Source organism: Roseospira marina, assembly GCF_014197855.1.
In the GTDB taxonomy this organism is placed as follows: domain Bacteria; phylum Pseudomonadota; class Alphaproteobacteria; order Rhodospirillales; family Rhodospirillaceae; genus Rhodospira; species Rhodospira marina.
Genome location: NZ_JACIGJ010000025.1, coordinates 1 through 44488, shown reverse-complemented (window position 1 = coordinate 44488; position 44488 = coordinate 1). Strand labels below are relative to the sequence as shown.

Below are 44488 nucleotides of genomic sequence, written 5' to 3'. Positions count from 1 at the left end.
GTGGTGAACCTGATCGCGCCGATCGCGATGGACGAAGGCCTGCGCTTCGCCATCCGTGAGGGCGGCCGCACCGTCGGTGCCGGCGTCGTCGCCTCTATCGTCGAGTAAGACGGGCGGGTTCGGGGCGGGTTCCGTATGGGCCCGCCCCGACCGACCGAGAACCCTAAAGGCTGGACCTGGCGCCGCGCCTCGCATAGAACAGGCGGCGGCACCTCAGGGCCCGCCGACGTTACCGGCTCCGCGGGTCGGCGCGACGGACCCCCGCCGCGCTGTCCGCGTCAGGGGCCTCGCGGGCCAAATCGGCTCGCACCTGGCGCCGCCTCGGCGGCACCACGCGGTTGTGTTCTTTTGGAGTGGTTCGGCGAACCCCCGGGGGGTCACGGGAAGGCGCCGGGCAACACCGCGGCGGTTCGACGACGCTCGAACCGGTGTGGACCCCGTTCACGGGGACCGACATATCGCTTGATTGCACAGGATTGGGTCAGAGCATGGCCATGATGGAAAGTCAGAATATCCGGATCCGCCTGAAGGCGTTCGATCATCGCGTGCTGGACCAGTCCACGCGCGAGATCGTGGGCACCGCCAAGCGGACCGGCGCGCAGGTGCGCGGGCCGATCCCGCTGCCGACGCGGATCGAGAAGTTCACGCTGAACCGGTCGCCGCACATCGACAAGAAGTCGCGCGAGCAGTTCGAGATCCGGACTCACAAGCGTCTGCTGGACATCGTCGACCCGACGCCGCAGACCGTGGACGCCCTGATGAAGCTGGATCTCGCCGCAGGCGTGGACGTGGAGATCAAGCTCTAGGCGGCAGCGACGCCGGATCCGCCGGATGACGGCCTTCCCTGGTCCAGGGGCGGTCGGTCGCGGCGGGCGCCGGTTGCCGCGTGGCGGACACCCCGGGCCGGGCCGGCGCTCGCGCGGGCAGGTTCGCCGCCGATTTCAGACGTGCGATCACGCGATGCGTCCCGCGCGCGTTCCGTTTTGAGGAGCGCGCGAGGGGGGCGGGTCCAGGTTTTAAGGATTAGAGACCAATGCGTTCCGGACTCATTGCGCAGAAAGTCGGGATGACCCGGCTGTTCGACGCCGAGGGCGTCCACATCCCGGTGACGGTTCTCCAGGTGGAAGAGTGCCACGTCGTGGCCAACCGCACCCGTGAGAAGGACGGCTATGTAGCGGTCCAGCTCGGCGCCGGACGGGCGAAGGTGAAGAACACCTCCAAGGCCATGCGCGGCCATTTCGCCAAGGCGCGGGTCGAGCCCAAGCGACAGGTGGTGGAATTCCGCGTGTCCGACGACTGCGTCGTGCCGCCGGGCACCGAGCTGTCGGCCGCCCACTTCGTCGCCGGGCAGTACGTCGACGTCGTCGGCACCAGCATCGGTAAGGGCTTCGCCGGTGCCATGAAGCGTCACAACTTCGGCGGCTTGCGCGCCACGCACGGCGTGTCGATCAGCCACCGCTCCCATGGTTCGACCGGCCAGTGCCAGGACCCCGGTAAGGTGTTCAAGGGCAAGAAGATGGCGGGCCACATGGGCTTCGAGCGCGTAACCGTGCAGAACCTTGAGGTTGTGCAGGTGGACGCCGAGCGTGGCCTGTTGATGGTGCGCGGCGCAGTGCCGGGATCGAAGGGCGGCTGGCTTGAAGTCTCCGACGCCCTGAAGAAGACGCTGCCCGAGGGCGTGCCGATGCCGGCCGGTGTGAAAGCCGAGGCCGAAAGCGCGCCGGCCGGTGTGAGCATCGGCGAGGAGAGCTGAGAGTCATGAAACACGACGTCATCACGCTGGATAACCAGCCGGCCGGCGATGTGGAGTTGGACGACGCCGTTTTCGGCGTTGAGGTCCGCACCGACATTCTGCACCGGGTGGTGCGCTGGCAGATGGCCCGCTTGCAGGCGGGCACCCATAAGACCAAGGGCATCAGCGAGATCAGCGGTACGACCGCCAAGCCCTTCAAGCAGAAGGGCACGGGCCGGGCGCGTCAGGGTTCGCGGCGCGCCACGCAGTTCCGCGGCGGTCAGACCGTCTTCGGTCCGGTCGTGCGCTCGCACGCCCACGAACTGCCGAAGAAGGTCCGCAAGCTGGGTCTGAAGACCGCGCTCGCCGCCAAGCTGGCCGAGAACAAGCTGGTGGTGCTGGACACCGCCGCCTCCGACTCCGCCAAGACCAAGGACCTGGCCGCGCGCCTGTCCGCGCTGGGGTGGACCAGCGCGCTTGTCATCGACGGTCCCGAGGTGAACGAGGGCTTTGCCCGCGCCGCGCGCAACATCATCGGCATCGACGTGCTGCCGCAGCAGGGCGCCAATGTCCGCGACATCCTGCGCCGCGATACCCTGGTGCTGACCAAGGACGCCGTGGCCCACTTGCAGGAGCGCCTGAAATGAGAAAGCCGGCGAGCAAGATCGACCAGGAGCGGATGTACGATATCATCCGCGCGCCCGTGATCACCGAAAAGGCGACCATGGGATCGGAGCACAATCAGGTCACGTTCAAGGTGCCGCTGGACGCCTCCAAGCCGGAGATCAAGCAGGCGATCGAGGGCGTGTTCAACGTCAAGGTCAAGGCCGTGAACACCTCGATCCTCAAGGGCAAGGTGAAGCGGTTCCGGGGTACCATCGGCAAGCGCGTCGACGTCAAGAAGGCGATCGTGACGCTGGTCGAGGGTGAAACCATCGACGTCGGCACGGGGGTCTGATCCGATGGCGCTGAAGCAATTCAATCCGACGACACCGGGCACCCGGAATTTGGTGCTGGTGGATCGTCGCGAGCTGCACAAGGGTGGTCCCGTCAAGGGCCTGACCGAGGGTCTGACCAAGACCGGTGGCCGCAACAACCACGGCCGGACCACGGCCTTCAACCGCGGCGGCGGGCACAAGCGCCGCTACCGTCTGGTGGACTTCAAGCGGCGCAAGCGCGGCGTGTCGGCCACGGTGGAGCGGCTGGAGTACGATCCGAACCGGACCGCCTTCATCGCGTTGATCCGCTATGAGGACGACGAGCAGGCCTACATCCTGGCCCCGCAGCGACTGGCGGTCGGTGACACTGTGATCGCCGATGATCGCGCGGACATCAAGCCGGGCAACGCCATGCCGCTGAAGGCCATGCCGGTCGGCACCATCGTGCACAACGTGGAGCTGAAGGCGGGCAAGGGCGGTCAGATCGCGCGCTCCGCCGGCTGTTATGCCCAGCTGATCGGTAAGGACCAGGGCTACGCCCAGATCCGCCTGTCGTCTGGCGAGCTGCGGTTGGTGCGCGGGGAGTGCATCGCCACGGTCGGCGCCGTGTCCAACCCGGACAACGCCAACCAGAAGCTGGGCAAGGCCGGCCGCAAGCGCTGGCTCGGCAAGCGCCCGCACGTCCGTGGTGTGGTCATGAACCCGGTCGATCACCCCCATGGTGGTGGTGAGGGTCGGACCTCGGGCGGTCGTCACCCGGTCACCCCGTGGGGCAAGCCGACGAAGGGCAAGCGCACGCGGTCGAACAAGAAGACCGATGGGCTGATCATGCGTAGCCGCCATCAGGCGAAGAAAAAGTAAGGAGGCCGCTCGTGGCTCGTTCCGTTTGGAAAGGTCCGTTCGTCGACGGCTACCTGCTCAAGAAGGCGGAGGCATCGCGTGCCTCTGGCCGCAATGAAGTGATCAAGACCTGGTCGCGGCGTTCGACGATTTTGCCGCAGTTCGTGGGCCTGACCTTTGGGGTCTACAACGGCCAGAAGTTCGTGCCGGTGCTGGTGACCGAGAACATGGTGGGGCACAAGCTCGGTGAGTTCTCGCCGACCCGGACCTACTACGGCCACGCCGCCGACAAGAAGGCGAAAAGGAAGTAACGATGGGCAAGACATCCGCCGAACGTTCGTTGGACGACGTCGAGGCCCAGGCGGTCTCCCGCATGATCCGGACCAGCCCGCGCAAACTCAACCTGGTGGCCTCCTCCATTCGGGGGATGCCGGTTGACCGCGCGCTGTCCGAACTCGCCTTCTCGAAGCGTCGCATCGCGGTCGAGGTCAAGAAGGTGCTGGAATCGGCCATCGCGAACGCCGAAAACAATCACCAGCTGGACGTGGATCAGCTGGTGGTCAAGGAAGCCTACGTGGGCAAGGCGATGGTCATGAAGCGCTGGCGGGCCCGGGCCCGGGGCCGCGTGGGCAAGATCCTGAAGCCGTGGGCCAACCTGACCATAGTGGTGCGTGAGCGCGAGGAGGTCGCCTAATGGGACAGAAAGTCAATCCGATCGGGCTGCGCCTCGGCATCAACCGCACCTGGGATTCGCGGTGGTACGCCGATCACGGCTACGCCGACATGCTCCACGAAGATCTGGTGATCCGCAGCTACCTTAAGAAGCGGCTGCATCAGGCTGGCGTGTCGCGCATCATCATCGAGCGTCCGGCCAAAAAGGCCCGCATCACCATTCATACGGCGCGGCCGGGCGTGGTGATCGGCAAGAAGGGCCAGGACATCGAGAAGCTGCGGCAGAAAATGCAGCAGATGACCGGCAACGAGGTGCACCTGAACATCGTCGAGATCCGCAAGCCGGAACTGGACGCGCAGTTGGTGGCCGAGAACATTGCCCAGCAGCTTGAGCGCCGTGTGGCGTTCCGTCGCGCCATGAAGCGCGCGGTGCAGAACGCGATGCGCCTGGGTGCCCTGGGCATCCGGATCAACTGTGGCGGCCGTCTGGGCGGCGCGGAAATCGCGCGCACCGAGTGGTACCGCGAGGGTCGGGTTCCGCTGCACACGCTGCGTGCGGACGTCGACTACGGCACGGCGACCGGCAAGACGACCTACGGCAGCTGCGGCGTCAAGGTCTGGATTTTCAAGGGCGAAATCCTGGAGCACGACCCCATGGCCCAGGACAAGCGGCGCGGCGATACGCCCCGCTAAGGGCGGTTTGCCCGTCCGGTCTTGGGTTGAAGGAGCGTTAGGCAATGTTGAGTCCGAAACGAACGAAGTTTCGCAAGTTTCATAAGGGGCGCATCAAGGGCGAGGCCAAGGGTGGCAGCGCGCTGAACTTCGGGGCCTTTGGCCTGAAGGCGATGGAGCCCGAACGTATCACCGCGCGGCAGATCGAATCCGCGCGCCGGTCCATCACGCGCTACATGAAGCGTCAGGGTCGGCTCTGGATCCGGATCTTCCCGGATGTCGCGGTGTCGAAGAAGCCGGCCGAGGTTCGCATGGGCTCCGGTAAGGGGTCTCCGGAATACTGGGTGGCCAAGGTGAAGCCGGGCCGCATCATGTTCGAACTGGATGGCGTCTCTGAAGAGGTGGCGCGCGGGGCCTTTGAACTGGCCGCCGCCAAGCTGCCGATCAAGACGAAGTTCGTCGCGCGGATCGGGGAGTAAAGACGATGGCCGACAAGACCAGTGTCGAGGATCTGCGCCAGATGAGCGCGGACCAGCTCACCGAGAAGCTGATCGAGCTGAAGAAGGAGCAGTTCAACCTGCGCTTCCAGGCCGCGTCCGGTCAGCTTGCCAATACCGCGCGGGTCCGCGAGGTGCGCCGCTCCGTCGCGCGCATCAAGTCGATCCAGTCCGAAAAGAAAAAGGCCGTCGCGTCGTAAGGAGACCAGGACAAATGCCGAGGCGTATTCTGCAAGGTGTCGTGGTCAGCGACACGAACGACAAGACGATCGTTGTCAAGGTCGAGCGTCGGTTCAAGCACCCCGTGTACAAGAAGTTTATCCGGCGTTCGAAGAAGTTCGCCGCGCACGACGAAACCAACCAGTGCAAGGTGGGTGACATTGTGCGAATCCGTGAATGCGCTCCCATTTCGAAGCGCAAGACCTGGGAAGTCGTGGTCGACTCCCCCGCGGACTAGGACGTGCCAAAAGGGTGCGTAACCAATTCGCGGGTACTCTTAGGGAATACTTGTCATGATCCAGATGCAGACCAACCTGGATGTCGCCGATAATTCCGGCGCCCGGCGGGTCATGTGCGTGAAGGTCCTGGGTGGCTCGAAGCGCATGACGGCTGGCGTGGGCGACGTCATCGTGGTCTCCGTGAAGGAGGCCATCCCCCGTGGCCGCGTCAAGAAAGGCGACGTGCATCGGGCGGTGATCGTGCGGACGGCGAAGGAAATTCGCCGGCCGGATGGTTCGGTCATCCGCTTCGACGGCAATGCCGCCGTGCTTATCAACAAGCAGAACGAACCCATCGGCACCCGTATCTTCGGCCCGGTGACTCGTGAGCTTCGGGCGAAGAAGTTCATGAAGATCATCTCGCTCGCTCCGGAGGTGCTGTGATGGCCGCGAAGTTCAAGAAGGGCGACAAGGTCGTCGTCGTGACCGGCCGGGACAAGGGCCGCCACGGTGAAGTCGTCAAGGCGATGCCGAAGGAAAGCCGCCTGCTCGTGCAGGGCGTGAACATGGTCAAGCGCCACCAGCGCCAGACCCAGACCGCGCCCGGCGGGATCATCGAGAAGGAGGCGCCGATTCACGTCTCCAACGTGATGCACGAGGATCCGAAGGACAACCAGCCGACCCGGGTGGGGTTCAAGGTTCTCGAAGATGGCCGCAAGGTGCGCTTCGCGAAGCGCTCCGGCGAAGTCATTGATGCTTAAGGAGGCGACGATGACCGCACGGCTGCGCGAGCATTACGATACGGTGGTCCGCGAGGATCTGAAGACCAAGCACGGGTACACCAACCCGTTCCAGATTCCGCGCCTGGAGAAGATTGTCATCAACATGGGTGTGGGCGAGGCCGCCCAGGACCGCAAGCTCATCGAGGGTGCGGTCAAGGACATGACGGCGATTGCCGGTCAGAAGCCGATCATCACCCGTGCCAAGAAGTCCATCGCCCAGTTCAAGCTGCGCGACGGTATGGTCGTGGGCTGCAAGGTGACCTTGCGGCGCGAGCGCATGTATGAGTTTCTCGATCGTTTCATCAACATCGCTCTTCCGCGCGTCCGCGACTTCCGCGGCGTGCCGACCAGCGGGTTCGATGGCGCCGGGAACTACAATATGGGCGTGAAAGAGCAGATCATCTTTCCCGAGATCAACTACGATCAGGTGGATAAGATGCGTGGGATGAACATCACCATCTGCACCACGGCCGAGACCAACGACGAGGCACGAACCCTGCTGGAAGGGTTCAACATGCCCTTCCAGAAGTAGGCGGTTGGAGACAACGAACCATGGCGAAAGTTAGTGCCGTCGAGCGCAACAAGAAGCGCGAGCGCATGGTAAAGGCCAAGGCCGCCAAGCGTGCTGAACTGAAGGCTGTCATCAAGGACCGCGATGTGTCCCCCGAGGACCGCATCCAGGCGGTGTTGACGCTGGCGAAGATGCCGCGGAACTCGTCGAAGGTGCGCATCAAGAACCGGTGTGACCTGACGGGCCGTCCGCATTCCGTGTACCGTAAATTCCGCCTGGGCCGCGTAGTGCTGCGCGATCTGGCCTCTCAGGGCCAGATTCCCGGCATGGTCAAGTCGAGTTGGTGAGGAAGGTGGCCCATGGCTCTCAGTGATCCCCTGGGTGACATGCTCACCCGCATCCGCAACGGTCAGCAGGCGCGTAAGGCCACGGTCAACGCGCCCGCTTCCAAGTTGCGGGAAAACGTGCTGGAAGTGCTTCAGCGTGAAGGTTACATCCGCGGCTTCTCCCGGGCGCCCGTGCGCAAGGGTATCGAGGAGCTGGTGGTGGAGCTGAAGTACCACGAAGGCACCCCGGCGATCCGCACGATTGCGCGCGTCTCGCGCCCCGGTCGGCGGGTGTACTCGAAGATCAAGGACCTGCCCAAGGTCTACAACGGCCTGGGGATTTCCATCCTGTCCACGCCGCGCGGCGTCATGAGCGATGCCGAGGCCCGCGCGGCGAACGTGGGTGGCGAAGTCCTCTGCAAGGTGTTTTAGGCGAGGGGGACGAAACCATGTCACGTGTTGGAAAATATCCCGTCGATGTGCCCTCGGGCGTGACCGTCACGGTCGCGGGCAACGTCATCACGGCGAAGGGCAAGCTGGGTGAGATGACCTACCGCTGCCCGGACGAGGTCGAGACCTCCCTTGAAGAGGACAAGATCTGGGTCCGGCCGCGCGCCACGCACAAGCAGGCGCGCCAGCATTGGGGCACCACCCGGGCGCAGTTGAACAACGTGGTCAAGGGCGTCGGCGAGGGCTTCACCAAGAAGCTCGAACTGGTCGGCGTCGGCTATAAGGCGGTGGTGCAGGGCAAGAACCTGGTGCTGTCGCTGGGCTACAGCCACGACATCACGTACCCGATCCCGGACGATCTGAAGATCGTCACGCCGGCCCCCACGCAGGTGGAGATCTCCGGTGCGTCCAAGCAGCGGGTCGGTCAGGTCGCCTCGGAAGTTCGCGGTTTCCGGTCGCCGGAGCCCTATAAGGGCAAGGGCGTGAAATACGCGGACGAGCGCATCCTGCGCAAGGAAGGCAAGAAGAAGTAGGCGGGGATACGGGTATGTCGACATCAGCAAAGAAGCTGTTCGAGCGTCGTCGCGGCCGGGTCCGCTTCGCGCTTCGCAACAAGTCCCGAGGCCGTCCCCGTCTTTCGGTGTTCCGGTCCTCGAAGCACATCTACGCCCAGCTCATCGACGATGTGGCGGGCTGCACCGTGGTAGCGGCCTCGACGCTCGATAAGGAGCTTCGCGGGTCGCTGAAAACCGGCGCGGACAAGGCTGCCGCCGAGGCCGTGGGTAAGCTGCTGGCCGAACGGGCCGTGGCTGCCGGCGTTGGCAAGGCCGTGTTCGACCGCGGGGGCTACCACTTCCATGGCCGCGTGAAGGCTCTGGCAGATGGTGCCCGCGAGGGCGGCCTGGAATTCTGATCACCGAAGTTCGAGGGAAGGTAGACGAGATATGGCACGAAATCCCAACGAACGGGGTGGTGGCGACCGCGGCCGGGGCCGCGGTGGCGATCGTCGCGACCGTGATGAGCGCGACGACGAGTTCAAGGACAAGCTCGTTCACATCAACCGCGTTGCCAAGGTGGTCAAGGGCGGTCGGCGCTTCGCGTTCGCCGCTCTCGTGGTGGTCGGCGACGGCAAGGGCCGGGTCGGGTTCGGAACGGGCAAGGCCCGTGAGGTGCCCGAAGCCATCCGCAAGGCGACCGAGCAGGCCAAGCGCACCATGATTCGCGTGCCCCTCCGCGAGGGCCGCACGCTGCATCATGACATCAACGGCCACTTCGGGGCCGGTCGCGTGACCCTGCGGGCCGCGCCGGCCGGTACCGGCATTATCGCCGGTGGTCCGATGCGCGCCGTGTTCGAAACCATGGGCGTGCAGGACGTGGTCGGGAAGTGCAACGGCACGACCAACCCGTACAACATGGTCAAGGCCACCTTTGACGCGCTGCAGAACTCGTTCTCGCCGCGTCAGGTCGCGGCGCGCCGCGGCAAGAAGGTGGGCGACATCATTGGTCGGCGCGACGGTGTGCCGGGTGGTGGGTCCGCCGGGGCTTCGGCGGGTCAGGATGCGGCGGCCGCCGCCGGCGGGGAGTAATCCATCATGGCGAGTGAGAACACCGGCCGTGTGAAGGTCACGCAGGTGGGCAGCCCCATTGGCCGCCGCAACGATCAGCGGGCCACGCTGATCGGGTTGGGCCTGAACAAGCTGCATCGCACGCGCGAGTTGGAGGACACTCCGGCCGTTCGCGGCATGATCCGCAAGGTCAGCCACCTCGTGACGGTGGAACCGGCGTAACATCGGCTCGGGCCGCGCGACCGTCCGTTGGGGGGGCGCGGCCGGGGCTGGCGCCGGCGGCGATTGAAGGAACATCCGACCATGAAACTGAACGAACTGCGCGACAACGCGGGCGCGACTAAGGTCCGCAAGCGCATCGGTCGCGGCATTGGCTCCGGCACCGGCAAGACGTCGGGCAAGGGCCAGAAGGGCCAGAAGTCGCGCACCGGCGTTGCCATCAAGGGCTTCGAGGGCGGTCAGATGCCGCTCTACCGGCGCCTGCCGAAGCGGGGGTTTACCAACGCCCGTTTCACGAAGGACTTTGCCGAGATCAATGTCGGTCGCCTGCAGAAGGCGATCGATGCGGGTCGTCTGGATGCGTCGCAGGCCATCGACGAGGCGGCCCTGGTGGCCGCCGGTCTGATCGGCCGGGTGCGTGACGGCGTGCGTCTGTTGGGCGAGGGCGAGCTGACCAGCGCGGTGACCATCACCGTGACCGGCGCGTCCGCCAAGGCGCGCGAGGCCATCGAAGCCAAGGGCGGCACCCTGACGCTGACCGGCCTGCGGCCGGCGGCGACCGCCGAGGCCTAAGCGCGGCTCGCCACCCGGCCGAACGCAGCGCGGATCAGCGGGGTGGCGTAAACGCGCCTGACGGACTACCTTTGCAGGGCACCGCGCGGGGTGGAGGACGGTCAAGGCGGCCGACCCCACCCCGCACCGGTTTCCCCGCAGGGGGCGGATGGGCCGACAAGTCTCGCGGGAAATCTCGCGGGCGTCTGGACCGTCCGAGCATCTGGGAGTGAAGCATGGCGTCCGCCGCCGAACAGCTTGCCGCCAATTTGAACTTCGGCGTCCTGGCCAAGGCCACCGAACTGAAAAAGCGCATCTGGTTCACGCTGGGTGCGCTGATCGTTTATCGGCTGGGCACCTACATCCCGCTGCCGGGCATCGATCCGGACGTGCTGGGGGCGATCTTCCAGCAGCACCAAGGCGGCATCCTGGGCATGTTCGACATGTTCTCAGGGGGCGCGCTGAAGCGTATGACGATCTTCGCTCTCAACATTATGCCCTACATTTCGGCCTCCATCATCATGCAGCTGATGACCTCCATCAGCCCGAGCATGGAGCAGCTCAAGAAAGAGGGCGAGAGCGGGCGCAAGAAGATCAACCAGTACACCCGCTACCTGACCGTGCTGATCTGCGCCTTGCAGGCGTATGGGATCGCCGTCGGGTTGGAGGGCATGACCGCCGGTGGCGCGACCGCCGTCATCGACCCCGGCTGGTTCTTCCGATTCACCACCGTGGTTACCCTTGTGGGTGGCACGCTGTTCCTAATGTGGCTGGGCGAACAGATCACTGCGCGGGGCGTGGGCAACGGCATTTCGCTCATCATCTTCGCCGGCATCGTCGCGAATCTGCCGCTGGCGCTGGCCAGCACTCTGGAACTGGGCCGGACCGGGGCGCTGTCGCCGCTGGTCATCATCGGCATTCTGGTGCTGTCCGTTGCGGTGATCGCTTTCATCGTGTTTATCGAACGGGCTCAGCGCCGCATTCTGGTGCAGTATCCGAAGCGCCAGCGCGGCAACAAGATGTTTGGCGGCGAGAGCACGCACCTGCCGCTGAAGATCAACACACCGGGCGTGATTCCGCCGATCTTTGCGAGTTCGCTGCTGTTGCTGCCGCTGACGCTCGCCAACTTCGCCGGCGGCGCGGGCGGCCCGGCTTGGCTCACGAACCTCACGGCGCTGCTTGGACACGGGCAGCCGCTGTACATGGCCCTGTACGCGGGTCTCATCATCTTCTTCGCGTTCTTCTACACGGCCGTTGTGTTCAATCCGGAGGACACGGCCGATAATCTGAAGAAGTACGGCGGTTTCGTTCCGGGCATCCGGCCGGGCAAGAACACGGCCGAGTATCTGGACTATGTGTTGACGCGCCTCACGGCGGTTGGCGCGCTGTACCTGGTCGCTATTTCGGTGATGCCGGAATACCTGATCGCTTCGGTGGGGGTGCCGTTTTACTTCGGGGGCACGAGCCTTCTGATTGTTGTCACGGTGACGATGGACACCGTGGCGCAAATTCAGAGTCATCTGCTGGCCCATCAATACGAGGGCCTGATCAAAAAATCGAAACTGAGGGGGAAACGGGGATGAGCCAGACGGCGCGGCGCATCGTTCTGCTTGGGCCGCCGGGGGGCGGCAAGGGGACCCAGGCGAAGCGGTTGGAACACAGGCACGGCTGGCCGCAGCTTTCGACGGGCGACATTCTACGTCAGGCCATCAAGGACGAAACGCCTCTAGGGCAGCGGGTCAAGGCCACCATTGACGCCGGGAAGCTGGTCTCCGACGAGGAGATCATGGGCGTCATCGCGGAACGGATGGAGCAGCCCGACTGCGCCAACGGCTTCGTGTTGGACGGCGTGCCGCGGACTTTGGGGCAGGCGGCGGCGTTGGAGGACCTCCTCGCCGGAAAGGGCACGCCCCTGAACGCGGTCATCGAACTGCGCGTGCCGGACAGCCTGCTGATGGAGCGTTTGACCGGTCGGTTCTCGTGCGTCACATGCAACGCGAACTACCACGACAGCTTCCATACGCCGAAGGTGGAGGGGGTGTGCGATCACTGCGGTGGCACGGAGTTCAAGCGCCGGTCCGACGACCAGCCGGAGACCGTGCAGGGGCGCCTCGACGCCTACCACGATCAGACCGAGCCTCTGAAGCCGTTCTACCGCGAGCGCGATCTGCTGCGTGTCGTCGACGGCACCATGGCGATGGATGAGGTGACGGCGGAAATGGAGCGGGTGGTCGGTCTTCTGTAGTCCGCCGGCCGGCCGCGGGGGAAACGGGTGATTCAGCGGTTGACAGGGGCGCGCGACTTCCTATAATGCGCGCCCTTGGCGGACGCCGTCGCCCCAGGACAGTCTCATCGTGCTTCGGCCCCTCGCGGGAGGTGGGCCGGCAGCGGTATATTGATTTGAGGAGAGCGGGTTTTGGCACGAATCGCTGGTGTGAATGTCCCGAGCGGCAAGCCGGTGGGCGTCGCGCTCACTTACATTTACGGAATCGGCCGCACCAAGGCCAGCCAGATTTGCACGCAGGTCGGAATCGACTGGGGGCGCCGGGTCAACGAACTCGGCGAGGATGAGGTTCAGCGCATTCGCGAGCTGATCGACGGCGACTTCAAGGTCGAAGGCGATCTGCGGCGCGAGGTCGCCATGAACATCAAGCGCGTGATGGATCTGGGTTGCTATCGCGGCCTGCGTCACCGCAAGGGCCTGCCGGTGCGGGGTCAGCGGACCCACACGAACGCCCGCACCCGTAAGGGTCCGGCCAAGCCGATCGCCGGTAAGAAGAAATAAGTCGCGGGAGCGGACGGTCCACCGGCGGCGCCCCAGGGGGCGCGCCGAACACTGTCCGCGTTTCGCGATCCCTCGCACACGATTCGACGCAGCCGAGACAGGACAGGTTCATGGCCAAACCAGCCGCCAGGCCGAAGCGTCGCGAACGGAAGAACATCACTTCCGGCATCGCGCACGTGAACGCCAGCTTCAACAACACCAAGATCACCATCACCGACGTCCAGGGCAACGCCATTTCGTGGTCGTCGGCGGGCTCGCAGGGCTTCAAGGGCTCGCGGAAGTCGACCCCGTACGCGGCGCAGGTCGCGGCCGAGGACGCCGGCCGCAAGGCCCAGGAGCACGGCATGAAGACGCTGGAGGTCCAGGTGAAAGGGCCCGGATCGGGCCGTGAATCGGCGCTGCGCGCCCTTCAGGCCGTCGGCTTCACGGTGTCCACGATCCGCGACGTGACGCCGATCCCGCACAACGGGTGCCGGCCGCGCAAGCGCCGTCGCGTCTAGTCGCACGCGCGACCTCCCACGCTCGTCCGTCGCTTTGACCAGGGTTTCGCCCGGGTCCGCGGCGGACGTCGCGTGTCGGAACGCAGTGTGACCGGAAAAGATGTTTTCGGGGTGCGGCGCGTGCATGGGGTTCGGCCCCAAAGCGCGGCGCGCATTCCGAACCCGCCGGATCGGCCCGTGCCGATGGTCGGGCCCGGCCTGGACCCGCTCGAGCCGAGCGTGGACCGGCCGGCCCACAGCGCTCAGGCCCCAACACCTGGCCGTCTAGGCCTACCCGGCGGCGTGCCGCTCCCGCCGGCGTCCGACCCGATCCAGGACCCGCCCACCTCGCTTGCAGGAAACCGCCATGTCGCTAATCCAGAAAAACTGGCAGGAGCTGATCAAGCCCAACAAGCTCAATGTGCAGCCGGGCGCCGATCCGCGGCGGCTCGCCACTGTGGTGGCCGAGCCCCTGGAGCGCGGCTTCGGTATCACGCTGGGCAATGCGTTGCGGCGCGTGCTGTTGTCCTCCCTTCAGGGCGCGGCGGTGACCGCGATCCAGATCGAGGGCGTCCTGCACGAGTTTTCGTCCATCCCCGGCGTCCGCGAGGACGTCACCGACGTCATCCTGAACGTCAAGGCCGTGGCCGTGCGCATGCACGTCGAAGGCCCGCGCCGCATGTCCCTGAAGGCCACCGGCCCGGGGCCGGTGACCGCCGGCCAGATCGAGGCGTCGGGCGACATTGAGATCATGAACCCCGATCTGGTGCTCTGCCACCTGGACGAGGGCGCGACCCTGTCCATGGAATTGACGGTGAACACCGGAAAGGGCTACGTCCCGGGTCCGATGAACCGGCCCGAGGATTCGCCGATCGGCCTGATCCCGATCGACGCGATCTTCAGCCCGGTGCGTCGCGTGTCGTACAAGGTGGAAAACTCCCGCGTGGGGCAGGTCACCGACTTCGACAAGCTGGCGATGGTGCTGGAGACGGACGGGTCGATCAGCCCGGACGACGCGGTGGCGTTGGCGGCGCGCATTCTGCAGGATCAGTTGCAGCTCTTCATCAACTTCGACGAGCCGCAGATGGCGCCGACGGAGCGGGAAGACGAGGATCTGCCGTTCAACAAGAACCTGCTGCGCAAGGTGGACGAGCTGGAGCTGTCGGTCCGCTCGGCCAACTGCCTGAAGAACGACAACATCATCTACATCGGCGATCTGGTGCAGAAGACCGAGTCCGAGATGCTGCGGACCCCGAACTTCGGCCGGAAGTCGCTGAACGAGATCAAGGAAGTGCTCTCCCAGATGGGCCTGCACCTGGGGATGGAAATTCCCAACTGGCCGCCGGAGAACATCGAGGATCTGGCGAAGAAGCTGGAAGAGCCGTACTAGGCGCTTTTTATGGATCGGCCCGTGTGACCTTTTAGGCCGCGCGGGTCTCCGCCGCTTCGCGGCGCCGGCGTGTTTGCGCCGGAGTCACGGCGGTCGGCGGGGCGCTCGCCCCGGTCTCATCGGGCCCGTTCCGGGCCACCTCCGTCATGACATCGTACCGAGCCATTCGGGTTCGGAGGGTGGTGGCGGGGTCTACCATCCGCTTCGCGCGCGAAGCCCAGACGTGAAAGGAGCCGCCCCATGCGACACGGTATGGCGCATCGCAAGTTCAACCGGACCAAGGGTCACCGCCGCGCCCTGTTCGCCAACATGGCCGCCTCTCTGCTGAAGCACGAGCAGATCAAGACGACGCTGCCGAAGGCGAAGGAGCTGCGCCCGGTCGCCGAAAAGCTCATCACGTTGGGCAAGCGCGGTGATTTGCACGCCCGGCGTCAGGCGTTTGCCTTGCTGCGCGACGACAAGGTCGTGGCCAAGCTGTTCTCGACCCTGGCCGAGCGCTACAAGAGCCGGTCCGGCGGCTACACGCGCGTGCTGAAGGCGGGCTTCCGCTACGGCGACGCCGCGCCGATGGCCGTGATCGAGCTGGTGGACCGCGATCCGGAGGCGAAGGCCACGGACGCCGGCCCAAGCTGGGAGAACAAGGGCGCCGAGGACGACGAGGATTAAAGAGTCCTCTGTCGGCCGGTCGCCATGCGAAGGGACCGCTCCCGGCTGGGGGCGGCCCCTTTTGCGTGACGAGGGGGACCGTCGGGTGGCGCGTCAGGTCGCCTTGCGGCCGTCGATCATGGCGCGGACCAGGTTCTCGCGATGGGCCAAGCTGCTCGCGATGACGCCGAACAGATGGAGCGCCATCAGGATCAGGGTCAGGTTGGCGAACAGCTCGTGGGCCTCTTCCCAGCCTTCGCCGGTCTCGCTGCCGCTGCGCCCATCGCGATGCTCACTCCATTCGTGGTCGTCGGCCAGGGCCGGGGAGACGATGGCCACGGAGGCGGTGGCGGCGGGTCCCATGAACGGGGCCAGCGGACCCTCGCCCTCCTGCGCGATCATCGCCATGCCGGTGAACGCTGTGGCGCCCAGGCTGGCCAGCAGCGCCAGCGCCATCAGGCCACCGGCCGGGTTGTGGCCGACGAAGCGGGGCGCCGACCCCGACGCCAAGCCGGACAGATAGGCGAGGGCGTGACGTGGAGCGCGCACGAAGTCAGTGAATCGCGCGTGCTGTGGGCCGATGAAGCCCCAGACGACGCGCAGGCCGACGGTGGCGGCGACGGCGTAGCCGGCCCCGGTGTGCAGCCACTCGGGCTCGCCCTCGGTCAGGTAGGCGGTCAGAAAGCCGCCGACGAGCACCCAGTGCCCCAGGCGAACGACGGGGTCCCAGACCTCTATCATGGTGGGGCCGCGGTCGGCGCGTGAGGAGGCGGCGGGATGGGAGGGGGCATCGTCGGGCGAGGGCGCGGCGGTTCCGGTCATGGCAGCGGTCCTTTGCGGGCAGGGTGTGGTTCGGCCCGGGTGGTGGCCGAACGGGGGGCGGCGAAGCGGGGACCCCTGATCCCGACCGTGCGGAATCAGGGGTGGCCCGTCTCAATCGTCGGCGCGCTGGCGTACGATCGCGCCCGACACGGGATCGAGCAGGAGTTCCTGCCGCAGGCCGTTGGGGGACCAGACGTCCACCTCATAGAACCCGTCATCGGCTTCGACCGACCGGACGGTGAAGCCCTGGCTTTCGACATGGGCGGCGATTTCGGCCACACTCATCCACCCGCCCTGCCCCGGCATGGTGCCAGGTCCACCGGCCGGTGCACCGGCGTGATGGTCCATCGTGTGACCGGCGGGCGAAGCCAGGGCGGGCACGACGGGCAGGGCGAGCAGGGCGGAGCCGAGGACGGCGGAAACGGTGGTGCGCATGGTGAGTCTCCTGTGATGCGTGGGATGCCGCGACGGCGGGCGTCACGGCTCTGGGGTGCATCCTGCCGCATGCCCGCTGACGGGGACCTGAGCAGGGCCGTCAGCGGGCTGTCAGGACAGGTCAGGCACATGAGAGCGATGACACGCACGCCCCCCCCGACCTCCATCCGCCGTTGCCGTCTTGCCCTGGTCGTCGCCCTGGTCGCCCTGCTGTTGGGGATGGGGATCGGGTGGGATGCCCCCGGCGCGCGGGCCGACAGTCACGCTGACCGGCACCATGAGGGCCGGTCGCGCCACGATGACGACCGCACCCGCGACGCGGACCATGACGATGACCACGATCACGACGACGATCATGATCGGGCCCGCCGCGCCCTGGAGGCGGGGCGCGTCCTGCCGCTGGCCGAGGTCCTCGCCCGTGTCGGGGGCGCGCTGCCCGGGCGCGTCATCGAGGTCGAATTCGAACGCGACGATGGCCTCTATCTGTATGAATTCACCGTCGTGGACACACACGGCCGGGTCCGCGAGGTCTCCGTCGACGCCGCCACGGCCCGGGTGTTGGAGATCGAGGACGACGACTGATGCGGATCCTTTTGGTCGAGGACGATGCCCGCATTGCCGCCGACACCGGCCGGGCGCTGGAGGCCGCCGGCTATCGGGCGGTTCCTTGCGCCAACGGTGAGGATGCGTGGTTCCTGGGCGATACGGAGGACTTCGACCTGATCGTGCTCGATCTTGGGTTGCCGGGCATGGATGGACTCGCGGTCCTGAAACGGTGGCGCGCCGGGGGGCGGACCATGCCCGTGCTGGTCCTGACCGCGCGCGGCACCTGGGTGGAGCGGGTCGAGGGCATCGACGCCGGTGCCGACGACTACCTGCCGAAGCCGTTCCGCATGGAGGAACTGGTGGCCCGGGTGCGCGCGCTTATCCGGCGCTCGGTCGGACAGGCCACGGCCGTTTTGACGGCAGGCCGGCTGACGGTCGACACGCGGACGATGGCGGTGGCCGTCGATGGCGTGCCGGTCTCGGTCTCGCCCCTGGAATACCGCTTGCTCGCCTATCTGGCGCATCACCGTGCCCGGGTCGTGCCGCCGACGGAACTGCTCGATCACCTCTATGGCGACGAGGACGCGCGCGAGGCGAACGCGCTGGAGGCTGTGGTGGCCCGTCTGCGCCGAAAGCTCGGCCCGGGCGTCGTCGAAACGCGGCGCGGCTTCGGCTACACACTGGCCGGCACCGACGCATGTTAGGGGGGAAGGGCTGGACGAGGCTGTCCCTGTCGTCGGTGCGGCTGCGGCTGCTGGTGGCGGGCGCGGTCTCGATCCTGGTGGCGCTGGCCCTGGCCGGGGTCGGGCTGGCGCTGCTGTTCGAGCGCCATGTGGAGCGGCGGGCGGTGGCCGAGCTGGCGACCCATCTTGATCAGGTCATCGCGGGCCTGGACCGCACCGCCGCCGACGCCCTGATCGAGGCCCGCCGTCCGGCCGATCCGCGGTTCGACCACCCCCTGTCGGGTCTGTATTGGCAGGTCGAGACCCCGGAGGCCGTGCTGCGCTCCCGCTCGCTGTGGGACGCCCGCTTGGCGCTGTCGCCCGACGATCTCGCCGATGGGCAGGTGCACGAACACAGCCTGACCGGGCCGGCCGGGCAGCGCCTTCTGGTGCTGGAACGGCGGGTGATCCTGCCGGAGCGGCTCGGCGGGGTGCCGGTGCGCGCCGCCGTGGCGTTGGACCGGGCTCAGGTGCGCACCGCCACCGCCGCCTTCGCCGCCGACCTGCTGCCATATCTCGCCGTGCTCGGCCTCGGTCTGATGGTGGCGAGTTGGGCGCAGGTCTCGGTGGGCTTGCGGCCGTTGCAGGCCATCCGGGAGCGGGTGGAGGCTGTGCGCTCGGGCCGGGCGACCCGTCTCGGCACCGCCTTTCCCGCCGAGGTGCGCCCGCTGGCCGGTGAGGTCGACGCCCTGTTGGCCGCGCGGGAGGCCGATGTGACGCGCGCCCGTGCCCGCGCCGCCGATCTGGCCCACGGGCTGAAGACGCCCTTGCAGGCCCTGGCGGGCGATATCGACCGGGTCCGCGCCCTGGACCAGGGGCCGCTGGCCGACGGCATCGCGCAGGTCGCCGCCGCCATGCGGCGCCATGTGGACCGGGAACTGGCGCGCGCCCGGCTGGCGGCGGGCGTGACCCCCGCCACCTGCCGCCCCGCCGATGTCGCGACGCGGGTGGTGGGCGTGGTGCGGCGCACCCCTCAGGGGGAGCCGCTGGAGTGGCGGAATGCCATCCCCGCCGACCTCGTGGCGCCGATCGACGGCGACGACCTGACGGAGGTTCTGGGGGCGCTGGTCGAGAACGCGGCCCGTCATGCCGCGCGTGCCGTGGGGCTGACCGGCACGCGGGACGTCGGCGGTGTCACGCTGACCGTGCGCGATGACGGTCCCGGCATTCCCGCCGACCGGCGGCGGGCGGTGCTGGACAGGGGCGAGCGGCTGGACGCGCAGGGGGAGGGCTCGGGGCTCGGGCTGGCCATCGCTCAGGATATCCTGGCCGCCTGGGGTGGTGCGCTGGCGCTGGACGACGCCCCCGGGGGCGGGCTCGCGGCCCGCATCACGCTACCGGTGCCCAAGGGCTGAGGGACGCCGGGGTCAGGTCGGCCCGCCCTGAAGGCCCTCGGCGGCCGGGATGCTCAAGGTGCGGGCGGCGGCCTGAACCGAGGCCAGGGCCGCGAATCCGGTCGTGGCGAGCAGCGCGATGACCCAGTGCGTTGGGCTGAGGGTGCAGATGTTGCCGTCCTCCAGCCCGGGTGCTGCGAAGGCGACTGACAGCAATGCATCACTGACCGCGTATCCCAACGCCCCCAGCACGAACCCGGACAGGGCGATCAGCAGCGCCTCGATGACCGGAATGGCGACCAGCACGCCCGACGTGCCGCCCATCAGCCGCACGATGCCCAGATCGGCGCGGCTGCGCTCCACGTTGGCCCAGAGGTTGGAGCCCAGCGACAGCAGCACGCCGGCCGAGCCGATGCCCAGGATGATGGCGAACACGATGCCCAGGCTACGGTCGAGCATGCGCAGGCCCTGGACGTCCTCGATCGACGAATGGGTGGGAATGCCGTGCTCACGCAGCCACGCCACCAGCGCGGGCACGGCCTCCAGGTCGCGGGCGTACAGCCGGAAGCCGGCGAACGGGCGCGGGCCGCTCTGCTCCGTGCCACGGGCGCCCCAGCCGCGCGCGGGCACGCGGTGGCCGTCGCGGAAGTTTTCGATGTCGATCACCAGGGGCAGGGACACGAAGCCGACCGCGCGAGCGGGCCCGGTCGGGGGCAGAATGTCCAGCACCGTCGCCTCGACCTCGGCGAGCTCGTAGGTGCCATCCAGGGTGCGGGTGACCAGGATCGGCACCGTGTCCCCGGTGCGGCGTCCCAGGGCCCGGGCCAGCGAGTCGCTCAGCACGATGGCATCCGATCCGGGGGCGGGGATGGGGCCGGGCGCCAGGACCGGATCCCCGGGCGCCGTGGGTTCCAGGTCGGCGGACAGCGTGGCGCCGCCGGCGGCCTCCAGGTCCACGGTCAGCGACAGCGGCCGTGTACGTGGCACTAGGAACGCCGTGCCGGGCTGCGCGGCGAGCTGCTCCAGCAGGGTGGGCTCCAGGGTGCCGGTCTTCAGCGGCGTGATACGCAGGGTGTCGGGATCGCGCAGCAGGCGGGTTTCCATCTCCGTCACGACGCCGTTGCGCAGCCCGAACAGGACCAGCAGGGGCGCCAGCACCGCGGCCAGCGCGATGGCGTAGCAGGCGGTGGTCAGCCAAGTGTGCCGGACCTGCCGCACGGCGATGTAGACGGCTAACGCCAAGGATCCGACGGGGGAGCGCCGGGGCTTGCGTGTTGGGGCGCGGCTCATGCCGGGGGCTCCCCGGAGGGCGCCGGATACACGAACACCGCCCGCGTTTCTGCGCCCTGCGCGGTCAGGGTGGGTTCGACGCGGGCGATGCCGAAGCGGTCGAGCGTCTCCAAGTCGTGACTGGCGATGATCAGGCCGAACCCCAGTGCGCCGCGCAGGTCGAGCAGCAAATCCATGACGGTCGCCGTGTTGACCGGATCGAGCGAGGCGGTCGGTTCGTCCGCCAGCACCAGATGGGGGCGGTGGGCCACGGCGCGGGCGATGGCGACACGCTGGCGCTCCCCCACCGACAGCGAGGCCGGCCGGTCGGACAGCAGCGCGCGGATGCCCAGCCGCTCCGCGAGCGCGTCGATCAGGCGCTCGTCCGGCCGTCCCGCAAGCCGCTGGGTCAGGGCGATGTTCTCGCGCGCGGTCAGGCTGGCGAGCAGGGCGCCGGTCTGCACAACATAGCCGTACAGGCTGGCGCGAATCCGGGCGAGGTGGTCGTGCCGCCCGCGCGCCCACAGGGCGGCCACGTTCACCCCGGCCACCGTGAATTGCGCGCCTGGGTCGGGTGGCGTCGCCAGGGCCAGCAGGTTGATGAGCGTGCTCTTGCCCCGCCCGCTGGGGGCCACCAGGGCGATCACCGCGTCCGGGGCGATGTCGAAGGCGGGCACCTCCAGCACAAAGCGGCGATCCCGGCCGATGCGCGGGACGCGCGCGTCGCGAATGTGCACCAGGGGCGCCGTCATGCCGCGCCTAGGGCAGCGCGGTTAGGGGCACGGGATAGACCTTCTCGCCCTCGGGTTCGTCCGGGGCCAGGGCGACCCAGAGGTCCGCGTTGCCGTCGAAGCGGCGGTACAGCTCCAGCTTGCTTTCCAGGTTGCGCAAAAGGTTGAGCTGGCCGACCGGCCCCATGGACAGGAAATCCCGTTCCGTCAGGCCCATGATCTCGCTTTCATAGGGCAGGTCGTCCAGGTACTCCCCGACCACGTCGCCGAGGCTTTCGATCTGGCCCTGGGCGATGCGCTCCGGGTCGCGCACCATGTTGCCGGCAACGCTTTGCAGGCGGCCGAAGAACTCGGCCGGGCGCAGCCGGTTGGTGCGGGCGAGGGTGGTCAGCCGGTCGATGGTGGTCTTCAGGTCATTGAGCTGGTTGCGGGTCAGCAGAACGCGCGGCTCGACCACCGCCTGGCGCAGGTCCTGCGGGTCGAGGTGGGCGAGCCACCCCTGCGTGACGTCCGGCACACGGGTGCCGCGCTGGCGGCCGAGGTAAGCCAGCCGCATGGCCCGCCCGACCTGCCGCAGGGCTTCCTGCTCGGGCGTCGCCGCCGGGGGCAGGGAGTCATCAATGGCGGTCCGCGCCATGTCCAGCAGGTCGGCCGTGACCGTGTCCACCGTGCGGCCGAAGGTGGTGACGTCGCCGTTCTCGATCGGATAGTACAGCACGCGGTCCTGGAACCGCGACAGGGCGCGGTATTGCTGTTCGGCCACCGCGTGATCGTTGACGCCGGCCGCCGTTTTCAGGTGCAGCGTCAGGATCGCAAAGCCCTCTTCCTGGGCCTGCTGGTTCAGGTGCTCCGGCAGGATATTGACGGACGCCAGCGGGTCGCCCAAGGCGCGTGTGCTGGCATCGGTGATGAGCACCAGATAGCGGGCGTTGAAGTCGCGCCAAGCCGGCATGTTGTGCGCCGCGTCGATGCCGCCGAGGGCGTCCTCCATGAAGCCCTGGCTGCTGACCGGGGCTTCGTTCAGGGTCTGGATTCGCCGCAGGAATTGCGTCGGGTTCGTTTCCAGCTCCAGCGGGGCGACGATCCGTGTGGTGTACTCCAGGCCGGGCACCGCGTTGATGTTGTCGCGGAAGGCGACCATGCCGAAGCTGACCTCGGCCTTGATGTCGGCGGACTGCATGCGCTGAAACACCGCCCGGATGGTCTGGCGGGTGCGCTCGATGTACGGGTTCATGGACGCGCTGGCGTCGATCACGAACACGATGCCGACGCGGAAGGGGCCCGCCGGCGTAATGGGCGCGTTGGTGGCGGGCGGGTCCTTCTTGGTGACCGAGGCCACCTGCATCAGCAGGACCTTGCGCCGCAGCGAGCGGAACAGCGTGTCCTCGTAGTCCAACACCGGGAGCAGATAGAAGTTCTCTTGCAGATCGACGTACTCGGGCGGCTCCAGCGCCACGATCGGGTTGGTGTCCGGAACCGTCGTGTCGTTGGCGCGGGCTTGGATGGCCTCGCGGCGCCAAGCTTCGCTCTTCGGCACCATGGCTTCGTCGTTGAGCAGGTCGACCAGGGATTCCTTGGTGTCCAGGATCATGGCCGGGCGTGGCCCATCCGGTCCGCTGCGCGGCGCCGGATTGGTGAAGGCCAGGATCATGGAGTGCTTCCAGTCGATGGTCGCGGGCGTCGGCACGAAGGCCGTGCGCGTGCCCTCGCGGTCGGCCCCGACCTCGACCCACTCCTGACCGCCGATGTTGCGCCGGTCAAACACGTAGTAGACGGAGAACGGCTCCACCGTCGTGCCCGCCTCGGCGAGGTTGGGCTGGGCACGCAGCTCGGCGCCCGGCCGCATCAGCACGCGCTGGAACAGGGTGCGCTTGCCTTCGATCAGCATGGGGTCGCGGGCGTCCGCCGGGCCGGCGAGCCCGAACGCGCCGGCCAGGGCCAGGGCCAGAACGGCCAGATGCAGGCCCAGGTTCCACCGCGGCCCCCATCCTCGCCCTCGGCGGGGTGCGGAGAACCCCACGCGGGGCCCTGCCGTCCCGCGCTGATCTCGATCCTGGGGGCTGTCCGATCCTGACCGCGGCATGGTGTTCTCCCAAAACCCAAAACGTTGCGTTTCTGCGCCAGGCATGGCCGGCGGCGGGGCACCTGAGTCCCGTCACACACCCCCCAATAGGGTATGGCGGTCACGCGGTCCCGGTTATTCGCGCCCGGTCACTCGATTCCGAGGGTCTCCAGAACCGTGCGGGCTTGCGTATCGCCCTGCGCGGCCTGCTGTCGCAGGTGGTTGAGCAATCGCGTGCGCGCCGCGTCCGCTTCCGTGTCCCCGGCGGCGGCCGCGTTCGAATAATAGCGTAGCGCGTTGAGCGGATCCGGTTCGGTGAACATGATCCGGTCGTCGTGCTCGACCAGCGGGTCGGCCAGTTCCGCCATATAGCGCAGGGCGTCGGCGTTGCCGTTGTCGGCCGCTTCCAGCAGGAGCAGGGCGATGGCGTCGTTGCAGCCGGCTTGCTCGGTCGCCAGCGCCTTGGCGTGCGTGACCCAGGTGTTGAAGGCCATGGGTTCGCTCTCGATGTACTCGCGGACATAGGCATAGGGCTCGGTGCAGGACACCGTCGCGGCCGGCTCCGGTTCGGGTTCCGGTTCGGGTTCCGGTTCGGGCTCCTGTTGGGGGTCTGGCTCCGGCGGGGGCTCGGGCTCCTCCGCGGCTGACGCGTCCGGTCCCGGCCCAAGGACGACGGGATTCGGGGGCTCCGGCGCGGGCGGCGTTGGTTCCCGCAGCACGAAGGTCAGGAGGGCCCAGACCGCGACCGCCGAGACCATCGCCAGCACGAGGCCGATCAGCAGCCAGAACAGCAGACCGCGCCCATGGTGCTCGTCCTCGTGCGGGGGGGCCGGGTGAAACACCCGCGTCGCGTCGTCGTCCGCCTCATCGGGGTGGGGGATATCCATGTCATGCGGGTCGTCCTCCCACATCTCTTGGGGCGGAGGCTCCAGTTCCGTTCGGTCCGACGGTTCCGGCTCCGGAGGCGGCGGTTCGGGCGCCGGAACCGGCGGCGGGGGGGCTGGCGGCGGGGGTGTCGGTCGGGGAGGGGGCGCTTTCGGCGCCGCCGGTCCGGACTCGTTCAACTGGCCGGGCGTCACGCTCGACGTCGGCAGGTCGGGCCAGAACACGTACTCGATCACCCCGACCGCCGGCACGGAGACTTCCACCGCGATGTCGTTGGGCACCACATCGACGATCTCCGGGCCGACGTGCAGGATCAGGTCCGGGCCGTCGACCACCGTTTTCCAGGCGACCAGATCGGTGGCGCCGCTGCGCCAGCCGTTGGGGGCGAGGCAGTTGTTTTCGTCCCGGTCCTTACGCTGGATGCGGAAGCGCGCGTTCTGGCCCGCTGCGCCCGCCCCGGGCACCAGGATGCGGGCGTAGCCGGGGCTGCCGACATCCTCGTCGATGGCGACGTCGATATCAGTCATGGGCCGCGTCCCTCACCGGGGCCGGGACCGCGCCGAGCGCCGCCAGAATCCCGCCGAGCGTCCGGTTGGAGGGGGTGTTGGCGTCGGTCCCGCCGCTGGCGTTCTCCTCGGTCAGGACCCGGATGGCCTCGATCCAGTCGAGGCAATAGTTCATGTCGTAGGGCAGCGGGTCCTCTCCCAGCCGCAGGGGGCCGCTGTCCGGCCGCTTGGGAAAGATCGGCCGCTCGCCGTCGCCCTCTGCGACGCGCGGGCGGCGGGCTTCCTCCCGACCGTCGAAGCCCAGGCTGCGCAGGTAGCCGTTGACCGCGTTGGCGGCGATGATGCCGGCGCCGGGCGCGGTCTGGTGCGAGTCGATGGACAGACGCATCCAGTCGCGCAGCGTCTCGGCCGCGCTGTCGGCGATGGCCAACCGTTCCGAGCCGATCAGCAGTTCGTTCACCAGGGTGTCGAACGCGGTCGGGTTGAACAGGAAGTACTGGCAGGCCTGCGCGTCCTGGGCGAAGTCGCGGATCTGGGCGGCCCAGGCCTGCAACACCGCGTCGACGAAGGCCGAGGCGGAGTCGTGCCCGTTGGTCGCGGCGGGCTTGCCGGCGTCCTCGCCGTCCGGCGCGCCGGTGCCGTGTCCGTCGCCATGTCCGTTGCCGTTGCCGGGGCTCGGCTTGACCCGGTCGCGCAGGTTCATGCCGAAGCCGCGCGGGCGGGGGGCCGGGGCGCTGGTTGGGGCGGCGGGCTGGTCCGGGGCGCGCGGGCGGCTGAAGCGAAACCGCATCTGCTTGAACACCCGCTCCATATCCTTGGCCTCGACCATCAGGCGGCGTTGCAGCACGCCGAAGCGCGTCGCCTCCATGCAGTCGATCAGGCAGGGGATCACGGTGTCCTCCAACTCCTGGCGGCGCTTGAGGCGCTCGGCCTCGCGGTCGCCGGAGACGTAGTAGGCCTTCAGGCGCTGGCCCATGCGCTCGCGAAGATCGGACAGCCGGCCCTCGATCTGGCGCAGCTTCAGCTCCGGCCGGCAGACGGGGCGCAGCCGCTCGGCCAGCAACCCGATCCCGCCGTCGTTGAGCTTCATGGCGGCGTCCCACTTCAACTCCGCCTCGCCGACGTAGGTCTGGACCTCGCCGTTCTGGATGTAGCCGGCCTTCAGCTTGGCGATGCGGTCCTGAGCGGTGGCGCGGATGCCGATCTCGTGGTCGCTCTCGTCGTAGTCCAGCAGGGCCTCGTCCTTGATGTTCGGATTGCGGACCCAGAAAATGTTCTGGAACGGCCTGTTCTTGCCGTCCCACTCGTAGGGCCAGGTGTCCTGCTTGCCGAAGAAGTGCAGGAACGAGGCCTCCAGCCGGGTCGTCCAGCGCGTCGACAGGTCGGTCTTGTCGCTGCCCTTCTTGTCGGCGAATTCCATGTCGAACTTGGTCAGCACCAGAAACAGCGCGGTGTCCTGCTTGGCGCGGTCCTCCGGGCGTTCGCCGTGGGTGGCCTCGATCCAGCTTTTGACCATGGCCGGCAGGGTTACGACCTCCTGGTTGGAGGGACCGACGCAGAGCAGCATGCTGGTCAGTTCCTGATCCGCACAGTACCGCTCGTACAGATAGGCGACCTTGCCGCGCAGGAAGAACACCCAGACCTTGCTGGAATCGGCCAGATAGCCGTGAATGTCGCGGATGCTCTCGCGGGCCCGCGCGCCGGGGAAGTCGAGCAGGTCGGTGTGCTCGAAGAAGTCCCAGGGCTGTTCGTCGATCTGGATGGCCAACTCGGCGATCAGCGCGGTGGCGTCGGCGCGCGACACCGTGGCCGACTGCCCGTTCAGGGACCGCAGGGTGACGGTGCCGGCGGCGTTCGGCTGGCCCAGGTCGTGCAGGGTATCGACGTTGATGATGCTCTGGTTGCGCGGTTGCAGGCCCTCCAGCCCGCAACAGGCTTCCGACGGAAAGCCCAACTGGGCGAGCGCCTTTTGCAGGCGGACATAGACGTCGGTGAAGGCGCTCAGGTCGTCCCACAGGATCGCGAACAGGGTGGCGCGGTCGGCGATTTCCAGATAGGGGGCGAGTTCGGCCGCGGCCTCCCAGTAGGAGACCCGCAACGCCTTGACGCGCTCCACCCCGCCAAAGGTGCGGTCGAAATACTCCTGCAGGTCGAAAACGTCGTCCTCGGTCAGGCGGTCAACCGGCGCGGTCTTCATGCGCCCCCGCAGGGTGTCCATCAGCGCCGAAATGACCTCGCCGTCCGGCGGGTCCACCGTGCTGTGGTCCACGTCGGCGAGGTAGCTGTTGCCGAGAATCTTGATGATGTCCGTCTCGGTCAGCAGGCGCAGACTGACCGGCGCGTCGGGCAGGGCGGGAACGGGCCGCACCGTGAAGCGGGTGACGAGGCCGGTGGCCTCCTTGCCGCCCTCCGGGTTGATGTCGGCGAGGTAGTCCATGCGCTTGCCGCCGAGCGTCGTGGTCAGCGGATTGGTGCCCTTCCGCGCCAGGGCCGAGATCAGGTAGCTCTTGCCGGCCTGGCTGGCGCCGAACACGCCGACGCACATCGGGCGTTCGATGGCCGTGCGCATCTTGCGCGCCGCCATGACGTGGCGGCGGAACGCCCGGTTGATCTGGACGGCGTCGTGGCGCACCAGCTCCCCATTGTCCTGAAACCAGTCCAGGGAATCGCGTCCGGCGGTCACGGTCGCGTCGCATGTCTCCAGCAGCTTGTTCGCCTCTACAGCCATTCGCTTGGTCCCGCCCTTCTATCCTGTGTCGGTCCTGCCCTGTGTGGGGTCGGCTGGCGCGTCATAGGCCGGCCCCCACCGTCTGCGGACCGTCTGGCCCCCATATCCCCCGGGTCCTGGTCCCGTCCCCTATGTCAGGCGCAGGATGCCGGTGTCCAGCCAATAGCCCTGTTCGGATTGTAGCGTCTGGAGCCGCAGGTGCACGCGGTTCGGGGGAACATCGTTGTCGTCCCGGTCCACGGCCTCTTCGATGCTGAAGATCTCTTTCTTTTCCTCGCTGTCCACATCGTCCTGGTCGATGTCCGAGCGTTCGATGACGCAGCGCCAGGGCGCCGGATAGCGCTGGAAGTCGCGCCGGTCCGAGGGGCCGAGCCGATACAGCAGCGTGGCCGGCCAGCGTTCGATGCCCAACTGGCGGAACCCGATCTCCATGGGGGCGAGCATCTCGAAGGTGTGCGACAGCGGCTTGGGGCTGGGGTCGTCCAGGTCGAGGTCGCTGAAGAACAGGCGATCGTTCTTGATGTAGCCGGACTGTTCCATTTCCCCGATGTAGCGGGCGGTGGATTTCAGCTCCAGCCGGTGCGACTCGATGCGGAAGCGGTGGATTTGCCCGCTGGCCAGCTCGCACAGGGCGGAGCCGACGACGGCGGTCGTTTTCGGATCCTCGATGCGGCCCAGGGCGTCGCGGAACGGGTACCAGCTTCCGGCGGCGTAATGGTGCATCGGCACCACGCGGTCCGCCGGCACCGCCGCCAGCGCGAACACCAGCTCCTGCACCGCCGGCAGGCGCGACGGGCGCCCGGACAGCAGCAGGATGTCGCAGTTCATCGCGTGCACGACCTCACCGAACAGCCGCAGCACGTCGCCGATCACCCCCCAGACGGTGTTGGTCAGCGCCTGCATGTCGACCACGAACGGCACCTCGCGGATCGACCAGGGGCGCCCCAGAATCTCGGACAGCGGTTCGTCGAGGTAGCGGAGCACGGCGTCGCTGGGGGCCGTCTCGCTTTCGGGCGGAAAGATCTCCTCCCACCGCACGGTCGTGGGCGGGGGATCGACGCCGAGCGCGACCTCCTCCGAGCGATGCATCAGGTGCAGGGCGATCGGGATCAGGCACTTGTTCACGAACTGTTTGCGCCGGTGGCGCTGCTGCTCCGACAGGCCGGCGCGGTCGCCGACGAAGGCTTCGGTCAGGATGGGCGTATCGTCGTGCACCCCGGCCGCGCGCAGGGCGGCGCCGATGGCATGCATCACCTGCTGTTCGACGACGGCCTGGAGGATGTCGTCCCCCGCCAGCCGAAAGCTCTCGCGGAACTCCTGGTGCGGGCGGATCGCGCGGCCCTGTTCGTGGGTGTAGGTGGTGACGATCAGGTCGGTGGTGCCGCCGCCGATGTCGATGCTGGCAACCCGCAGGCTTTCGCCGATGCGCGGCCGCTCGCGCCCCATCAGGCGGAAGAAGGCGCGCATGTCGCCCTGGAAGTTGTGCTTGATCTCGGTGAACAGGTAGACGAGCTGGGTCGCGCTGGCCTCGTCCCACTTCGGGTCGATTTCCGGGCGTGGGGGCAGGGGGGCGTCGTAAGCCTCCGCCTTCATCGTGGCCCAGACGAGGGCGACCGCTTCGCGGGCGCGCTCCCGCAGGATCTTCAGCTCCGGCAGCGGGGTCGCGGACGGCAGGCTCATGATGACGCGGGCGAGGTGGCGTGGCTCGTTGCGCCGCCGCCGCTCGGCGCGCACGGCGGGGGCGTTGATCTGGCTCAGCGCCTGCTGAAGGATTTCCACCAGCATCATCATGAACAGGGACGAGCGCGAGAACAGCGGTGTCATGGCCGGTCGCTGTTTGCGGCTCAGCGTCGCCAGCACGCCACCGGTGTCGGTGAGGTAGCGCATGAGGTTGCCGCCGACGACCGGCTCCAGCGTGCCGGTGTCGCTGGCGCGGCCGTTGAAGCGCCAGGGCATGCGGGCTTCCTGGGTGTCCCACAGGTACCGCTTGGGGCTCGACAGGCCGGTGGCGCCGTCGTTGCCCACCGAGGAGCCGGCGAGGCGCGCCGCCTCCGGCCCCACCCGCACGAGGCTGGCCCAGTTGAACGCGGTGCCCCGGCCGGCGTGCCGGTTGAGGTCGGAAAACCCGAACTCGGCGCGGCTGAACTCCACCCGGCTTTCGAACGGGTCGGAATAGACATGGCAGGGGTTGCCCAGGTCGCGCAACTCCAGCGCGTACGACTGCGATAAGTCTACCTCGTCGGTGCCCGGCTGGTCCTCGATCAGCACGCCGCAGGTGCGGCTGTTGCCGATGTCCAAGACCAGATCGACCGGAATGCTCGACCGGCTGGAGGACTCCGACATGGTGTCGAGCAGCTTCAGCGGCGGCGGCGAAAGAGCGGCGTGCAGTAGGTCGACGAAGGCGACGTACAGGGCGTACGCCTCCAGCCGGTGGCCGTCCTTCGGGCTTCGGCCCCGGCGTTGGGTCGTGCGGTACAGCCGATCGAGCCATTCCCGTATCCAGGGCAGGGCGCAGAACCACGACACCGTTTCGAAGGACTCGCCGAGCAGGAAATCGTCCTCGCGGTCGGAATCCTCCCGGGTCGGCGCCGAATAGCCCCGCCGCTGCGAGCGTTCCGCCAGCGTGGTGTCGACGGCCAGCACGACCCGGTGGGTGGTGCCGTCCGTCTCCGGCGTGTCCAGGGGCACGATCATGGCCCGCGCCCAGTTGGTGGGGCCGATGTCCAGGATCGGCCGGCCGCCCGGGCCCCGATCGCGCTGGCGCAGCATAGGGACCGGAATCCACTGGTGGGCGTAGTTTTCGAGGATCTTCTTGGGCGCGATCCGGTAGACCTCGTCCTCGGGTGGAACGTCCTTGGAGCCCGGCAGCACCAGCTCGCGCGTCTCCGGATCCTGTTCCAGCTTGAAGAGCTGGTACCACGCCTTCGGTCCGGACTCGTCGTCCGGCGTCTCCACGCCGGCCGCCACCGCGCCCTCCGGCGGCGCCTCGGCCGATTCCCGCTCCCAGAAGCTGGCCGTCGACCGCACCGTCTCCGCGTTGAACCCGAAATCAATGAACTGGATTCCGCTGTAGGGCACCAGAGTGATGACCTGTGCGTCCACGGCGATGTCGGCGGTAAGAGTGAGCGGCTTCAGCATGTCGGGCTTCCGATGGACTCTGGTCTTGCGCGGGGTCGCGCCGCTGCCGCGTGGCACGCCGACGACGGCGTTACGGCAGCGTGAACTCCGCGATGGTCAGCGGCCGGTGCGGTGGTCGCGACACGCCTTCGATCACCCGCCGCTCGCCCGTGATGACCAGACGGACGCGGAAGGGAATCGGCCGGTTGGCGCTCTCGCGCGTCTTGTAGACGTCGACCACAACCTGATATTGGCCCGGCGGCGGCGGCCCCTGGAACACGATGTTTTCCACCGCATCGCGCACCAGATTACGGTCGCTTTCGTTGACGTCGACGTCCAGCACGGCGTTGCAGCGCGACGGATTCTGATAGCTGATGAGCTGGCCGTCGGGACAGCGCAGCTTCAGGTCCAGGTCGTCGGTGCTGTCCCACATCAGGGTGATCTGGGTTTCGTCCGACTGGCCGCCCTGTTCTTCGACCCGGCGGTCGAACTCCTCGTCGTCCTCGTCCGGGGGCTGCGTGTCCGGCACGACCTCGGCTGGTTCCGGTTCCGGCTCCGATTCCGGTGCGACGGAGGGCACAGGCTCCGGCACCGGTTCGGGCAGGGCGGCGACCTCGGCGTCGCACTGACCGGCGCGCTCCTGTATGGCGAGTTCCAGCCGCCGGATGGTGTCTTCCAGGCTGCGCCCGTGCTGGGATTCGGCGACCAGTGCCGAACGGTCGGGGTCGGCCGCGACCGGGATCGGGCAGCGCCCGACCAGCATGGGGCCGAGGGCGCGCGGCGGCAGGCCGACGCCGCAGGCGCTGAGCAGCGAGATGAGGATGGCCGCCAGCAACAAGGCCAGCAGCACCCACAACAGCAGCAGGGGCCAGAACGACGTGCGCCGCTCCGGCTCCAGCGCCGCGACACCGCCCCCGACCGGGGTGATGGGCGAGGGCGGCGGCGCGGGGGCCGTCGGCGCGACCTGTGGCGGTGGCTGCGGCGGTGGCGGCGGGGGGGCCGCGGTACGTTGCGGGGGGTCCAGCGAGCCGATCACGCCGCGTGGCGGATCATCCCCGGCGCGCAGGTGGCCCCAGCCGACCAGCACCGGACGGTCGCCGACAATGTAGATCGCCCCGGTGTCCGGCACCTCGATGGCGGCCGACAGCATGCGGGCCAGCAACTGGTCGCCCCGGGCGCCGCTGGCCGACAGGCGGTCGGTTTCGGCCCGGATGTCGGCCAGAAGGGTCTGGAGGCGCTGGTAGGCGGCCTCCTGCCGCTCCGGCGGCGCGGCGTCGTAGCGCATCGCCTCGCCGGGCAGGTCGGTGTACCAGGTGCTGTTGCCCGTCGTCGGGTCGAGCGCCCCGTCCGCGAGCAGCGCGGCGTGGTCCTCGGACAACATGTCGCGGAGGTAACCGACGATTTCCTCACGCGAATCGGTGACGCGCCGCCCGCTTGGCGCCATCGGCTGGAGCGTTTCGTGCGAGAGAGTGGCGAGGGGACGCATACCGTACTCGGGCTCCGTGCCGGTTCGCCCGCCGGTCGCGCGGCCGTCTGGTCGCGGCGCGCGGGGTCGGGGGCGAGGGTTGCGGACAAGACGTCTCGGCGTCTACTCCGTCCGTTGTTGCCGCGCGCTTGCGGGCGGGGAGGCGGCGGGCGGGGAGGCTGCCGCCGGCGGCGCGGCCTCGGCGGGCGCGGCCGGGGCGTCCGGCGCCGGCGTCCCGGCGGGCGGGGCCGCAGGTGGCGTCGCGACGGGGGGCGCCATGGCCGTCTGGGCCGGGGTGCAGCGGGAGTTGGCCCAGGTGGCCTGGATGCCCTTCTGCTCAAGGAAGGCCTTCACCATGCGGGCCGACAGCGCGTATGCCATGGTCTGCATGTTCTGCGGCATGAAGGTGTTGATGCCGACCACGCGACCGCAGAAGTCCACCAGCGGCCCGCCGCTGTTGCCCTGGGAAATGGCGGCCGTGTGGCCGACGATCGGGTTCGTGTCGGCGTTCTGGATGACCGTGACCATACCCTGGGTCACCACCAATTCCGGCGTTGCGCTCGCGTCGCCCCGAATCAGGCGCTGGTACTGTTCATCCAATTGGACGATGGCGCCCGGGTAGCCGGCCGACACGACGTTGTCCAGGCGGGAAACGGCGGTGTTGATGGGCAGCGGGGTCAGATTGGCGACCTCTTGCGCCTCCAGCACGGCCAGATCCGGCTCGCCGAAGTTCGTGTTCGGCGACACCGCCACCAGACGCGCCGGCGCCAGATGGCCCAGCGCGCGGCTGGTGACGAACAGCTTGGCCTCGGGGACGTCCAGCGTGTTCTCGATGACGTGCCGATTGGTCAGGATTTGCGAGCCATTGATGGCTACGCCGGAGCCGGTGCTGGCCGACTCTCCGTCGATGGCGATCACCATGACGGTGGAGGAATCAAGAAGGTCCGGCAGCGCGACGTGCGCCGCTTGTGGCGCGGTCTGAGGCGCGCCCGTTTCCGGTTCGGTCGGTGCGGTTGCGTCCGCCGAGGCGTCCGGGCCGCCCCGCTCCGGTGGTGTCACCACGCTGGTTTCCGGCAGCGGCGGGAGGAGGGTTTCCGGTGGCACGGTGGAGGGCAGGCCGTCCGGCAGGCCCGGCATGGGCGGCAGCCCGCCCTCGGGCAGCACGAAGCCCTCCGGGGCGCGACACTGCGCCGTTTCGAGCACCCGGCGGAGAACCGCCACCCGCTCTTCGAGGGCTTGATTGGTGGCCCGCTGGGCGTCCAGGGCTTGCGCGTCCGAGGGGCCGCCCTGCACGACCGGGGTTTCCGGGTAGCGCAGCACGCCCGGCAGCAGCAGGAAGGCCAGGATCACCATCGCCAGGATGCAGGCGACCAGCACCGGGAACCACGGCCGCGTCCACACGGATCCGCGGTCCGGCGCCGGTGTGGGAGGCGGGGTTGGGCCCGCGCCGCCGTTGCCCGCGCCCCCGCCGGAACCGGCGCCCGACCCTCCCGTGGGGGGCGCGCCCGCCGCAGGTCCGCCCGGCGCGGCATCCCCGGGGCGGGGGCCGTCGGCTCCATTCTGATCCGTCGACGGTGTTTCAGACACGGCGTTCCTCCCCCGGACAACCCGATCCTGCGGTCGCACGCGGACGGTCTGTCGTCTGCGACGAAACATCCATCCGTCCGGCCCGCAAAACACGCGGTCCCGACGGCGATGGTCTTGCCACCCCACGATACCCGAGTGATCCTAACGAACTCGCCGCTGTTTGAAATCCGTTTTTTCGTGCGCGATCCTGTGCTTTTGGAAGCCGACACAAAATCTTCAAGGCCGCGCGGGCGGTGTGTGTCATTCCATTTCGGCCGCGTCCAAGTGCTGGATCGAGATCTCTCCAGGATAGGGCGGCGGTATTGGGGCGGTCGCAAACGAGCCCATGGGTTCGGCGGCCTGGAGGTGTCGTGATGGCCGAATGTCCAGCCTGCGGGATCAGGATTTTTTCGGGTACGGTGCGGCGGCGATGCGGTCGGTGGGGCGACGGGTTACGAGGCGCGGGGTTCCGGAGGGTCACGGGTCCCGTCAGAGTGTCCGGGGTGTGGTGTGGGGCGCCGTCGCGGGCGGTCCTCACGGTGGTTCGGGTCGGGTCCGTGTCCGGGAAAAAGGGGGGGCTTGATGGTTGATCGCAACGGCGCAAACGCAGTGCAGGTGCTTGACGCTACTCGCCGAAAAGTGTTTCCTATCAACACACTCAGGCCGAGCTCGGGGACTCAGCGATGATGCCGTTTGCGTTGCGCCCGTGGTGGGCACGGGCCATGTTCCGCGGACTGACCCCGGGATCCCGGACCGCAGAAGACCGGTCCCGAGTCCGGTGCCGAACCCGCCCGCGTCGACGCGCCCTGGCGGCTTTGGCGGCGGGGCTTTCGGCGGGGCTGTGGGCGATCGGGGCCGGATCGGGGCCGGCCTGGGCGGAGTGGGATGCCATCGCACACGATCCGGCGCCAACCACGGTCGGGCGTCCCCTGCATCTGCCGATGCCCTGCGGCGGACGCCTCACGTTGCTGCGCGTGGACACCAGCTCGCTCCGCGGGGATGCGGAAGACGCGCCGAACTGGCTGGCCGACAAGAAGATCAAGCTGGGATTCGCGGGGGCCGACGTCCAGGCGGTGGACTCGCTTCAAACGCGCTACATCCAGGGCGCCTTCGCCGATATCGAACAAAACGCGCGCTACTACTACATCGGCAAGTACGAAGTCACTCGTGCCCAGTACGCCGCCGTCATGACCGACACCTGCCCCGATCCCGACGATCTCGAGTCCTCGTATCCGGTCACGGATATCACATGGTACGACGCCGTCGACTTCACGCGGCGCTATACGGCGTGGCTGTACGGCAACGCGGCGGCGGCGTTGCCGCGCGCCATCCAGTCCGCCGAAGGCGCGGCCGACACCCCGCCGCAGTCGTTCGTGCGTCTGCCGACGGAAGAGGAATGGGAGTTCGCGGCGCGCGGGGGCCTACGGGTCTCCGCGGATGAGTTCCGCGACAAGGTCTACCCGATCGCCGGCGGCGAGGCCTTGTCCGATCACGCCTGGTACAATGGCCCCGAATCCTCGCGCGGCGAGCTTCAGGTGATCGGCCTGCTGAACGCGAACCCGCTCGGGCTGCACGATGTGCTCGGCAACGCCGAGGAGTTCGTGCTGGAGCCCTTCCGCCTGACGGAGCCGCACCGCCTGCACGGTCAGGCGGGCGGGTTCGTGACCAAGGGCGGGAGCTTCCGCACGCCGCAGGGCGACATCCGGACCAGCCGGCGCGACGAGTACGGCTACTTCGATCCCTTGGCGGTAGAGACTGGCGATCCGGCGCGCCGCCGCGATACCTTCGGGTTCCGCGTGGTCCTGTCCGCGCCGGTGCAGGTGGACTACCAGCGCATCGATGAACTGAACGAGTCCTACGAGGCGGCGACCGCCGCGCTGTCCCTGACCCCGGGCGAGACCGATCCGCTGGTGGTGTTGCAGGCGCTGGCCGACCGAGCCGAGGTGCCCGCCACCGAGCAGACGATCAACACCGCCGTCGGCCAGCTTCTGGAGGAGCGCGGCGCGCAGGTCGAACTGGAGGGGCAGGCCCTGCGCGCGTTCTTCCTGTCGGGGGCGGTGGCCGGGCAGATGCTGGAGCGTGTCGACGAACGCTACGCGCATACCGAGGCGGCCCTGAAAACGGCCTGCGACTTCTGCCGGGAAAGCGGGTCCGAGGCTGGGTGTCGCCGCTGCAACATCACCTATCCGGCGGCGCTCGACGGCGTCGGGCGGGATGTTGATGCGGCCCAAAACCTCTATATGACCAACCTGATGGTGGTGGGCGACGAATTCCCGGTGGACCGGTGGGGCACGGCCGGCACCGATACCCTGACCCAGATCGAGGCCGGTCCGACCCCGGGGCTGCGCCCGTTCGCCGACCTGTTCATGACCCACGTCCAAGCTTATCAGAGGCAGGGCGATCTTGATCTTCAGGCGATCACCGAAGACGTGCGCGCGCTGCGAGAGTAGACGGAGCCGTGCGCGTGTCGCACCCTTGCTGCCAGAACGCTGCATTTTCCAGGATGGAGGACTTCGTATGACCGCTTTTGCCCCTTCCCACGCCCGGTCCGCCCGGATGCCCTTGGTGGCGCGCCGTGGGCGCCGCGCGCGCGCCGTGACGGTCGCGTTGGTCGCGGCCCTATCGTTGACCGCCTGTCAGACCACCGGAAGCGGGTCCGGCGGTCCGACGCCCGCCAGTTCACAGACGGCGGCGCCGGATTCGCCGCAGGCCCAGCTTGCGGAACGCAATGCGCGCTACAACCAGATTCTGGCCGAAGGCTGTGTGGTGGGTGCGGGCCTGGGCGCTGTGATGGGGCTGGTCCTCGGCGGGGACGCCGAGTCGGCGGCCATCGGGGCGGGTGTCGGCGCGGGCGCCGGGTGTCTGGCCGGCTACGGCTTGGCTGAGCAGAACCTGACCCGGTCCGAGAAGGAAGAGGTGCTCACCGACCGGATCGAGGTCGCGAATGAGTCCGTCGCGGCCTACGAGAAGGAACTGAGCCTCACCAACCAGATCGTGACCAAGGAAAAGGCCGAGATCAAACGGCTGCGCTCTCGGATCGCGCGTGGGCAGGCGTCGAGCGCCGACACCACCCGCCAGATCGCCCAGACGAACGAGAGTATCTCGATCATCGAGGAAAGCCTGAACAACAACCGCGACCGCCTCGCAAACATGGTCAAGGACCGTCAGGCCATGGGGAAGGCGGGCGTGTCCACCGCTGAAATGCGCCAGAAGGAAACCCGCATGCGCGAGCTGCTGCAGCGCCAGGAGGCAGCGCTGCGCGACCTGATCAACGAACGCGACGCGCTCGTTTAAGTCCCCATGCGAGGGAATCGACAGGGAAGGATGCTGCTGCGATGACAGTGGAGTCGTTCAAATATCCGCGGCGCGCGATGGGGCGTGCCGTTTTCGCGGCCGCCGCCGCGAGCGCCGTTGTGGCGCTGGCCGGGTGTGTGTCAACGTCCGACTGCGACCCGAACCAGGCCAATTTCTTCAGCGCGGCGGCCTGCGAGGGGACCGGTGTCGCCCAGGACCGCGAGGACATGACCGAGCAGCAGGCCCGGCGGGCGGAGGCACGAGTGGCCGCGTTGCGCGAGGACCTCAGTCGGGCGCGCGCCGATCTGCGCCTGCGCCAGCAGGAACGCCGCAGTCTGGAGCAGCGGGCCAGTGATCTGGACCGCGAGGTTCTGCGTCTGCGCGGCCTGCTGGCCCGCGCCGAGCAGGTGGAGGGCGTCAACCAGAGCCGCTTGAATGACCTCCAGACGCGCCTGGACACGCTCCAGGCGTCGACCGCCGCCACATCGTCGCCGTCGACCCGCGAGATCGAACGCAGCGAGGCCGAGGCGGAGGCCATCCTGGCGGAGACGGATGCCTTGCTCGGTCTGACATCCTGATCCTCGCTCCCGTTCCGGAGGTTGACGCGCCATGACTGGGTCCCGCCCGCGATCATCCGTCGTTCCCAGTGTGATGACGTGGGGCGCGTTCGCCGTGGTCGTCGGTGTCATGGCCTGGGTCATGCTGGCCGCCTGCGACATCTCGGTCGGCGGGCGGCCGGTGTTCCGCTTCTGCGAGGCGCCCGAGGATGTTGCCGCCACCGACGCGGCGGCGCGGCTCGACGCGGAGCAGGCGCGGACGGCGCAACTGAACCGGGGTGTCGCTGCGCTGGAGCGGCAACTGGCGGCAGTGGAACCCTGCGCGCGTCCGGAACCGCCCCCCGCGCCGCCCCCCGAGCCGGTGGTGGAGCCTCCCCCGGAGGAACCGCAGCCGGAGCCGGTGCCCGAGGTCGAGCCGGAACCCGAAGAGCCGGAAGCCGCGGTGGAGCCTCCACCGATGCCGCCCCCCCCGCCGCGTCCGCCGGCGCCCGAACGGGCCCCGCAGCCCGAGCCGGAGCCCGATCCCAACGCGGTGACGCAGCTTGAGGCGCCGCCGGAATGCCCGGTCCAGACCCCGGCGGAGCTGCTGCTGGTCATGGATACGTCGGGAAGCATGCTCTACAAATTCAACGCCGAACCGGGCTTGGAGCAGCGGCTGATCGATCTCGCCGCGCAGGCCAACCGCATGCAGGCCAGCGCGAACAATCCCATCGCCGCGATCGCCATCATGGCGCGGCTGGCCCAGTTGAAGGAGGAGTTCGACCGCGTCGAGCGCCAGTTGAGGTCCGGGCCGGGGCCCGACCGCATCTCGGTGGCGAAGGAAGCCTCGGTGCGGCTGATCGACGCGCTGCCCCCCGTGGTCGACCTGCGGCTGGTAACCTTCCAGGGGTGTGAAAACCTGGGCGGCTGGGGGCCGTTCTCCGCCGGTCAGCGGCCGGAGTTGAAGCTGCGGATCCAGGGCATCCAGCCCCATGGGGGGACGCCGCTCGCCCATGCGCTGGACGCCCTGCCGCGCTCCACCACCAACGGCCGCACCGGGGCCACGCCGGTCAACGTCGTGGTCATCTCCGACGGCCAGGACAGTTGCGACGGGGATCCCTGCGCGGCGGCGCGGCGGTTGAAGCAGCAGATGCCGTTCGCGGTGGTCAGCGTGGTGGCCGCCAGCCGGACCATCGGCTCCCTGCGCTGCATTGCCGATCAGACCAAGGGCCTGTTCCTGGAGGCCCGATCCGTCAACGAGCTGGAGGTGGCGATTCAGCAGGCCTCCGGTCAGGAGCGGCCCGCGCAATGTCGCTGATTCCGATTCAATGGCCGCATGTGTCGGTCGGCCCTGAGGTTGGCCGATGACCGACGATCGCCCGTTCCGCCCCTCACGGCTTCCGGGGGTGTTGGCCTGGGCCGCGTTCGTCGGTCTTGTCGGGATGACGGCGTGGGTGCTGTTGGCGGCCTGCGACGTTACCGTCGGTGGGCGGCCGCTGTTCCAATTCTGCACGGTGCGCGCCGGGGCGCCGATGTCAGGGGACGCCGGCGAGCTTGCCGCGGAACAGGCGCGCACCCAGCGCCTGATCCGGGAGGCCACGGTGTTGGAACGCCGGGTCGCGGCGGTCCCGCCCTGCGCGCCGTAGCGCGATCGGAACGCCGGGTGTGCCGTTGCTTGCTTGACGGGTCCCGGCGAACGCCGGAAGCTGGCCGCCCGGATCCGCGGTCGCCTCGGCGCGCTTCTCCGGTCCCACCCCTTCACGTCTGCCCTTGTTCCCGCCGGAGTCCATCGTGACCGACACGCCGCTGACCGACGAGGCCGTCCGAGCCTATCTTACGGAAAACCCCGGATTTCTGGATCGCTGTCCGGAAGCGATGCTGACCCTGGCCATGCCGGAGTCGCCGCACGGCGACGGCGTCGTGGATATCCGCGATTTCGCCATTCGACGCTTGCAGGAGGAACTGCGCGACCTGCGCGACGGCACCGACAGCCTGATTCAAACCACGCGCATCAACATGTCGCTGCTGAAGCGCACCCATCAGGCGGTTCTGACCGTGCTGCAAGGCGATGAGCGCGGCTGTCTGGGCGAAACCGTGGCGGACGACCTGCCCCTGTTGCTGGATGTTGACGTCGCGGCGCTCCGGTTCGAGAACGACGGGACCTTGCCGCCGCGTTCGGCGCCGCTGGCGACCCTGTCCGCCGGGGCCGTGGATCGGGTCGCGCCGCGCAGCCGGCCCATCGCCCTGCGCCCGCAGGCCACCGGGGACGAGCGGATCTTCGGGGGCGGCGCCGGGCTGGTGGTCAGCGACGCCCTGGCCCGGCTGGAGCCTGGCAATGGGCATCCGCCCGGTCTGCTGGCGCTGGGGTCGCGGCGCCCGGGCGCGTTTGACGAGGATCAGGCCAGCGACCTTCTGTCGTTCGTGGCCCGTATTGTCGAGCATTGTGTGCGACAGTGGACCTTCGGGGATCGACCGAATACTCTGGGTTGATGGAGGTCGCCACGGACGGGGGGCAGACGTGGCGACGCTGGGCCGGGGAGGGCGTCAGTCGGGGGCGACGGGATGCAGGCGGTATCGGACTTCCGAACCCGAACGCTGATGCTGCTCGGCATCTCCTCGGTGCCGATTCTGTTTGGGTTCTGTTTATACGATCTGTTCGTCGGCAACGTGGTGTTCAGCGCGCTGATCGCGGTCGTCGCGGCCGTCATTGCCGCCAACACGCTGCACCTCTACCGGACCACACGCGCGCTGGTGCCGTTCACCGTCATCAATCTGACGGCGTTGGGCGCGCTGGAGTGGGGGATCCTGACGCTTGGGCTGGAGGTGACGCTCTGGGCCTACCCCCTGGCGATCGTGAACTCGTTCGTTTCGGAACGGCGCCCGGCCCGGATTCTGATGGCGGTGGGGATCGGGGTGTTGCTGCCCACCGTGGCCCTGGTCTTGCCCCCGGAAGCCGCCGTTCGGTTCGCCGCGACGTACCTGATGGTTTGCCTGTTTTCGGATATGGCGGTCAGCAGCCTGGAGCGGCTTCAGGACCGGCTGAACGACTTGGCGATTCGCGACCCGCTCACCGGGGCGTTCAATCGACGATGCCTGGACCTGCGCCTTGACGACGCGATCGAACAGCATCGGCGCGGGCTCGGTGCTTTCAGCTTGATTGCGTTGGACGTCGATCACTTCAAGCAGATCAACGACGGCTTCGGGCACGATGCGGGCGACCAGGTGCTCGTCCGGCTTGTCGAGACCGTTCAGGAGCGGTTGCGGGCCGTGGACGCGCTGTTCCGGATGGGGGGCGAGGAGTTCGTCATCCTGTGCCGGGGGACGGCCGGGCGGCAGGCGCACGGACTGGCCGAAGCGGTGCGGTGCGAGATCCTGGCGGCGGACCTTCTGCCGGATCGCGCCGTGACCGTCAGCCTCGGGGTCGTCGAGTACGACGACACCAAGGGAAAGCATGACTGCCTGCGCCGGGCCGACCAGAACCTGTATCGGGCGAAGCAATGCGGCCGCAATCGGGTGTGGCCGCCCGAGCCGGACGATCTCGGTCCGGCGCCGGATCCGGGCGGCGGCGACGCCGGGATGACCGAAGGGGCATCGTGAACCTGTGGCGTTGGGCTGCCCCTGTCGCGAACCGCGCGGGCGTGGTATCACCCGGCCGTCATGCTTCAGATCAACGCCCTGACATACCGCATCGGCGGGCGCCTGCTGTTCGACGGCGCCAGTGTCGCGCTGCCCGCCGGGGCGCGCGTGGGACTGGTGGGCCGCAACGGCACCGGTAAATCCACCCTTCTGCGCCTGATCCTGGGCGAGATCGCTCCCGATTCCGGGGCCATCGTCGTGCACCCGCGTGCCCGCGTCGGGCGGCTGGCGCAGGAAGCCCCGGACGGACCGGACTCCCTGATCGACTGCGTGCTGGCGGCCGACACCGAGCGGGCGGCGCTGCTGGCCGAACTGGAGCACACCACCGACGGCCACCGCATCGGCGCCATTCACGAGCGCCTGACCGCGATCGAGGCCCACACGGCGGAGGCGCGGGCGGCCCGCATCCTCTCCGGCCTCGGCTTCCCGGCCGACCACCACGGCCGGGCGGTGCGGGACTACTCCGGTGGTTGGCGCATGCGCGTGGCGCTGGCGGCGGTGCTGTTCGCGCGGCCCGACCTGCTGCTGCTGGACGAGCCGACCAACCACCTGGATCTGGAGGCGACGCTGTGGCTGGAGGGGCATCTGGCGTCCTATCCCGGGACGGTGCTCATCATCAGCCATGACCGCGCCCTGCTGAACCGGGCGGTCAACCGCATCTGGCATCTGGAGGGGCTGAAGCTCACCAGCTACGGCGGCGACTACGACACCTTCGAGAAGACGCGCCGGGAGCAGATGGACCTCCAGGCCCGCGCCTACGAGAAGCAGCAGGCCCAGCGCCAGAAGATCCAGGCGTTCGTCGACCGCTTCCGCGCCAAGGCGACCAAGGCCCGGCAGGCGCAAAGCCGCATCAAGCTGCTGGAAAAAATGGAGATGGTGGCGCCCGTGATCGAGGATCACGCCATCAGCTTCGATTTCCCGTCGCCGCGTCCGCTGGCGCCGCCGCTGGTGTCGATCACCAACGGGGTCGCGGGTTATGGCGATACGGCGGTGTTGCGGCGGCTGAACCTGCGCCTGGACATGGACGACCGGGTCGCCCTGCTGGGCGCCAACGGCAACGGCAAGTCCACCCTGGCCAAGGTGCTGGCCGGGCGCCTGGACCTGATGGGGGGGGATATGAGCGCCTCCTCCAAGCTGTCGGTCGGCTACTTCGCCCAGCATCAGCTTGAGGAACTGGTCCCCGGCCAGACGCCGCTGTGGCACCTGCGCCGCCTGATGCCGGAGGCCAACGACACCAAGGTGCGCGCCCACCTGGGCCGGTTCGACTTCACCGCCCAGCACGTCGACACCCCGGTCGGCAACCTGTCGGGCGGGGAGAAGGCGCGCCTGCTGATCGCGCTGATGAGCCGCGAGGCGCCGCACCTGATGATCCTGGACGAGCCGACCAACCACCTGGACATCGACACGCGCGAGGCCCTGGTGGCGGCGTTGAATGCGTTCGAGGGCGCGGTGGTGCTCATCACCCACGACCCGCACCTGGTGGAGCTGGCGGCGGACCGGCTGTGGCTGGTGGACTGCGGCACGGTGGCGGCGTTCGACGGCGATATGGGCGATTACCGCCGGCTGCTGCTGGAGCGGGCGCGCGAGGACCGGCGCGAGGCGCGCGCGGAAAGCGAGGCCGCGAAGGGCGGCACGGGCGGGGCCTCCGCCCGCGACCGCAAGGACGAACGCCGCGCGGCCGCCGAACTGCGCCAGCGCACGGCGCCGCTGCGCAAGGCCATTCAGGCGGCGGAACAGGAGATCGAGCGGCTCACCGCGGAGAAAAGCCGCCTTGAGGCGCGTCTGGCCGATCCCAAGCTGTACGATGGTCCGGCGGATCGGCTGACCGCGCTTCAGAAGGAGCTGGGGACGGTCGGCAAGACGCTGGAGGCCGCCGAAACCCGCTGGATGGAAGCCCAGGAGGCCCTGGAAATCGCCGAGGCGGAGGCCGTGGCGGGGTGACCGCTGCTGTCTCCCGCTCGGGCGACGGTCTGGCGTCGAGGTGCGGTCAGGGGGGCCACAGGCCGCCCCAGTCCAGGGTGGTGAGGGCCTTGAGCAGATAGAGCGCGGCCAGACTCACCAACACCGCTCCAAGAAACGGAATGACACGCCCGAAGGCGTTTTTTCCTTTAAGGGCTGCGCCTGAGTATTGGCCAGCCATGCTGTACATAGCAAAACATGTCAATGCAATGGTTCCGATAGGAATAAAGATATACATTATATGAGAAGCGGAAATATATGTGTAGCCTCCCACAAAGCTGGGGTACAGGGCGACAAAAAACATGATCGCCTTTGGGTTAAAAAAAGCAATAATGAAACCATCGGCAAACCGCAGCCATGGCGACCGGCCCAGTAGTTTTGCGTCGACGTGGTCCAACCCGTCTTTCGAGCTGCTCCTTAGGAACGCGACCCCAATATAGGCGATGAACATGGCCCCCACGATCTGAAGGAGCGTCAAGACATCCGGGCCAAGGGTCATCAGGGATTGGAACGCCGCATAGGCCAACAGCGCCTGTGTCAATGAGGCGACCATGTTGCCCAGAGCGGCCGGCACGGCCCCGAGGGTGCCGCGCATCATGCCTTCCGAAAAGGCCAGGATCATGCTTGGGCCTGGCACGATTGAGACGGAGAAAATAGTGAGGCAATATAGGAATAGCAGATCCTGCTCCATGACATGCCTCGTTACAGTGTGATAGTATCTGCCGATGAAAAGATTTTTTTTGAAGTATTTTTCGGCCAAGCTCGTATCTCTCGGCCGCGTGTTCGTCAACGGCGGCTTGCGCGTCCGGCTTTTTCAGGACGGTGCGTCCTGACGGGGAGCGGCTGCCATGCGATTGGCGAGGTCTGCCTCGGATATGGGCTGATCCTGAGGCCCCATCCAGTAATCTATGGTATTCCTCGCCATATGCCTGAACCGAGTGTTCAGGAGAAAATCAGATTCCGAGGTCAAAGCGTCCATGGCGGTCCCCCTCCTGCTTGACGCACTATGAGGGTGAATCGCAGTATTTGCGATCAAAGAGGGGTATCAAGCAGAAAAAAAGGCCTTTTTTTGCAGGGTGTTAGTGCTGCATATGTTGTGCGTGTGCATCCAAGAGGTGTTTTCTTTCGGCTTTGCGAGTCGTGCGGCTCGCTTGTGCGTCGCGACGCGCGACCCGAAAATATAAGAATGGAGGTATCCCGACGCGCCGGTCCGGCTTCCCTTAAGGGCGGAGGCGGTGGTGATGGAGGGCGTCCCGTCTATCTCCTCCCCCCGTTTCGGGGGGAGGCCGGGAGGGGGGTCCAATCCGGATACATAGGTAACAGAACAGACCGGAGACATGGGTAACAGGTCGTCAAGATGGTCGCGGAGGTGCGGCCATGGTT

At 68.0% G+C, this 44488-nt stretch carries 50 protein-coding genes; 39 read left to right on the top strand and 11 right to left on the bottom strand.

Annotated features, from left to right (window positions below; translation table 11 throughout):
- The 28 genes from GGD82_RS19315 to rplQ all read left to right on the top strand — a co-directional run.
- Positions 1-108, top strand: a 108-nt coding sequence (locus tag GGD82_RS19315; RefSeq protein ID WP_184013324.1) for an EF-Tu C-terminal domain-related protein, incomplete at its 5' end; no start/stop codon positions are given.
- Positions 109-497: 389 nt separating this feature from the next.
- The gene (gene rpsJ / locus GGD82_RS19310; protein ID WP_150063959.1) at positions 498-806 is read left to right on the top strand and encodes a 30S ribosomal protein S10; all 309 of its coding nucleotides are present in this window, start codon (positions 498-500) and stop codon (positions 804-806) included.
- A 227-nt stretch (positions 807-1033) separates the two neighbouring features.
- Positions 1034-1753, top strand: coding sequence for a 50S ribosomal protein L3 (rplC, locus tag GGD82_RS19305; protein ID WP_150063955.1), 720 nt, complete (start codon positions 1034-1036; stop codon positions 1751-1753).
- Positions 1754-1758: 5 nt separating this feature from the next.
- Complete coding sequence (rplD, locus tag GGD82_RS19300) at positions 1759-2379, top strand: 50S ribosomal protein L4 (RefSeq protein ID WP_150063954.1); 621 nt, start codon at positions 1759-1761, stop codon at positions 2377-2379.
- Positions 2376-2690, top strand: coding sequence for a 50S ribosomal protein L23 (locus GGD82_RS19295; protein WP_150063953.1), 315 nt, complete (start codon positions 2376-2378; stop codon positions 2688-2690). Before rplD ends, GGD82_RS19295 begins: the two co-directional genes overlap by 4 nt.
- Positions 2691-2694: 4 nt before the next feature.
- Entirely contained in the window at positions 2695-3531 is an 837-nt protein-coding gene (rplB, locus tag GGD82_RS19290) for a 50S ribosomal protein L2 (protein ID WP_150063952.1), read from the top strand.
- An 11-nt stretch (positions 3532-3542) separates the two neighbouring features.
- On the top strand, positions 3543-3821 hold the full coding sequence (rpsS, locus tag GGD82_RS19285) for a 30S ribosomal protein S19 (protein WP_150063951.1): 279 nt from the start codon (positions 3543-3545) through the stop codon (positions 3819-3821).
- A gap of 2 nt (positions 3822-3823) precedes the next feature.
- Positions 3824-4204 (top strand): 50S ribosomal protein L22, encoded by a 381-nt coding sequence (rplV, locus tag GGD82_RS19280; protein ID WP_150063950.1) that lies wholly within the window; start codon positions 3824-3826, stop codon positions 4202-4204.
- A complete protein-coding gene (gene rpsC / locus GGD82_RS19275; protein ID WP_150063949.1) occupies positions 4204-4875 on the top strand; it encodes a 30S ribosomal protein S3 in 672 nt (223 codons plus the stop codon). Before rplV ends, rpsC begins: the two co-directional genes overlap by 1 nt.
- Before the next feature lie 44 nt (positions 4876-4919).
- Positions 4920-5333: a 50S ribosomal protein L16 gene (rplP, locus tag GGD82_RS19270; protein ID WP_150063948.1), complete on the top strand. Its 414-nt coding sequence runs from the start codon at positions 4920-4922 to the stop codon at positions 5331-5333.
- Between the two features lie 5 nt (positions 5334-5338).
- Positions 5339-5551 (top strand): 50S ribosomal protein L29, encoded by a 213-nt coding sequence (gene rpmC, locus GGD82_RS19265; RefSeq protein WP_150063947.1) that lies wholly within the window; start codon positions 5339-5341, stop codon positions 5549-5551.
- A 14-nt stretch (positions 5552-5565) separates the two neighbouring features.
- Positions 5566-5808, top strand: coding sequence for a 30S ribosomal protein S17 (gene rpsQ, locus GGD82_RS19260; protein WP_150063946.1), 243 nt, complete (start codon positions 5566-5568; stop codon positions 5806-5808).
- Between the two features lie 55 nt (positions 5809-5863).
- Positions 5864-6232: a 50S ribosomal protein L14 gene (gene rplN / locus GGD82_RS19255; protein WP_150063945.1), complete on the top strand. Its 369-nt coding sequence runs from the start codon at positions 5864-5866 to the stop codon at positions 6230-6232.
- Positions 6229-6549, top strand: coding sequence for a 50S ribosomal protein L24 (rplX, locus tag GGD82_RS19250; RefSeq protein ID WP_150063944.1), 321 nt, complete (start codon positions 6229-6231; stop codon positions 6547-6549). The genes rplN and rplX overlap by 4 nt, the downstream gene beginning before the upstream one ends.
- 10 nt (positions 6550-6559) lie before the next feature.
- Positions 6560-7102 (top strand): 50S ribosomal protein L5, encoded by a 543-nt coding sequence (rplE, locus tag GGD82_RS19245; protein ID WP_150063943.1) that lies wholly within the window; start codon positions 6560-6562, stop codon positions 7100-7102.
- 20 nt (positions 7103-7122) lie between these two features.
- The gene (gene rpsN, locus GGD82_RS19240; protein ID WP_150063942.1) at positions 7123-7428 is read left to right on the top strand and encodes a 30S ribosomal protein S14; all 306 of its coding nucleotides are present in this window, start codon (positions 7123-7125) and stop codon (positions 7426-7428) included.
- Between the two features lie 12 nt (positions 7429-7440).
- A complete protein-coding gene (gene rpsH, locus GGD82_RS19235; RefSeq protein WP_150063941.1) occupies positions 7441-7839 on the top strand; it encodes a 30S ribosomal protein S8 in 399 nt (132 codons plus the stop codon).
- Between the two features lie 17 nt (positions 7840-7856).
- Positions 7857-8390 (top strand): 50S ribosomal protein L6, encoded by a 534-nt coding sequence (gene rplF / locus GGD82_RS19230; RefSeq protein WP_150063940.1) that lies wholly within the window; start codon positions 7857-7859, stop codon positions 8388-8390.
- Between the two features lie 14 nt (positions 8391-8404).
- Complete coding sequence (rplR, locus tag GGD82_RS19225; RefSeq protein ID WP_150063939.1) at positions 8405-8770, top strand: 50S ribosomal protein L18; 366 nt, start codon at positions 8405-8407, stop codon at positions 8768-8770.
- 31 nt (positions 8771-8801) lie between these two features.
- Entirely contained in the window at positions 8802-9443 is a 642-nt protein-coding gene (gene rpsE / locus GGD82_RS19220) for a 30S ribosomal protein S5 (protein WP_150063938.1), read from the top strand.
- A gap of 6 nt (positions 9444-9449) precedes the next feature.
- Positions 9450-9644: a 50S ribosomal protein L30 gene (gene rpmD / locus GGD82_RS19215; protein WP_150063937.1), complete on the top strand. Its 195-nt coding sequence runs from the start codon at positions 9450-9452 to the stop codon at positions 9642-9644.
- A gap of 81 nt (positions 9645-9725) precedes the next feature.
- Entirely contained in the window at positions 9726-10214 is a 489-nt protein-coding gene (gene rplO / locus GGD82_RS19210; RefSeq protein WP_150063936.1) for a 50S ribosomal protein L15, read from the top strand.
- Between the two features lie 215 nt (positions 10215-10429).
- Positions 10430-11776 (top strand): preprotein translocase subunit SecY, encoded by a 1347-nt coding sequence (secY, locus tag GGD82_RS19205; RefSeq protein ID WP_150063935.1) that lies wholly within the window; start codon positions 10430-10432, stop codon positions 11774-11776.
- Complete coding sequence (locus tag GGD82_RS19200) at positions 11773-12438, top strand: adenylate kinase (protein ID WP_150063934.1); 666 nt, start codon at positions 11773-11775, stop codon at positions 12436-12438. Before secY ends, GGD82_RS19200 begins: the two co-directional genes overlap by 4 nt.
- A gap of 171 nt (positions 12439-12609) precedes the next feature.
- Positions 12610-12978 carry a 30S ribosomal protein S13 gene (rpsM, locus tag GGD82_RS19195; RefSeq protein ID WP_150063933.1) on the top strand — a complete coding sequence of 123 codons (369 nt, stop codon included), beginning with the start codon at positions 12610-12612 and terminating at the stop codon, positions 12976-12978.
- 110 nt (positions 12979-13088) lie between these two features.
- Positions 13089-13478: a 30S ribosomal protein S11 gene (rpsK, locus tag GGD82_RS19190; protein ID WP_150063932.1), complete on the top strand. Its 390-nt coding sequence runs from the start codon at positions 13089-13091 to the stop codon at positions 13476-13478.
- 346 nt (positions 13479-13824) lie between these two features.
- Positions 13825-14847, top strand: coding sequence for a DNA-directed RNA polymerase subunit alpha (locus GGD82_RS19185; RefSeq protein ID WP_150063931.1), 1023 nt, complete (start codon positions 13825-13827; stop codon positions 14845-14847).
- Positions 14848-15087: 240 nt separating this feature from the next.
- Entirely contained in the window at positions 15088-15513 is a 426-nt protein-coding gene (gene rplQ / locus GGD82_RS19180; protein ID WP_150063930.1) for a 50S ribosomal protein L17, read from the top strand.
- A 93-nt stretch (positions 15514-15606) separates the two neighbouring features.
- Here rplQ and GGD82_RS19175 read toward each other — a convergent pair whose 3' ends face one another.
- The gene (locus GGD82_RS19175) at positions 15607-16314 is read right to left on the bottom strand and encodes a cytochrome b/b6 domain-containing protein (protein ID WP_246164006.1); all 708 of its coding nucleotides are present in this window, start codon (positions 16312-16314) and stop codon (positions 15607-15609) included.
- Positions 16315-16425: 111 nt separating this feature from the next.
- Complete coding sequence (locus tag GGD82_RS19170; protein ID WP_150063929.1) at positions 16426-16749, bottom strand: PepSY domain-containing protein; 324 nt, start codon at positions 16747-16749, stop codon at positions 16426-16428.
- Positions 16750-16878: 129 nt separating this feature from the next.
- On the opposite strand from GGD82_RS19170, the gene GGD82_RS19165 reads away from it, so the two are divergent.
- The 3 genes from GGD82_RS19165 to GGD82_RS19155 are packed head-to-tail and all read left to right on the top strand — an operon-like array spanning position 16879 to position 19372.
- Positions 16879-17331: a PepSY domain-containing protein gene (locus tag GGD82_RS19165; RefSeq protein WP_170284461.1), complete on the top strand. Its 453-nt coding sequence runs from the start codon at positions 16879-16881 to the stop codon at positions 17329-17331.
- Positions 17331-17999: a response regulator transcription factor gene (locus GGD82_RS19160; protein WP_150063927.1), complete on the top strand. Its 669-nt coding sequence runs from the start codon at positions 17331-17333 to the stop codon at positions 17997-17999. Before GGD82_RS19165 ends, GGD82_RS19160 begins: the two co-directional genes overlap by 1 nt.
- Positions 17993-19372, top strand: a complete 1380-nt coding sequence (locus GGD82_RS19155) for a sensor histidine kinase (protein ID WP_211364847.1) — start codon at positions 17993-17995, stop codon at positions 19370-19372. The genes GGD82_RS19160 and GGD82_RS19155 overlap by 7 nt, the downstream gene beginning before the upstream one ends.
- A 12-nt stretch (positions 19373-19384) precedes the next feature.
- On the opposite strand, the gene GGD82_RS19150 is transcribed toward GGD82_RS19155, so the two are convergent.
- From GGD82_RS19150 to GGD82_RS21500, 8 genes are all read right to left on the bottom strand, one after another.
- The gene (locus GGD82_RS19150) at positions 19385-20641 is read right to left on the bottom strand and encodes an ABC transporter permease (protein ID WP_150063926.1); all 1257 of its coding nucleotides are present in this window, start codon (positions 20639-20641) and stop codon (positions 19385-19387) included.
- Entirely contained in the window at positions 20638-21372 is a 735-nt protein-coding gene (locus GGD82_RS19145; RefSeq protein ID WP_150063925.1) for an ABC transporter ATP-binding protein, read from the bottom strand. The genes GGD82_RS19150 and GGD82_RS19145 overlap by 4 nt, the downstream gene beginning before the upstream one ends.
- A 7-nt stretch (positions 21373-21379) precedes the next feature.
- A complete protein-coding gene (locus GGD82_RS19140; RefSeq protein WP_184013323.1) occupies positions 21380-23434 on the bottom strand; it encodes a vWA domain-containing protein in 2055 nt (684 codons plus the stop codon).
- A gap of 128 nt (positions 23435-23562) precedes the next feature.
- Positions 23563-24825, bottom strand: coding sequence for a hypothetical protein (locus GGD82_RS19135; protein ID WP_170284460.1), 1263 nt, complete (start codon positions 24823-24825; stop codon positions 23563-23565).
- Positions 24818-27532 carry a virulence factor SrfC family protein gene (locus GGD82_RS19130; protein ID WP_150063921.1) on the bottom strand — a complete coding sequence of 905 codons (2715 nt, stop codon included), beginning with the start codon at positions 27530-27532 and terminating at the stop codon, positions 24818-24820. Before GGD82_RS19130 ends, GGD82_RS19135 begins: the two co-directional genes overlap by 8 nt.
- A 129-nt stretch (positions 27533-27661) precedes the next feature.
- Positions 27662-30670, bottom strand: coding sequence for a virulence factor SrfB (locus tag GGD82_RS19125; RefSeq protein WP_150063920.1), 3009 nt, complete (start codon positions 30668-30670; stop codon positions 27662-27664).
- A 70-nt stretch (positions 30671-30740) separates the two neighbouring features.
- Positions 30741-32135: a DUF2135 domain-containing protein gene (locus GGD82_RS19120; RefSeq protein ID WP_150063919.1), complete on the bottom strand. Its 1395-nt coding sequence runs from the start codon at positions 32133-32135 to the stop codon at positions 30741-30743.
- 102 nt (positions 32136-32237) lie between these two features.
- Complete coding sequence (locus GGD82_RS21500; RefSeq protein WP_150063918.1) at positions 32238-33515, bottom strand: trypsin-like peptidase domain-containing protein; 1278 nt, start codon at positions 33513-33515, stop codon at positions 32238-32240.
- An 887-nt stretch (positions 33516-34402) separates the two neighbouring features.
- Between GGD82_RS21500 and GGD82_RS19110 the strand changes: the two genes are divergently transcribed.
- The 8 genes from GGD82_RS19110 (at position 34403) to GGD82_RS19075 (ending at position 43087) form a co-directional block, all read left to right on the top strand.
- Positions 34403-36130, top strand: coding sequence for a formylglycine-generating enzyme family protein (locus tag GGD82_RS19110; protein ID WP_184013322.1), 1728 nt, complete (start codon positions 34403-34405; stop codon positions 36128-36130).
- A 67-nt stretch (positions 36131-36197) separates the two neighbouring features.
- A complete protein-coding gene (locus GGD82_RS19105; RefSeq protein ID WP_150063916.1) occupies positions 36198-36974 on the top strand; it encodes a hypothetical protein in 777 nt (258 codons plus the stop codon).
- A 41-nt stretch (positions 36975-37015) separates the two neighbouring features.
- Positions 37016-37552 (top strand): hypothetical protein, encoded by a 537-nt coding sequence (locus tag GGD82_RS19100; RefSeq protein ID WP_150063915.1) that lies wholly within the window; start codon positions 37016-37018, stop codon positions 37550-37552.
- Positions 37553-37583: 31 nt separating this feature from the next.
- Complete coding sequence (locus GGD82_RS19095; protein WP_150063914.1) at positions 37584-38828, top strand: vWA domain-containing protein; 1245 nt, start codon at positions 37584-37586, stop codon at positions 38826-38828.
- Positions 38829-38874: 46 nt separating this feature from the next.
- Positions 38875-39156 (top strand): hypothetical protein, encoded by a 282-nt coding sequence (locus tag GGD82_RS19090; RefSeq protein ID WP_150063913.1) that lies wholly within the window; start codon positions 38875-38877, stop codon positions 39154-39156.
- Positions 39157-39301: 145 nt separating this feature from the next.
- The gene (locus tag GGD82_RS19085) at positions 39302-40000 is read left to right on the top strand and encodes a DUF484 family protein (protein ID WP_170284459.1); all 699 of its coding nucleotides are present in this window, start codon (positions 39302-39304) and stop codon (positions 39998-40000) included.
- A 72-nt stretch (positions 40001-40072) separates the two neighbouring features.
- Positions 40073-41107, top strand: coding sequence for a GGDEF domain-containing protein (locus tag GGD82_RS19080; RefSeq protein WP_150063911.1), 1035 nt, complete (start codon positions 40073-40075; stop codon positions 41105-41107).
- A 60-nt stretch (positions 41108-41167) separates the two neighbouring features.
- Positions 41168-43087, top strand: coding sequence for an ABC-F family ATP-binding cassette domain-containing protein (locus tag GGD82_RS19075; protein ID WP_150063910.1), 1920 nt, complete (start codon positions 41168-41170; stop codon positions 43085-43087).
- A 46-nt stretch (positions 43088-43133) separates the two neighbouring features.
- On the opposite strand, the gene GGD82_RS19070 is transcribed toward GGD82_RS19075, so the two are convergent.
- Positions 43134-43796, bottom strand: a complete 663-nt coding sequence (locus GGD82_RS19070; RefSeq protein WP_150063909.1) for a LysE family translocator — start codon at positions 43794-43796, stop codon at positions 43134-43136.
- Between the last annotated feature and the right edge of the window lie 692 nt (positions 43797-44488).

What these genes read in the sequence shown, in the direction of transcription:
- rpsJ (WP_150063959.1), top strand. Translation starts at nt 498, where the DNA reads ATGGAAAGTCAGAATATCCGGATCCGCCTGAAGGCGTTCGATCATCGC.
- rplC (WP_150063955.1), top strand. Translation starts at nt 1,034, where the DNA reads ATGCGTTCCGGACTCATTGCGCAGAAAGTCGGGATGACCCGGCTGTTC.
- rplD (WP_150063954.1), top strand. Translation starts at nt 1,759, where the DNA reads ATGAAACACGACGTCATCACGCTGGATAACCAGCCGGCCGGCGATGTG.
- GGD82_RS19295 (WP_150063953.1), top strand. Translation starts at nt 2,376, where the DNA reads ATGAGAAAGCCGGCGAGCAAGATCGACCAGGAGCGGATGTACGATATC.
- rplB (WP_150063952.1), top strand. Translation starts at nt 2,695, where the DNA reads ATGGCGCTGAAGCAATTCAATCCGACGACACCGGGCACCCGGAATTTG.
- rplV (WP_150063950.1), top strand. Translation starts at nt 3,824, where the DNA reads ATGGGCAAGACATCCGCCGAACGTTCGTTGGACGACGTCGAGGCCCAG.
- rpsC (WP_150063949.1), top strand. Translation starts at nt 4,204, where the DNA reads ATGGGACAGAAAGTCAATCCGATCGGGCTGCGCCTCGGCATCAACCGC.
- rplP (WP_150063948.1), top strand. Translation starts at nt 4,920, where the DNA reads ATGTTGAGTCCGAAACGAACGAAGTTTCGCAAGTTTCATAAGGGGCGC.
- rpmC (WP_150063947.1), top strand. Translation starts at nt 5,339, where the DNA reads ATGGCCGACAAGACCAGTGTCGAGGATCTGCGCCAGATGAGCGCGGAC.
- rpsQ (WP_150063946.1), top strand. Translation starts at nt 5,566, where the DNA reads ATGCCGAGGCGTATTCTGCAAGGTGTCGTGGTCAGCGACACGAACGAC.
- rplN (WP_150063945.1), top strand. Translation starts at nt 5,864, where the DNA reads ATGATCCAGATGCAGACCAACCTGGATGTCGCCGATAATTCCGGCGCC.
- rplE (WP_150063943.1), top strand. Translation starts at nt 6,560, where the DNA reads ATGACCGCACGGCTGCGCGAGCATTACGATACGGTGGTCCGCGAGGAT.
- rpsN (WP_150063942.1), top strand. Translation starts at nt 7,123, where the DNA reads ATGGCGAAAGTTAGTGCCGTCGAGCGCAACAAGAAGCGCGAGCGCATG.
- rpsH (WP_150063941.1), top strand. Translation starts at nt 7,441, where the DNA reads ATGGCTCTCAGTGATCCCCTGGGTGACATGCTCACCCGCATCCGCAAC.
- rplF (WP_150063940.1), top strand. Translation starts at nt 7,857, where the DNA reads ATGTCACGTGTTGGAAAATATCCCGTCGATGTGCCCTCGGGCGTGACC.
- rplR (WP_150063939.1), top strand. Translation starts at nt 8,405, where the DNA reads ATGTCGACATCAGCAAAGAAGCTGTTCGAGCGTCGTCGCGGCCGGGTC.
- rpsE (WP_150063938.1), top strand. Translation starts at nt 8,802, where the DNA reads ATGGCACGAAATCCCAACGAACGGGGTGGTGGCGACCGCGGCCGGGGC.
- rpmD (WP_150063937.1), top strand. Translation starts at nt 9,450, where the DNA reads ATGGCGAGTGAGAACACCGGCCGTGTGAAGGTCACGCAGGTGGGCAGC.
- rplO (WP_150063936.1), top strand. Translation starts at nt 9,726, where the DNA reads ATGAAACTGAACGAACTGCGCGACAACGCGGGCGCGACTAAGGTCCGC.
- secY (WP_150063935.1), top strand. Translation starts at nt 10,430, where the DNA reads ATGGCGTCCGCCGCCGAACAGCTTGCCGCCAATTTGAACTTCGGCGTC.
- GGD82_RS19200 (WP_150063934.1), top strand. Translation starts at nt 11,773, where the DNA reads ATGAGCCAGACGGCGCGGCGCATCGTTCTGCTTGGGCCGCCGGGGGGC.
- rpsK (WP_150063932.1), top strand. Translation starts at nt 13,089, where the DNA reads ATGGCCAAACCAGCCGCCAGGCCGAAGCGTCGCGAACGGAAGAACATC.
- GGD82_RS19185 (WP_150063931.1), top strand. Translation starts at nt 13,825, where the DNA reads ATGTCGCTAATCCAGAAAAACTGGCAGGAGCTGATCAAGCCCAACAAG.
- rplQ (WP_150063930.1), top strand. Translation starts at nt 15,088, where the DNA reads ATGCGACACGGTATGGCGCATCGCAAGTTCAACCGGACCAAGGGTCAC.
- GGD82_RS19175 (WP_246164006.1), bottom strand. Translation starts at nt 16,314, where the DNA reads ATGACCGGAACCGCCGCGCCCTCGCCCGACGATGCCCCCTCCCATCCC.
- GGD82_RS19170 (WP_150063929.1), bottom strand. Translation starts at nt 16,749, where the DNA reads ATGCGCACCACCGTTTCCGCCGTCCTCGGCTCCGCCCTGCTCGCCCTG.
- GGD82_RS19165 (WP_170284461.1), top strand. Translation starts at nt 16,879, where the DNA reads ATGAGAGCGATGACACGCACGCCCCCCCCGACCTCCATCCGCCGTTGC.
- GGD82_RS19160 (WP_150063927.1), top strand. Translation starts at nt 17,331, where the DNA reads ATGCGGATCCTTTTGGTCGAGGACGATGCCCGCATTGCCGCCGACACC.
- GGD82_RS19155 (WP_211364847.1), top strand. Translation starts at nt 17,993, where the DNA reads ATGTTAGGGGGGAAGGGCTGGACGAGGCTGTCCCTGTCGTCGGTGCGG.
- GGD82_RS19150 (WP_150063926.1), bottom strand. Translation starts at nt 20,641, where the DNA reads ATGAGCCGCGCCCCAACACGCAAGCCCCGGCGCTCCCCCGTCGGATCC.
- GGD82_RS19145 (WP_150063925.1), bottom strand. Translation starts at nt 21,372, where the DNA reads ATGACGGCGCCCCTGGTGCACATTCGCGACGCGCGCGTCCCGCGCATC.
- GGD82_RS19140 (WP_184013323.1), bottom strand. Translation starts at nt 23,434, where the DNA reads ATGCCGCGGTCAGGATCGGACAGCCCCCAGGATCGAGATCAGCGCGGG.
- GGD82_RS19135 (WP_170284460.1), bottom strand. Translation starts at nt 24,825, where the DNA reads ATGACTGATATCGACGTCGCCATCGACGAGGATGTCGGCAGCCCCGGC.
- GGD82_RS19130 (WP_150063921.1), bottom strand. Translation starts at nt 27,532, where the DNA reads ATGGCTGTAGAGGCGAACAAGCTGCTGGAGACATGCGACGCGACCGTG.
- GGD82_RS19125 (WP_150063920.1), bottom strand. Translation starts at nt 30,670, where the DNA reads ATGCTGAAGCCGCTCACTCTTACCGCCGACATCGCCGTGGACGCACAG.
- GGD82_RS19120 (WP_150063919.1), bottom strand. Translation starts at nt 32,135, where the DNA reads ATGCGTCCCCTCGCCACTCTCTCGCACGAAACGCTCCAGCCGATGGCG.
- GGD82_RS19110 (WP_184013322.1), top strand. Translation starts at nt 34,403, where the DNA reads ATGTTCCGCGGACTGACCCCGGGATCCCGGACCGCAGAAGACCGGTCC.
- GGD82_RS19105 (WP_150063916.1), top strand. Translation starts at nt 36,198, where the DNA reads ATGACCGCTTTTGCCCCTTCCCACGCCCGGTCCGCCCGGATGCCCTTG.
- GGD82_RS19100 (WP_150063915.1), top strand. Translation starts at nt 37,016, where the DNA reads ATGACAGTGGAGTCGTTCAAATATCCGCGGCGCGCGATGGGGCGTGCC.
- GGD82_RS19095 (WP_150063914.1), top strand. Translation starts at nt 37,584, where the DNA reads ATGACTGGGTCCCGCCCGCGATCATCCGTCGTTCCCAGTGTGATGACG.
- GGD82_RS19090 (WP_150063913.1), top strand. Translation starts at nt 38,875, where the DNA reads ATGACCGACGATCGCCCGTTCCGCCCCTCACGGCTTCCGGGGGTGTTG.
- GGD82_RS19080 (WP_150063911.1), top strand. Translation starts at nt 40,073, where the DNA reads ATGCAGGCGGTATCGGACTTCCGAACCCGAACGCTGATGCTGCTCGGC.
- GGD82_RS19075 (WP_150063910.1), top strand. Translation starts at nt 41,168, where the DNA reads ATGCTTCAGATCAACGCCCTGACATACCGCATCGGCGGGCGCCTGCTG.
- GGD82_RS19070 (WP_150063909.1), bottom strand. Translation starts at nt 43,796, where the DNA reads ATGGAGCAGGATCTGCTATTCCTATATTGCCTCACTATTTTCTCCGTC.